This window comes from Salinithrix halophila, from assembly GCF_042650125.1.
GTDB classification, from domain to species: domain Bacteria; phylum Bacillota; class Bacilli; order Thermoactinomycetales; family DSM-45169; genus Salinithrix; species Salinithrix halophila.
The window spans coordinates 287,643-344,822 of sequence record NZ_JBHSAP010000015.1 but is presented as its reverse complement, the minus strand read 5'-3'; the positions used below and the strand labels follow the sequence as shown (position 1 = coordinate 344,822).

The 57,180-nt window shown below is 52.5% G+C and carries 55 protein-coding genes, 2 tRNA genes, 2 rRNA genes and 1 other RNA gene (1 of these 60 cut by a window edge); 7 read left to right on the top strand and 53 right to left on the bottom strand.

Going from position 1 to position 57,180, the window contains the following annotated elements; all coding sequences use genetic code 11:
- Nucleotides 1-45: 45 nt before the first annotated feature.
- The 8 genes from ACFOUO_RS11935 to rrf (ACFOUO_RS11900) all read right to left on the bottom strand — a co-directional run bounded on the left by ACFOUO_RS11935 (nucleotide 46) and on the right by rrf (ACFOUO_RS11900) (nucleotide 5,666).
- Nucleotides 46-121 (bottom strand) — tRNA-Thr (locus tag ACFOUO_RS11935).
- Between the two features lie 20 nt (nucleotides 122-141).
- Nucleotides 142-509, bottom strand: a transfer-messenger RNA (tmRNA) gene (ssrA, locus tag ACFOUO_RS11930).
- A gap of 100 nt (nucleotides 510-609) precedes the next feature.
- Nucleotides 610-1,074 (bottom strand): SsrA-binding protein SmpB, encoded by a 465-nt coding sequence (gene smpB, locus ACFOUO_RS11925; RefSeq protein WP_380705336.1) that lies wholly within the window; start codon nucleotides 1,072-1,074, stop codon nucleotides 610-612.
- An 88-nt stretch (nucleotides 1,075-1,162) separates the two neighbouring features.
- Nucleotides 1,163-3,430 carry a ribonuclease R gene (rnr, locus tag ACFOUO_RS11920; RefSeq protein ID WP_380705569.1) on the bottom strand — a complete coding sequence of 756 codons (2,268 nt, stop codon included), beginning with the start codon at nucleotides 3,428-3,430 and terminating at the stop codon, nucleotides 1,163-1,165.
- A 49-nt stretch (nucleotides 3,431-3,479) separates the two neighbouring features.
- Nucleotides 3,480-4,241, bottom strand: coding sequence for an alpha/beta hydrolase (locus ACFOUO_RS11915; RefSeq protein WP_380705335.1), 762 nt, complete (start codon nucleotides 4,239-4,241; stop codon nucleotides 3,480-3,482).
- Between the two features lie 267 nt (nucleotides 4,242-4,508).
- Nucleotides 4,509-4,625: ribosomal RNA gene (gene rrf / locus ACFOUO_RS11910) — 5S ribosomal RNA — on the bottom strand.
- A gap of 85 nt (nucleotides 4,626-4,710) precedes the next feature.
- Nucleotides 4,711-5,352, bottom strand: coding sequence for a DUF4272 domain-containing protein (locus ACFOUO_RS11905; RefSeq protein WP_380705334.1), 642 nt, complete (start codon nucleotides 5,350-5,352; stop codon nucleotides 4,711-4,713).
- 197 nt (nucleotides 5,353-5,549) lie between these two features.
- Nucleotides 5,550-5,666, bottom strand: a 5S ribosomal RNA gene (gene rrf / locus ACFOUO_RS11900).
- 141 nt (nucleotides 5,667-5,807) lie between these two features.
- Here rrf (ACFOUO_RS11900) and ACFOUO_RS11895 point away from each other — a divergent pair.
- Nucleotides 5,808-6,677 (top strand): potassium channel family protein, encoded by an 870-nt coding sequence (locus ACFOUO_RS11895; protein ID WP_380705333.1) that lies wholly within the window; start codon nucleotides 5,808-5,810, stop codon nucleotides 6,675-6,677.
- Nucleotides 6,678-6,691: 14 nt separating this feature from the next.
- On the opposite strand, the gene ACFOUO_RS11890 is transcribed toward ACFOUO_RS11895, so the two are convergent.
- From ACFOUO_RS11890 to rpoN, 10 genes are all read right to left on the bottom strand, one after another.
- Nucleotides 6,692-7,420, bottom strand: a complete 729-nt coding sequence (locus ACFOUO_RS11890) for an alpha/beta hydrolase (protein ID WP_380705332.1) — start codon at nucleotides 7,418-7,420, stop codon at nucleotides 6,692-6,694.
- 85 nt (nucleotides 7,421-7,505) lie between these two features.
- Complete coding sequence (gene secG / locus ACFOUO_RS11885) at nucleotides 7,506-7,739, bottom strand: preprotein translocase subunit SecG (RefSeq protein WP_380705331.1); 234 nt, start codon at nucleotides 7,737-7,739, stop codon at nucleotides 7,506-7,508.
- 170 nt (nucleotides 7,740-7,909) lie between these two features.
- The gene (locus ACFOUO_RS11880; RefSeq protein ID WP_380705330.1) at nucleotides 7,910-8,110 is read right to left on the bottom strand and encodes a hypothetical protein; all 201 of its coding nucleotides are present in this window, start codon (nucleotides 8,108-8,110) and stop codon (nucleotides 7,910-7,912) included.
- Between the two features lie 64 nt (nucleotides 8,111-8,174).
- A complete protein-coding gene (gene eno, locus ACFOUO_RS11875; protein WP_380705329.1) occupies nucleotides 8,175-9,461 on the bottom strand; it encodes a phosphopyruvate hydratase in 1,287 nt (428 codons plus the stop codon).
- Nucleotides 9,462-9,490: 29 nt separating this feature from the next.
- Nucleotides 9,491-11,026 (bottom strand): 2,3-bisphosphoglycerate-independent phosphoglycerate mutase, encoded by a 1,536-nt coding sequence (gene gpmI, locus ACFOUO_RS11870; protein WP_380705328.1) that lies wholly within the window; start codon nucleotides 11,024-11,026, stop codon nucleotides 9,491-9,493.
- Nucleotides 11,023-11,793 (bottom strand): triose-phosphate isomerase, encoded by a 771-nt coding sequence (gene tpiA, locus ACFOUO_RS11865; RefSeq protein WP_380705327.1) that lies wholly within the window; start codon nucleotides 11,791-11,793, stop codon nucleotides 11,023-11,025. The genes gpmI and tpiA overlap by 4 nt, the downstream gene beginning before the upstream one ends.
- A gap of 38 nt (nucleotides 11,794-11,831) precedes the next feature.
- Nucleotides 11,832-13,013: a phosphoglycerate kinase gene (locus ACFOUO_RS11860; RefSeq protein WP_380705326.1), complete on the bottom strand. Its 1,182-nt coding sequence runs from the start codon at nucleotides 13,011-13,013 to the stop codon at nucleotides 11,832-11,834.
- Nucleotides 13,014-13,084: 71 nt separating this feature from the next.
- Nucleotides 13,085-14,092: a type I glyceraldehyde-3-phosphate dehydrogenase gene (gene gap / locus ACFOUO_RS11855; protein ID WP_380705325.1), complete on the bottom strand. Its 1,008-nt coding sequence runs from the start codon at nucleotides 14,090-14,092 to the stop codon at nucleotides 13,085-13,087.
- A 52-nt stretch (nucleotides 14,093-14,144) separates the two neighbouring features.
- Nucleotides 14,145-15,173: a sugar-binding transcriptional regulator gene (locus ACFOUO_RS11850; RefSeq protein ID WP_380705324.1), complete on the bottom strand. Its 1,029-nt coding sequence runs from the start codon at nucleotides 15,171-15,173 to the stop codon at nucleotides 14,145-14,147.
- 165 nt (nucleotides 15,174-15,338) lie between these two features.
- Nucleotides 15,339-16,736 carry an RNA polymerase factor sigma-54 gene (gene rpoN / locus ACFOUO_RS11845; RefSeq protein ID WP_380705323.1) on the bottom strand — a complete coding sequence of 466 codons (1,398 nt, stop codon included), beginning with the start codon at nucleotides 16,734-16,736 and terminating at the stop codon, nucleotides 15,339-15,341.
- Nucleotides 16,737-17,063: 327 nt separating this feature from the next.
- On the opposite strand from rpoN, the gene ACFOUO_RS11840 reads away from it, so the two are divergent.
- The 3 genes from ACFOUO_RS11840 to ACFOUO_RS11830 all read left to right on the top strand — a co-directional run bounded on the left by ACFOUO_RS11840 (nucleotide 17,064) and on the right by ACFOUO_RS11830 (nucleotide 18,967).
- A tRNA-Arg gene (locus ACFOUO_RS11840) sits at nucleotides 17,064-17,138 on the top strand.
- 126 nt (nucleotides 17,139-17,264) lie between these two features.
- Complete coding sequence (gene clpP, locus ACFOUO_RS11835; protein ID WP_380705322.1) at nucleotides 17,265-17,855, top strand: ATP-dependent Clp endopeptidase proteolytic subunit ClpP; 591 nt, start codon at nucleotides 17,265-17,267, stop codon at nucleotides 17,853-17,855.
- A 380-nt stretch (nucleotides 17,856-18,235) separates the two neighbouring features.
- Nucleotides 18,236-18,967 (top strand): hypothetical protein, encoded by a 732-nt coding sequence (locus tag ACFOUO_RS11830; protein WP_380705321.1) that lies wholly within the window; start codon nucleotides 18,236-18,238, stop codon nucleotides 18,965-18,967.
- 262 nt (nucleotides 18,968-19,229) lie between these two features.
- Here ACFOUO_RS11830 and ACFOUO_RS11825 read toward each other — a convergent pair whose 3' ends face one another.
- The 21 genes from ACFOUO_RS11825 to ACFOUO_RS11725 all read right to left on the bottom strand — a co-directional run bounded on the left by ACFOUO_RS11825 (nucleotide 19,230) and on the right by ACFOUO_RS11725 (nucleotide 39,144).
- A complete protein-coding gene (locus ACFOUO_RS11825) occupies nucleotides 19,230-20,291 on the bottom strand; it encodes a CHAP domain-containing protein (RefSeq protein ID WP_380705320.1) in 1,062 nt (353 codons plus the stop codon).
- A gap of 465 nt (nucleotides 20,292-20,756) precedes the next feature.
- Nucleotides 20,757-22,574: a monovalent cation:proton antiporter family protein gene (locus ACFOUO_RS11820; RefSeq protein WP_380705319.1), complete on the bottom strand. Its 1,818-nt coding sequence runs from the start codon at nucleotides 22,572-22,574 to the stop codon at nucleotides 20,757-20,759.
- Nucleotides 22,575-22,979: 405 nt separating this feature from the next.
- A complete protein-coding gene (locus ACFOUO_RS11815) occupies nucleotides 22,980-23,240 on the bottom strand; it encodes an HPr family phosphocarrier protein (protein ID WP_380705318.1) in 261 nt (86 codons plus the stop codon).
- A 65-nt stretch (nucleotides 23,241-23,305) separates the two neighbouring features.
- Complete coding sequence (gene whiA / locus ACFOUO_RS11810) at nucleotides 23,306-24,250, bottom strand: DNA-binding protein WhiA (RefSeq protein WP_380705317.1); 945 nt, start codon at nucleotides 24,248-24,250, stop codon at nucleotides 23,306-23,308.
- 20 nt (nucleotides 24,251-24,270) lie between these two features.
- Nucleotides 24,271-25,257 carry a gluconeogenesis factor YvcK family protein gene (locus ACFOUO_RS11805; RefSeq protein ID WP_380705316.1) on the bottom strand — a complete coding sequence of 329 codons (987 nt, stop codon included), beginning with the start codon at nucleotides 25,255-25,257 and terminating at the stop codon, nucleotides 24,271-24,273.
- 17 nt (nucleotides 25,258-25,274) lie between these two features.
- A complete protein-coding gene (gene rapZ, locus ACFOUO_RS11800) occupies nucleotides 25,275-26,153 on the bottom strand; it encodes an RNase adapter RapZ (RefSeq protein ID WP_380705315.1) in 879 nt (292 codons plus the stop codon).
- 24 nt (nucleotides 26,154-26,177) lie between these two features.
- On the bottom strand, nucleotides 26,178-27,143 hold the full coding sequence (locus ACFOUO_RS11795) for an ROK family glucokinase (protein ID WP_380705314.1): 966 nt from the start codon (nucleotides 27,141-27,143) through the stop codon (nucleotides 26,178-26,180).
- 120 nt (nucleotides 27,144-27,263) lie between these two features.
- On the bottom strand, nucleotides 27,264-27,728 hold the full coding sequence (locus ACFOUO_RS11790; protein ID WP_380705313.1) for an 8-oxo-dGTP diphosphatase: 465 nt from the start codon (nucleotides 27,726-27,728) through the stop codon (nucleotides 27,264-27,266).
- A gap of 183 nt (nucleotides 27,729-27,911) precedes the next feature.
- Complete coding sequence (locus ACFOUO_RS11785; protein WP_380705312.1) at nucleotides 27,912-28,415, bottom strand: CBS domain-containing protein; 504 nt, start codon at nucleotides 28,413-28,415, stop codon at nucleotides 27,912-27,914.
- 192 nt (nucleotides 28,416-28,607) lie between these two features.
- Nucleotides 28,608-28,937, bottom strand: a complete 330-nt coding sequence (locus tag ACFOUO_RS11780) for a thioredoxin family protein (RefSeq protein ID WP_380705311.1) — start codon at nucleotides 28,935-28,937, stop codon at nucleotides 28,608-28,610.
- A 27-nt stretch (nucleotides 28,938-28,964) separates the two neighbouring features.
- Nucleotides 28,965-30,707: a tetratricopeptide repeat protein gene (locus ACFOUO_RS11775; protein WP_380705310.1), complete on the bottom strand. Its 1,743-nt coding sequence runs from the start codon at nucleotides 30,705-30,707 to the stop codon at nucleotides 28,965-28,967.
- Nucleotides 30,708-30,841: 134 nt separating this feature from the next.
- Nucleotides 30,842-31,792, bottom strand: a complete 951-nt coding sequence (locus ACFOUO_RS11770; protein WP_380705568.1) for a ribose-phosphate diphosphokinase — start codon at nucleotides 31,790-31,792, stop codon at nucleotides 30,842-30,844.
- 261 nt (nucleotides 31,793-32,053) lie between these two features.
- Nucleotides 32,054-32,698: a bifunctional phosphoribosyl-AMP cyclohydrolase/phosphoribosyl-ATP diphosphatase HisIE gene (gene hisIE / locus ACFOUO_RS11765; protein ID WP_380705309.1), complete on the bottom strand. Its 645-nt coding sequence runs from the start codon at nucleotides 32,696-32,698 to the stop codon at nucleotides 32,054-32,056.
- A complete protein-coding gene (hisF, locus tag ACFOUO_RS11760) occupies nucleotides 32,695-33,453 on the bottom strand; it encodes an imidazole glycerol phosphate synthase subunit HisF (protein ID WP_380705308.1) in 759 nt (252 codons plus the stop codon). Before hisF ends, hisIE begins: the two co-directional genes overlap by 4 nt.
- Entirely contained in the window at nucleotides 33,443-34,192 is a 750-nt protein-coding gene (gene hisA / locus ACFOUO_RS11755) for a 1-(5-phosphoribosyl)-5-[(5-phosphoribosylamino)methylideneamino]imidazole-4-carboxamide isomerase (protein ID WP_380705307.1), read from the bottom strand. Before hisA ends, hisF begins: the two co-directional genes overlap by 11 nt.
- A complete protein-coding gene (hisH, locus tag ACFOUO_RS11750) occupies nucleotides 34,189-34,812 on the bottom strand; it encodes an imidazole glycerol phosphate synthase subunit HisH (protein ID WP_380705306.1) in 624 nt (207 codons plus the stop codon). The genes hisA and hisH overlap by 4 nt, the downstream gene beginning before the upstream one ends.
- Before the next feature lies 1 nt (nucleotide 34,813).
- On the bottom strand, nucleotides 34,814-35,404 hold the full coding sequence (hisB, locus tag ACFOUO_RS11745) for an imidazoleglycerol-phosphate dehydratase HisB (RefSeq protein ID WP_380705305.1): 591 nt from the start codon (nucleotides 35,402-35,404) through the stop codon (nucleotides 34,814-34,816).
- Nucleotides 35,397-36,680 (bottom strand): histidinol dehydrogenase, encoded by a 1,284-nt coding sequence (hisD, locus tag ACFOUO_RS11740; RefSeq protein ID WP_380705304.1) that lies wholly within the window; start codon nucleotides 36,678-36,680, stop codon nucleotides 35,397-35,399. The genes hisB and hisD overlap by 8 nt, the downstream gene beginning before the upstream one ends.
- Complete coding sequence (gene hisG, locus ACFOUO_RS11735; RefSeq protein ID WP_380705303.1) at nucleotides 36,677-37,327, bottom strand: ATP phosphoribosyltransferase; 651 nt, start codon at nucleotides 37,325-37,327, stop codon at nucleotides 36,677-36,679. The genes hisD and hisG overlap by 4 nt, the downstream gene beginning before the upstream one ends.
- Nucleotides 37,320-38,480: an ATP phosphoribosyltransferase regulatory subunit gene (hisZ, locus tag ACFOUO_RS11730; RefSeq protein ID WP_380705302.1), complete on the bottom strand. Its 1,161-nt coding sequence runs from the start codon at nucleotides 38,478-38,480 to the stop codon at nucleotides 37,320-37,322. Before hisZ ends, hisG begins: the two co-directional genes overlap by 8 nt.
- A gap of 94 nt (nucleotides 38,481-38,574) precedes the next feature.
- Nucleotides 38,575-39,144, bottom strand: a complete 570-nt coding sequence (locus tag ACFOUO_RS11725; RefSeq protein WP_380705301.1) for a non-canonical purine NTP pyrophosphatase — start codon at nucleotides 39,142-39,144, stop codon at nucleotides 38,575-38,577.
- Nucleotides 39,145-39,366: 222 nt separating this feature from the next.
- Here ACFOUO_RS11725 and ACFOUO_RS11720 point away from each other — a divergent pair, with 222 nt between their 5' ends.
- A complete protein-coding gene (locus tag ACFOUO_RS11720) occupies nucleotides 39,367-40,449 on the top strand; it encodes a quinone-dependent dihydroorotate dehydrogenase (RefSeq protein WP_380705300.1) in 1,083 nt (360 codons plus the stop codon).
- 83 nt (nucleotides 40,450-40,532) lie between these two features.
- On the opposite strand, the gene ACFOUO_RS11715 is transcribed toward ACFOUO_RS11720, so the two are convergent.
- The 10 genes from ACFOUO_RS11715 to ACFOUO_RS11670 form a co-directional block, all read right to left on the bottom strand.
- The gene (locus tag ACFOUO_RS11715; RefSeq protein WP_380705567.1) at nucleotides 40,533-41,060 is read right to left on the bottom strand and encodes an SgrR family transcriptional regulator; all 528 of its coding nucleotides are present in this window, start codon (nucleotides 41,058-41,060) and stop codon (nucleotides 40,533-40,535) included.
- Between the two features lie 151 nt (nucleotides 41,061-41,211).
- Nucleotides 41,212-44,265, bottom strand: a complete 3,054-nt coding sequence (locus tag ACFOUO_RS11710) for an efflux RND transporter permease subunit (RefSeq protein WP_380705298.1) — start codon at nucleotides 44,263-44,265, stop codon at nucleotides 41,212-41,214.
- A gap of 162 nt (nucleotides 44,266-44,427) precedes the next feature.
- The gene (locus tag ACFOUO_RS11705; RefSeq protein WP_380705297.1) at nucleotides 44,428-45,045 is read right to left on the bottom strand and encodes a TetR/AcrR family transcriptional regulator; all 618 of its coding nucleotides are present in this window, start codon (nucleotides 45,043-45,045) and stop codon (nucleotides 44,428-44,430) included.
- A 144-nt stretch (nucleotides 45,046-45,189) separates the two neighbouring features.
- Nucleotides 45,190-45,687 (bottom strand): acyltransferase, encoded by a 498-nt coding sequence (locus ACFOUO_RS11700; protein WP_380705296.1) that lies wholly within the window; start codon nucleotides 45,685-45,687, stop codon nucleotides 45,190-45,192.
- On the bottom strand, nucleotides 45,687-46,349 hold the full coding sequence (gene ppaX, locus ACFOUO_RS11695) for a pyrophosphatase PpaX (protein ID WP_380705295.1): 663 nt from the start codon (nucleotides 46,347-46,349) through the stop codon (nucleotides 45,687-45,689). The genes ACFOUO_RS11700 and ppaX overlap by 1 nt, the downstream gene beginning before the upstream one ends.
- Nucleotides 46,350-46,505: 156 nt before the next feature.
- A complete protein-coding gene (gene lgt / locus ACFOUO_RS11690; protein ID WP_380705294.1) occupies nucleotides 46,506-47,411 on the bottom strand; it encodes a prolipoprotein diacylglyceryl transferase in 906 nt (301 codons plus the stop codon).
- A gap of 167 nt (nucleotides 47,412-47,578) precedes the next feature.
- The gene (gene hprK / locus ACFOUO_RS11685; protein ID WP_380705293.1) at nucleotides 47,579-48,514 is read right to left on the bottom strand and encodes an HPr(Ser) kinase/phosphatase; all 936 of its coding nucleotides are present in this window, start codon (nucleotides 48,512-48,514) and stop codon (nucleotides 47,579-47,581) included.
- A gap of 63 nt (nucleotides 48,515-48,577) precedes the next feature.
- Complete coding sequence (locus ACFOUO_RS11680; protein ID WP_380705292.1) at nucleotides 48,578-49,690, bottom strand: ABC transporter ATP-binding protein; 1,113 nt, start codon at nucleotides 49,688-49,690, stop codon at nucleotides 48,578-48,580.
- A 107-nt stretch (nucleotides 49,691-49,797) separates the two neighbouring features.
- Nucleotides 49,798-50,784 carry a PucR family transcriptional regulator gene (locus ACFOUO_RS11675; RefSeq protein ID WP_380705291.1) on the bottom strand — a complete coding sequence of 329 codons (987 nt, stop codon included), beginning with the start codon at nucleotides 50,782-50,784 and terminating at the stop codon, nucleotides 49,798-49,800.
- Nucleotides 50,785-50,885: 101 nt separating this feature from the next.
- Nucleotides 50,886-51,266, bottom strand: a complete 381-nt coding sequence (locus tag ACFOUO_RS11670; protein WP_380705290.1) for a phage holin family protein — start codon at nucleotides 51,264-51,266, stop codon at nucleotides 50,886-50,888.
- A gap of 261 nt (nucleotides 51,267-51,527) precedes the next feature.
- Here ACFOUO_RS11670 and gnd point away from each other — a divergent pair, with 261 nt between their 5' ends.
- A complete protein-coding gene (gnd, locus tag ACFOUO_RS11665; protein ID WP_380705566.1) occupies nucleotides 51,528-52,427 on the top strand; it encodes a phosphogluconate dehydrogenase (NAD(+)-dependent, decarboxylating) in 900 nt (299 codons plus the stop codon).
- A 64-nt stretch (nucleotides 52,428-52,491) separates the two neighbouring features.
- Here the strand turns inward: gnd and ACFOUO_RS11660 are convergent, their stop codons facing one another.
- A complete protein-coding gene (locus tag ACFOUO_RS11660) occupies nucleotides 52,492-52,620 on the bottom strand; it encodes a hypothetical protein (protein ID WP_380705289.1) in 129 nt (42 codons plus the stop codon).
- A 173-nt stretch (nucleotides 52,621-52,793) separates the two neighbouring features.
- Here ACFOUO_RS11660 and ACFOUO_RS11655 point away from each other — a divergent pair, with 173 nt between their 5' ends.
- Complete coding sequence (locus tag ACFOUO_RS11655) at nucleotides 52,794-53,159, top strand: hypothetical protein (protein WP_380705288.1); 366 nt, start codon at nucleotides 52,794-52,796, stop codon at nucleotides 53,157-53,159.
- Between the two features lie 49 nt (nucleotides 53,160-53,208).
- Here ACFOUO_RS11655 and ACFOUO_RS11650 read toward each other — a convergent pair whose 3' ends face one another.
- The 3 genes from ACFOUO_RS11650 to ACFOUO_RS11640 all read right to left on the bottom strand — a co-directional run.
- On the bottom strand, nucleotides 53,209-54,162 hold the full coding sequence (locus ACFOUO_RS11650) for a CDP-alcohol phosphatidyltransferase family protein (protein WP_380705287.1): 954 nt from the start codon (nucleotides 54,160-54,162) through the stop codon (nucleotides 53,209-53,211).
- Nucleotides 54,163-54,407: 245 nt separating this feature from the next.
- The gene (locus tag ACFOUO_RS11645; RefSeq protein ID WP_380705286.1) at nucleotides 54,408-56,738 is read right to left on the bottom strand and encodes a collagenase; all 2,331 of its coding nucleotides are present in this window, start codon (nucleotides 56,736-56,738) and stop codon (nucleotides 54,408-54,410) included.
- Nucleotides 56,739-57,161: 423 nt separating this feature from the next.
- On the bottom strand, nucleotides 57,162-57,180 hold the final stretch of the coding sequence (locus ACFOUO_RS11640) for a proline racemase family protein (RefSeq protein ID WP_380705285.1). The gene runs 953 nt beyond the window's last position; the window shows 19 of its 972 coding nt (coding positions 954-972); its start codon lies beyond the right edge, outside the window; it ends in the stop codon at nucleotides 57,162-57,164.

Here is a 57,180-nt window from a genome sequence, read left to right as displayed (position 1 = left end):
TACAAATAAAAAAAGAACAGGTTTGTCCTGCTCTTTTTCACTTTATGGTGCTGATGGAGGGACTCGAACCCCCGACCCCTTCATTACGAGTGAAGTGCTCTACCAGCTGAGCTACATCAGCGTGCTGCTTTTTTAATTAAATGGTGGAGGCGAGCGGGATCGAACCGCTGTCCGAAGACATCGCCACGTCGACTTCTCCGAGCGCAGTCACCGTATTGATAGTTTCGCTCTTCGGACTGCCCGGTGACAGGCGTTCCGAAGACCTAGCCGTCTTGGTTTCGCATCACGGGCGACGGCGCACCGGTCAGCTAACCCGCTGAAGTTATGAGACCCGAGTACACCACACGGGCGATGGGGCATCGGATCCTGACTGACTTAGATTAAGCAGCCAGAGCGTAAGATTCTTGTTTGCCAGTTACATTTGGCGATCTGCGTTTTTGACGAAGGACGCAGCCCCTCGGCTCGCTTACGACGCTCGATCTGTCTCCGTCGAATCCAAAAACGCCCCCGGATTCAACTGAGGCACATTTTGAGCGCCAACAAAAAGCATTATACCATCTTATCGGCTTCCTGTAAAGACTAGAAAAGAATATTTTGACCCGGGCCCGGTTATCGCATCCGTTCTTTGAGCTCCCGCTGAATCTCCCGTTGGGCGTCTCGTTTGGCAATCGCCTGCCGCTTATCGTGCAGCTTTTTCCCCTTCGCCAAGGCCAGCTGGACTTTAGCGAAGCCGTGACGTAGATGGAGATCCAGCGGAACCAAGGTGAACCCTTTTTGTTGGGTGAGACCGATCAGTTTACTGATCTCCCCTTTGTGAAGGAGGAGTTTCCGGGTCCGGGTCGGTTCATGATTATAGCGATTCCCCTGTTCAAAGGGGCTGATGTGCATGTTGAGAAGGAACACCTCGCCTTTATCGATCAGGGCGTAGCTGTCCTTCAGGTTGACCCGCCCTTGGCGGATCGATTTGATCTCCGTCCCGGTGAGCACGATGCCCGCCTCGAAGGTTTCCTCGATGTGATAATCGTGGAGCGCTTTTTTGTTACGCGCGACCACCTTGACACCGCCTTTCGGCATCATGCTCACCCCCGTTGTTTTGAAATCGGCATCTTTTAGTATACCAACGGGGAAGGACGGGCGTCAATACGGGGGTACAGGGGGCGGATTATTTCTTTCGACTCCGGCCTGGCTTCCCTTTTCCTCTTGGAGAGAAGCCGCCGCCCCTTCGATCCCGGTCGCCACCCTTTCCATTGGACGGTTTCCGTCTGGACGGCCCTGCTCCGGAAGGGCGTTTGCGGGGTCGAGGCAAGGGACGGGATTGGCCGTCTTCTTCATCGCCCATCAGTTCGAAGTCCACCTTGTGTTCGTCGAGATTCACCCCGATAACCCGGATGGTCACCTTGTCGCCGATACTGTAGACTTTTCCCGTTCGTTCACCGGTCATGCGGTAGGTTGTATCGTCATAGTGGTAGTAATCGTCGGTCATATAGCTGACGTGTACCATGCCCTCGACGGTGTTGTCCAGTTCGACGAACATGCCGAAAGAGGTGACACTGCTGATAACGCCTTCGAAGGTTTCGCCGACCTTGTCTTCCATAAACTCGGCCTTTTTCAGGTCGTCGGTCTCCCGCTCGGCGTCGATAGCGATCCGCTCCCGCTCCGAGGTGTGCTGTCCCGCTTCTGGGAGCCATCCGGCGAAGTGGGTTTTCCGCTTTTCCGGGAGATCTTTGCCGTTGTGTTCGAACACTTCGCGCATGATTCGGTGGATAATCAGGTCAGGATAACGACGGATCGGAGAGGTGAAATGGGAGTAGAAGGTGGCAGCCAGGCCAAAGTGACCCAGACACTCAGCAGAATATTTGGCCTGTTGCATCGAACGCAGCATGACGGTGCTGATCACCTGCTCTTCGGGCTTGCCTTGGACCTTCTCCAGCAATTGCTGCAACACCCGGGGTTTGATCTTATCCGACCGGCCGGTAGCAGTATGACCGAAAATGGTGATGAACTCGAAGAAGGATTGGAGCTTCTCCGGGTTTGGATGCTCGTGAATCCGATACATGAAGGGGACCTTCAACTTGTAAAAGTGTTCTGCTACCGTTTCGTTAGCAGCGAGCATAAACTCCTCGATCATCATTTCAGCGATCGTGCGGGGCCGCTTCACGATGGCGATAGGCTGCCCCTGCTCGTCCACCTTGATCTTGGCCTCTGGAAAATCGAAGTCAATCGCTCCCCGTTCAAAACGGCGGTTACGGAGAATATCCGCTAGCTCGGCCATCAGTTGAAAATGAGGAACAAGAGGCTCATAGCGCGCAATCAGCTCTTCATCCTGATCGATGAGAATTCGCTTGACATCATCATAAGTCATCCGCTCATTGGTTCGAATCACACTAGGATAGATCTCATGATGGATCACATTCCCCTTGCTGTCCATCTCCATGTCGCAGGTCATGGTGAGCCGGTTCACCTGGGGGTTTAGGGAGCAAATACCGTTTGAAAGGCGCTGGGGCAGCATCGGAATCACCCGATCAACCAGGTAGACGCTGTTTCCTCGCTCATAGGCCTCCCTGTCGAGGGCACTTCCCTCTTTCACATAATAACTAACATCTGCAATGTGAACCCCCAGCCGGATACGTCCGTTTTCCAGTCGTTCGACAGAGACAGCGTCGTCCAAATCCTTGGCATCCGCCCCGTCAATGGTTACCATCACTCGATCACGCAGATCGCGGCGGTCTTTGATCTCCTCTTCAGAGATAGTCTCCGGCACTTTCTCCGCTTCCTGTAACACATCTGCGGGAAAATTTTCAGGTAATTGATACTTGCGGATGACAGAGAGGATATCAACGCCGGGGGCATCTTTTTGACCGAGGACTTCAATGATTTCTCCCTCAGCGCTCCTTCGTCCCTCAGGATAAGCGGTCAATTTGACAACCACTTTATCCCCTTCTTTGGCTTGCCCTTTGGCGCCCTTAGGGATAAAGATATCCGCCGACAATCGCTTGTCATCGGCAACGACGAAGCCGAAATGCTTGGAGTCGGTGTAAGTCCCCACCACCTGGGTTCTGCCCCGCTTCAGAATGCGTACGACTTCTCCCTCTGGACGTTTCCCTTCCTCCTGGCCTTCGATGCGAGCGAGAACGGTATCCCCGTCCATGGCCCCGTTCATTTGGTTTCCATGAACGAACAGGTCCGTGTCATAAGGCATCTCCGCGTCGGGAATGACGAAGCCGAACCCCTTGGCGTTGCCCTGTAACCGACCGCGCATCAAGTTGAGTCGTTCCGGCACCCCATAGCGGTTGACGCGGGTCCGTACAATCCGCCCTTCTTCCTCCAGCCCGTTGAGCAACCCCCGGAATGACTCCTGTTCGGGTGTTTCCACTTCAAGGGCTTGCTGCAATTCCTCTAATGTCATTGGCTTGTATGCCGTTTTCAGCATAAATTCAATAATATCGCGTTCTTCAACCACGCTGATGCTCCTTTCCCATTCAGGGATTGTCCGTCGTTCCGGCTACCCGCTTCACAAAGGCACCGATCTCGTCAAATAGATGCTCCCTCTCTCTGTCAAGGGTAATGATGTGACTCGACTTTTTAAACCATCGGATCTCTTTGTCAGGGGAGGCAATGCTTTCATATATGTAGGAGGCGCTCTTGGGCACAACCGTCTCATCTTTCTCTGCCTGAACCACTAGCGCCGGAACCCGCACCTCATGAAGGTGGGTGCGGACATGGCGGACCAACCTGCAAAGGGAGGAAACACACTTTAACGGAGTTCGGTCGTAAGGGACCAGGTGCTCCTCGATATGAAGGGGTTTCCCCCCTCCCCGCTTCATATAAGGCTTTACAAAATGGACCATCCCGGCAAGATGCGCCCGCTTGTCCCGCAGCCAGACGGGAGCACAAAGGGATACCACTCCGGCTAGAGGTTTGGTTCGAGCCAAGTTAAGAGAGAGACTCCCTCCCATAGAGAGGCCGACGACAACAATCCGATCGACTCCGCTCTCCTTGATCCGTTCGTAGCCTTCCAGGGTACTATCCCACCAATCTGTCCAGGAAGTACATACCATCTCTTCCGGTGTCGTCCCATGGCCAGCTAAGAGCGGGGCGTAAACGGTGTAACCTTTCTTTTTCAGGTAATCCCCCAATGGCCTCATTTCCGACGGAGTACCCGTAAACCCATGAACCAGTAGGATCCCAGTTCTTCCCCCCTTATAAAAGAAAAGGTCGGGTGAACGGCGTTGGATTTTCATGAAGCAAGCCTCCTGCCAATCTGTTCGATTGGCACCTCTGTTTGAACTGTTCCCCGTCCCTCCCCTGCTTACACCCGGGTTGGTTTTTACGGCGGCATTTAGTAACATTTTGCTCCAAAATCCGTCCTTTATAACCGTAGACAGAGGCACCAATCCCTTGCATACCGTAAATCAAGAGTATCACAAGACAAACCGCTGGTGGAATGGTTTTCCGGGAACCCCGTTAAAAACAAAAAAGCACCCGCCGATAGCGGGTGCTTTTTTATCGCCTGGCAACGTCCTACTCTCCCAGGGGCTCGCGCCCCAAGTACCATCGGCGCTGGAGGGCTTAACTGCCGTGTTCGGGATGGGAACGGGTGGATCCCCTCCGCTGTCACCACCAGACAAATGTTATAATATCATGTTTGATTGGTTTTGGCAAGAGGAGAATGAAAAAAAGGAGGTTGCTCCGCATCCTCCTTCCTCCGGATCATCTCCAGTCCTGATCATTGATTAACCAGTTGAGTGCTTCATGCCATTGCCAAGCAACCGCTGGCTCATACCCGCCAGGGACGGGTTCCCCTTCTTTTCGCTGTTCCCCTGCCCACAGAAGGCGGCGAAGCCAGTCCAGCTCATCCAGGATCTCAGAGACCGGTCGGAGACGTGCTTCCTCTAAGTAGGGTCGCACCGGTTCATCCAATCCAGGCAGACATTCTTTTACCAGAGGAGCATCGCACTCCTCTGCAGGAAAACCCAGCTTTTCTGCTTTCCCCAAGGCCCACAAAAGTGCCCACAAGGCTTCCATGCGCCAAGTAAGCGGATGGGACTCCAGCTCGTTCAACTGCCGTTCCTTTTCCGCCGGGTCGAGGGAGGAGACGGGTAACTGAAAAATGGGTTTCTCCTCAGGACTGATTTGGGCCCACAACCCTTCCTTCTCCACCCACCGGACGACCCGTGCCGGATCATCATGAAAAATGACCCCTTGCAGCGCGTAAAGAATGACCGATCTTGCAGCCGTCTCTTCCGCGTTCCGCAGGTGAACATCTCCCTCTCTTTCAATCACCGGCAGCGTCTCATCTACCGGTACCCCTTGTTGGCGAAGTCTCTCTTCCGACCGGATTTTTCTGTCCATTGCCGTGTCCATCTGGAAACCCATGCCGACATCCTTTCCCTGTTAACCTCGATAGGACGATTTTCCACAAAATAAAGGCTTCCGTCCATAGAGGAAAAGATATATTTTTCATCCTTGTCGGTTGGATATAGTTCCCTGACCCTTTCCCTACAGCCTCAGGCATGAAAAAAGCACCCGCCGATTGCGGGTGCTACTTCGCCTGGCAACGTCCTACTCTCCCAGGGGCTCGCGCCCCAAGTACCATCGGCGCTGGAGGGCTTAACTGCCGTGTTCGGGATGGGAACGGGTGGATCCCCTCCGCTGTCACCACCAGACAAAAAGTATAATACCATGCTTGATTGGTTTTGACAAGGAGAAAACGAAAAAAATCGGGGTTTCCCGAATTTTCCGTGTCATCGGCCTTCCTTCTCGTGATATCATCACCAGGATTAGGTTTTTAGGGAGGAGACCTCCATATGAAGGTAGATTTGAAGTCACTTTATCGAAAATCGGCTTACCGCCTCCAGATGGCGTACGAATTGTTTATCGTGTTTATCACATTTAGTTATACCATTCTCTTGATCAGTGAAGCCATGGATACGCTGGAAAACCATTCGTGGTTTACCGAAGAGCGTCTTATCTGGATTGACCGCATGTTACTCACCTGGTTTTGGCTGGAATACCTGATCAGACTCTGTTTCAACAAGGATAAATTCGCATTTATCCGCCGGAACTGGATTGACATTCTGGCGATGATCCCCCTGGAATCCTATTTTCGGGCGTTGCGGTTATTAAGGGTGGTTCGCCTTCTGCGGCTGGTACGGATGTCCTCCTTTTTATGGGGCTTTTTACGAGCCCGCCAGATCCAGGTTTCCTTCGGGATTGCCCTCTTGATCATCCTGTGGGGGGCGGGAGGTGTCTACCTCTTGGAACTACAGAGGAATGAAGGGATCGATTCGTTTTCCGATGCCATCTGGTGGGCGGTTGTCACCACAACCACCGTCGGATATGGAGATATCTCCCCCGTCACTTTCGGTGGACGGATGATCGCCATCGTTTTGATGTTCACCGGGATCGGCCTGATCGGCTCGGTTACCGCCAGCGTAGCGGCCCACTTTACCCAAGTTTTGCATCACGAAAAAGAAGGGACCTGTGACGAGGACCGGATCCGTCGCCAATTGGTGGAGACGGCCATGGGACAGTTGGAACGAATTGATGAACTGAGTCCGGCAGAGTACGATTCCCTGCTCCACCTCCTGCACCACCTCCGGGAAAGACAGCCTCCTTCAGAAGCCTTCCCTGTAACAACAACTCCACCGCATCGGAATCACGGGATTGGAGAGTAATGTTAGGCCCTTCATCATACATGACGGGTTCGGCTCCAGGAGATCGGTCGCTGGGGCTCCGTCTCTTTCAAGCCGAGGAAAGATTCTGTCTCTTCTAAAACACGCTCTACCTCTCGGTCCATGCATAGGAGGTGGCGGGATCGGTGCAAGACAACAAGTCGTTTCTCCTCAGCGGGGATCCGGTTGTAAATGTGGCGCGCCCCTTTAGGATGGGCCAAATCATCCTTTCCACCCTGAAGGATGAGAGTGGGCTTCTCCAGTTCTCTGTAGACCGGTTCGACGGTCTTCATTAGGCCGTGCAATTCACCGATAGACCGGACAGGGGAACGAAACAGCCGGCGAAGGTATTCCTTCAGATAAGTTCCTGTGGGGTTTTTTGCGTGTTTTAGTACATCCGCCATCCCCCACATCAATTCCGTTGGGTTCGTAAAGACCGGTGGACTCATCAGGACCACCCGGTCCACCACCCGGTAATCCCGGGCGAGAAGCACCGTCAAGAGCGCTCCCAGAGAAAAACCGATGACGCTGACTCCTGAACAGACCCGGCTCAATTGATCCAATCCGTTTTCCGCGCTGGTAAGCCAATCTTCCCAGTCCACTTCCCTCATCGCGTCCCGGCCTTTGCCGTGGCCAGCCAATACAGGGGTAAGTACCCGTCCCCCGTATCCCTTGATCATCCGGGCCACAGGCATCAGGTCTTCCGGAGAACCGGCAAACCCATGCAGCAACAGGTATCCCTTCATTCTCTATGGACTCCTTTCCAAGGGATAGTCACCGGATAAAAAAAACAGCCGGGCTCCCCCCGCTGTTCTCATGATCGAACCTCTCTCACTGGATGAAGTAACCCGCTGTCAGGGTAAGTACCATGAACAGTACGGCCAAGACGATGGTGATCTTGCTCAGCAGGGCATCGATGCCCCGGGCTTTAGTCTTGCCCATCAGGTGCTCAGACGCACCCCCGATGGCTCCAGAGAGCCCCGCACTCTTACCGGACTGAAGGAGGACGACGAGAATCAGTCCGACGCTGACGATAGCCAGCAGGATATCCACTGCAATCTTCATCTATCATTACACCTCCCGCCGGTGTGAAACTCCGTTTTCACATGGTCATAATGTACCATAAGGTGCCACGCTTTTCAAGAAGATAGCGAAGCACCGGCTAAGCGGAACATCAAGTAAAAAACCGAACCGCCGCATGGGCAGGTTCGGTTTTTTTATACCAAAGCAACCTTTTATTCCCCAGGTTGCTCCTGGGCACCATAAGCCATTGCAATAACGGTATAGCGTTTTTCCGTATGGGGGATTACCTGTTGGACGATAACGGAGTCGGCCTTATAGGCATCCCGAATCTGTTGGGACGCTTGAGAAAGTCCGTTGGCCAAGTTATCCTCCCTCAGATCCAGCTCAAGGAAGACCTGCAATTCCTGATCCATAGTGATTCCTCCTCTTTAAAAAAACCGGACGCGCATCGGACGTCCGGTTGTCTTTTTGGGGAGATCAGCCGCGCAAGTTGTAGAAAGCCAGTTTGCCCGGGTACTGAGCGGTTCCCGCTAGCTCTTCTTCGATACGCAGGAGCTGGTTGTATTTGGCGACACGATCCGTGCGGGAGGGGGCCCCAGTTTTGATCTGACCGGCGCCTGTTGCAACGGCGATATCCGCGATAGTGGTGTCTTCCGTCTCCCCAGAACGGTGAGAAATCACGGCGGTATAGCCCGCTTTTTTGGCCATTTCGACAGCGTCGAAGGTTTCCGTGAGGGTTCCGATCTGGTTTACCTTTACGAGAATGGAGTTGCCGACCCCTTTTTCGATCCCGTCAGAAAGGCGTTCCGTGTTCGTAACAAAGAGATCGTCACCCACAAGTTGCACCTTCTCGCCGAGGCGCTCGGTTAATTTCTTCCACCCATCCCAATCGTCTTCAGCCAGACCGTCTTCGATGGAAACGATCGGATACTTCGAAACCAGTTGCTCGTAGAAGTCGATCATTTCATCCGCGGATTTCGTCACACCCTCGCCTTCCAGACGATAGGAGCCCTCCTTATAGAGCTCTGTGGAGGCGACGTCCAAAGCCAACAATACCTCTTCCCCCGGCTTGTAACCTGCCTTTTCGATGGCGGTTACAATCGTTTGCAGGGCTTCTTCATTGGAGGAAAGATCGGGGGCAAAGCCGCCTTCATCGCCGACAGAGGTGGAGAGCCCTTTTTCTTTCAGCACCGCTTTCAAGTTGTGGAAGATTTCAGCTCCCATGCGCAGACCTTCCCGAAAGCTGTCTGCTCCAACCGGCATTACCATGAATTCCTGGATGTCCACGTTGTTGTCGGCATGTTCTCCACCGTTCAGGATGTTCATCATCGGTACAGGCAGGGTCTTGGAGTTGAAGCCGCCCAGATAAGTATAAAGGGGAACACCGAGGGCCTCGGCAGCGGCACGAGCCACAGCCATGGAGACACCCAGGATGGCGTTAGCTCCCAACTTCCCTTTGTTCGAAGTTCCGTCCAGTTCGATCAAAGCCTGGTCTATAGCCGCCTGGTCGGAGGCATCCATCCCTTCCAATTCCGGGGCAATCACTTCGTTTACGTTCTGAACGGCTTTTAAAACTCCTTTGCCGAGAAAACGTTCCTTGTCCCCATCCCGCAGTTCGACAGCTTCATGAGCTCCGGTGGAAGCACCGGAGGGAACAATGGCCCGACCGAGGGCACCTGATTCCAGTACAACTTCCACTTCGACGGTTGGGTTGCCACGAGAGTCCAGTACTTCGCGGCCAAATACATCGATAATAGCAGTCATGCGTCATTCCTCCTTGGAGTCTTCAGGGTTTATTCAGCGATGGAACGGCCTGTCATCTCCTCCGGTTGCGGAATACCGAGGAGTTTCAGCATCGTTGGAGCGACGTCGGCCAGAATGCCGCCTTCGCGCAAGCGGACGGATTCGTCCGTCACAATACAGGGAACCGGGAAGGTGGTATGTGCAGTGAACGGGCGGTCCTTTTCATCCAGGACCATATCGGCGTTGCCGTGATCAGCGATGATCACAGCGGTGCCGCCCTTCTCTTGCAGGGCACCGACCACACGACCGAGACACTCATCAACGGCTTCCACCGCGCGGATGGTCGGCTCCAATTTCCCGGAGTGACCTACCATATCGGGGTTGGCGAAGTTGAGGATGATCGTATCGTGGATCTCCTCGCCGATCGCCTTTACCAGCGCATCCGTCACTTCATAGGCGCTCATTTCCGGCTTTAAGTCGTAAGTGGCTACATCCGGGGAGTTGATCAGGATACGGTCCTCTCCCTCGTAGGGTTGCTCACGGCCACCACTGAAGAAGAAGGTGACGTGAGGATATTTCTCTGTCTCGGCGATCCGGAGTTGTTTAAGCCGATGGTTGGAAACCACTTCTCCATATGTGTTGACCAGATCCATCGTATTAAAGGCGATATAACCGTTGACCGCGTCACTGTAGTGGGTGAGACAGACAAAGAAAAGATTGTCCGCCCGTTGTTTTCCCCGGTCAAAACCTTCGAAGTGGTCATTGTTCAGCGCCTGGGAAAGTTGGATCGCCCGGTCAGGACGGAAGTTAAAGAAAACAACCGAATCGCCCTCCTTAACTTGTCCCCGAGGGTTTCCTTCCTGATCCACTAGGACCGTCGGTATAACGAACTCGTCATATACTTCCCGAGCATAGGATTCCTTGACCGTACGAATCGGATCGTCACTGCGGGGGCCGGTAGCATCGACCATGGCACGGTAGGACTTCTCAATACGATCCCAGCGCTTGTCCCGATCCATGGCATAATAACGCCCATGAATCGAAGCCAGGGTACCGATACCCGTCTCCTTTATTTTTCGCTCCAGCTGTTCCAGATAGCCGATGCCGGAATCAGGCGGCACGTCCCGTCCATCCAGGAAGGCATGGACGAAAACCTCCTTCACCCCATTCTTTTTTGCCAAATCGAGAAGAGCAAAAAGGTGGTTGATGTGGCTATGGACGCCGCCATCAGAAAGGAGTCCCATCAGGTGGAGACGACTATCTTTTTTCTTTACGTTCTCTACCGCACCGAGCAGGGCGTCGTTTTTAAAGAAGGAGCCGTCTTTGATTGACTGGGTAACCCGGGTTAGGTCTTGATATACAACCCGCCCAGCACCAATGTTGAGATGCCCCACTTCAGAGTTGCCCATCTGACCTTCAGGCAATCCAACCGCATGGCCAGCTGCCCCCAGGGTGGTGTGGGGATATTGAGACCATAACCGGTCAAAATTGGGCTTGTTCGCCTGAGCAATGGCATTACCGTGCTCCTCATCCCGAAGGGCAAAGCCATCCAGGATAATCAAGGCGACAGGAGCCTTTTGACTCATCCTTCTCCACCACGCTTAGCTGCCGCTTCGACCAGGCGGGCGAAGGAGTCCGCGTCCAGGCTGGCACCGCCGACCAAGGCACCGTCAATATCCGGCTGCTCCAGGAAGGAATCGATGTTACCAGGTTTCACACTGCCCCCGTAGAGGATGCGTATATCATTGGCCACTTGCTGATCATACTGATCCGCCACCGTTTTTCGCACGAAACGAATGACTTCTTCGGCATCCTCCGCGGTAGCGGATTTGCCGGAACCGATGGCCCATACCGGTTCGTAAGCAAGGACGACCTGAGTTACTTCGTCGGAAGAAAGCCCTGCTAAGGCTTTGACCACCTGCTCTCGAACCACTTCCTGGGTCCGATCCGCTTCTTTCTCCTCAAGCGTTTCCCCAACGCAAACGATGGGTACCAAGTCGTGGGAGATAGCAGACTGGGTTTTTTTATTAACGGCTTCATCCGTTTCGGCAAAATAGGTCCGGCGCTCGGAATGGCCGATCACCACGTAGGGAACACCCACGGCATTCAACATGGAAGGCCCGACTTCACCGGTGAAGGCCCCTTCCTCTTCCCAGTGCATATTTTGAGCACCGATGCCGATCCGGGATCCCTTGGCGGCTTCCACCAGGGCGGGAAGCGCGACGAATGGAGCGCAGAGAACCGTTTCCACGCCTTCGGCTTCGCCCTTTTCCCGGAAGGAAGTGAAGTACTCCAGGGCTTCGTTCACAGTCTTGTACATTTTCCAGTTACCTGCGATAACAGGAGTTCGCATCCTTTCACCGCCTTTGTTTGATTGGTCTTTCGGTGGCCTCACCGATCGTTGAGAGCAGCTACGCCGGGAAGGGTTTTTCCTTCCATCAGCTCCAGGGAAGCACCGCCTCCGGTGGAGATATGATCCACCCGCTCGGATAACCCAGCCTTGCTGACAGCCGCGGCGGAGTCTCCGCCGCCGATGATACTGAAGGCTTCCGATTCAGCAACAGCCCGTGCAATAGCGAAGGTACCTTCGGCAAAGCGGTCAAATTCAAATACCCCTAAGGGACCGTTCCAGATGATGAGTTTGGAGTTCCGGATAATCTCCGCGTACTTTTCCCTTGTCTTCGGGCCCATATCCAATCCCTGTAGATCCTTGGGAATCGCGTCGGCAGCCACGGTCTCCGCCCGTGCGGCAGGGGAGAATTCATTGGCCACTACCACGTCTTCCGGCAACAACAGATTGACTCCCTTGGCTTTTGCTGTCTCCATGAATTCCCGAGCCAGATCCACCTTGTCCGGTTCGAGGAGGGACTGACCGATTTCCAACCCCTTCGCTTTGAGGAAGGTATAAGATAGCCCGCCACCGATCAGAAGGTTGTCCACTTTATCCAACAGATTTTCGATAACCCCGATTTTATCTTTCACCTTGGCCCCGCCGATGATGGCCGTAAAGGGGCGCTGCGGCTCCTGAAGAGCTCTTCCCAGAGTCTCCAGTTCTTTTTGCATCAGGAAACCTGCCACTGCTGGAAGATGCTCAGCGATGCCCGCTGTGGAGGCATGGGCGCGGTGGGCCGCCCCGAAAGCGTCGTTGACATATAGATCTGCCAGTTGGGCAAAGGCATGAGCGAGACCCGGATCGTTCTTCTCTTCGCCTGGGTAGAAGCGGACGTTTTCCAGCAGAAAAACATCTCCGTCATGCATATCCTTGATATGGTTTTCCACTTCTTCCCCGATGGCCTGGTCCGCTTTGGACACGGTCTTTCCGAGTAGCTCGGAGAGCCGCTGGGCTACCGGGTCAAGGCGCAGGTCGTCGACGACTTTTCCCTTCGGTCGGCCCAGGTGGCTAGCCAGAATCACTTTGGCCCCTTGATCGGCCAGGTATTGAATCGTCGGCAGCGCCGCCTGAATCCGGTTGTCGTCGGTAATCTTCCCTTCCTCCAGGGGAACATTGAAGTCCACCCGGCAAAAAACACGCTTCCCGCGAAGGTCCACATCACGGATCGACTGTTTATTCATGGGTTTTCGTCCTCCTCGGCATGAGAAAGAGGAGAGTAACCTCCCCTCTTTTCTTCCCCTTCATTCTAGACTTAGAGCCCTTTTTTGGCAATGTAGGTGATCAGGTCAACCATACGGTTGGAGAAGCCCCATTCGTTGTCATACCAGGAAACCACTTTCACCATGTTACCGTCCTGAATCATCGTGGACAGGGCGTCGACAATGGAGGATTGAGGGTCGCCGTTGTAATCTTTGGACACCAGCGGTTCATCAGAGTAACCGAGGACACCTTTGAGCTTGCCTTCGGCTTCTACACGCAGGGCGTCATTCACTTCGTCTACAGTGACTTCTTTATCCAACTCGGCGACAAAGTCCACCACGGAAACGTTGGGGGTGGGAACGCGCATGGCAAATCCGTTCAGCTTGCCGTCCAGTTCAGGCAACACTTTGGCAACAGCTTTAGCGGCACCGGTGGACGTCGGGATAATGGACATGCCCGCTGCGCGAGCCCGGCGTAGGTCTTTATGGGGGAGATCCAGGATTTGCTGATCGTTGGTGTAGGAATGGACGGTGGTCATCAGACCCCGGCGGACACCAAACTTCTCATGCAGCACTTTTACAACGGGAGACAAGCAGTTGGTCGTGCAGGAAGCATTGGAGATGATGTGGTGGGTGGAAGCATCATACTTGTCTTCGTTGACTCCCATCACGATCGTCAGGTCTTCGTTGCTAGCTGGGGCGGAAATGATTACTTTTTTGGCACCGGCTTGACGGTGCTTCTCAGCATCTTCTTTTTTGGTGAAACGACCGGTGGATTCGACGACGACTTCAATACCAAGGTCGCCCCAGGGGAGTTGGGCAGGATCGCGTTCAGCAAGGACTTTAATTTCACGACCGTCTACCATCAGCCCGCCGTTGGTCACTTCCACGGTCCCGTCATATTGATCGTGGACGGAGTCATACTTCAAAAGATGAGCCAAGGTGTCAGCGTCAGTCAGGTCGTTAATCGCTACAACTTCCACTTCCGGGTTCTTCATCGCAATGCGGAAAACCGCGCGACCGATACGTCCAAATCCGTTAATTCCAACTTTAGTTGCCATAAAAATCCCTCCGTTAAGTATGGATCAAAGTGAAAAAACTAGCCAATGGGAATCAAGTGTTTAGATTAGTCAGGACGGCTCTCGCCGCCGCTTCGTCGGTAATGAGTGTGTCTTTGCCAGCAACAGGCAGGATAGCAGCAACAGCCTCCGCTTTTGCAGCGCCTCCCGCCACAGCGATGACCTTATCCACGTTGACCAGATCTTCCAGGTTGAGACCGATACTCCGACCTCGATGGACAATCTCACCCCGTCGGTTGAAGTAATAACCAAATGCTTCACCGATCGCTCCGTCCTCCTCTAATCGACGAAGCAGTCCGGGGGAGGATTTTCGCCTGGCCGCCATGGCCCTAGCATCCCCAATCCCATGTACGACAATCCTAGCGGAACGCATCAGCTCCAGCATCTCCTGAATATGCGGTTCCTTAACCAGGGTCTGCCGGGCTTCCTCGGACAACTGATCCGGGACATGAAGCAGCCGATAATGACCCCCTGCTTTCTGGGCCATCAGAGAAGCAATGTAGTTGGCCTCCAACTCCACTACCTCGCCAAGACCGCCCCTGGCCGGAACAAAAGTCGTCTCTCGCAGGCCGGGGAAAGCACTCATCATCTCCGCCGCAGCGGCGAGAGTCGTCCCACCCGCTACAGCTACAACCTGATTCGGACGGGCAGTTATCTTCAGGATCCGGGCCACAGCTCGACCCATCTCCTTTTTTACCCAATCCGAACGATCCGAATCTCCAGGTACAACAACCACTTTTTTCAGTCCGAGAGACCTTTGCAGCCGGGTTTCCAATTCCGTGAGGCCAAAGAGTTCCTTAATTAGCGGCTCCATGTCAGCCACCAGATCCGATCCTGCATCGGAAAGTTTCATGCCGACACTCTCAATGCGTACCAATCCTCGTTCCCGGAGGAAGTCGACTTCACTCCGCAATACCCTCTCCGTCATCCCCAGGGCAGCAGCGAGGCTCCTTCGGCCGACAGGCTGCATCAATTGCAGATGACGCAGGATCTCATACCGTTTTTTCAGTACTTCCATCAAGTCAGGCAGCAGCTTGCTTTGCAGTTCCAGGATCGTGTTCATCCAACCCCTCCGGCCTCCGGGACTAAATATGTCCCATGTAGCAATTTTCGTCCCAACCAGACCAAAAAAATGGGATGACCACTTTGATTTTAGCCAATCCCTTCTGTTTTGACAAGATCTAATTCACCCAAAATCAGTGGTTTCATGATGTTTTCCGCTCCGGTTTCAGACCTCTTCTTCGTATCGGCGCCTCATCTGGGAGGATCCCAGCCCCATCTCTTCCCTGTATTTAGCAACCGTGCGACGGGAAATCCGCACCCCTTCTTCTTCAAGGATCCCGGCGATCTTTTGATCGGAAAGCGGCTTTGATTTATTTTCTTCCGCGATCAGGCGTGCTATTTTATCTTTTACGCTCTGGGCGGAAGTATTCCCCCCGGTTTCGGTGGCCACCCCAGACTGGAAAAAAAAGCGGAAGGGAAACAATCCGCGGGGAGTCTGCATATATTTATGCTGGGTCGCCCGGCTCACTGTTGATTCGTGAAGCTCCAGAGCCTCTGCCACCTGGCGCAGGGTCAGTGGCTTCAGACGGGAAATCCCGTGTTCGAAGAACTCCCTCTGTTCCTCCAAGATTGCCCCGGTAACCCGGTGAAGGGTGTGTCGCCGTTGTTCGATGCTTTTCAGCAGCCACATCGCCGATTGGAGCCGGCTTTTGATGTAGGAAGCGGCCTGCTTTGCCCCTTCATCCTCTCGATCTAACATCCTTTCATAGTGGGTGCTAATACCGAGGCGGGGGATATATCCCTCATTCACGACCACTTCCAACATCCCGTTCCTCTCCACTACAGACACGTCTGGTTGCACATAACGGGGAGAATCGAAGTTATAAGCAAGCCCAGGCCTCGGGTTCAATTGGCGGATGCGATCAGCCGCCCGTTGCACATCGCTAACGGAACATCCCAGTCGCCGGGCCGCTTTCCGGTAACGCCCTTCCGCTAGATCCGTCAGACAATGTCCGACGACATCCAGGGCAATCGGGTCAAGTTCTTCCTCCCGCAGGAGTTGAATCCGGAGGCACTCAGAGAGGGAGCGAGCCCCGACACCTACAGGGTCAAGAGAATGAATGATCCGAAAACAACCTTCCAATTCCTCTTCGTCGATATTAAAGCGCTTACATATTTGTTTGGACGGCACCTCCACATAACCGTCTTCATCCAGGTTTCCGATAATATAGCGGCAGATACGATGTTGCTTCGAATCGAGAGAGAGAAGCCGGATCTGCCCCTCCAAGACATCGGTCAGCGTTTCTTCTGAAGCAGTCACCCGCTCTAGAGACCGGTCTTCTTTATCCCAATTGATACCCGTGCGCCTGCCTCCTTCTCCCCGACGCAAGAAAGCCGCCCAGTCGGATAATTTTTCTTCACTGACATGAAAGGGCTCATCCTCCTTCGACGGGGGAGGTTCTTCCATCTCCAAGACTGGGTTTTCCATCACTTGCTCTTGTATATACTGGATTAAATCCGCAGCCGGATATTGCAGTACTTGAATCGCCTGGCGCAATTCGGGGGTCATCACCAACTTCATGCGCTGCTCCTGTGCCAGGCCATAGCCCATAGACAGAGCCATATGTGGTCACCTCCGCGTTTTTCAGTATATGTGGCGCCGATCACTTTTGATGCTCGCAATCCGGCGCGGCTAAAAGTGAAAAAGGAGGTTAAAGGCCGAACAAACTGGGAAGAATAAGGAAAGATAACCGGATGCTTTTCTATCTATTCTAGCACAAAGCGCTAGTGGTTACTTTTAACAAAAACTGTATACTCCCTTGCCCCTCCGGTATTCGGATCGCCCAAAACCCCGAAGGCGAGTTAGACATGGGATTTTTCCAATAAATCCTCTTGCTTTTTCGTCCGGGCTTCGATATAATGTTCTTTGTCGCTGGATAATAGAACATATGCGCCTATAGCTCAGGGGATAGAGCACTGGTCTCCGGAACCAGGTGCCCAGGTTCGAATCCTGGTAGGCGCACCACGAAGAAGACGGTATCCGAATCGGATACCGTCTTTTTTCCCAGAGGTTTGACCTACGTTGACCTTTGTTGATCTTTTGGGTTATCATGGAACTGCAATCGATCCACCTGACAGAGGAGGAACCGACATGAACCTGATTCCTTATGTGGTAGAACAAACCAACCGCGGGGAACGGTCCTACGATATCTACTCCCGCTTGTTGAAAGACCGCATCGTCTTTTTGGGCAGCGAAATCAACGATGCCGTCGCTAACACGATCGTGGCCCAGCTTCTATTCCTGCAGACTGAAGATCCCAACAAGGACATCCAGCTTTACATTAACTCCCCAGGCGGATCCATCTCGGCTGGCTTTGCCATCTATGACACGATGCAACATGTGAAGTGCGACATCCAGACCATCTGTGTCGGTATGGCTGCATCCATGGGTGCTTTCTTGCTCTCCTCCGGCACCTCGGGTAAACGGCTGGCGCTTCCCAACAGCGAAGTGATGATTCACCAGCCCCTGGGCGGAGCCCAAGGCCAGGCATCCGACATCGAAATCAGTGCTAAACGAATCCTCCGTATGAGGGACAAACTGAATCATCTGCTGGCAGATCAAACCGGTCAGCCTCTGAAAAAGATCCAGCAGGACACTGACCGTGATTTCTTCATGGATGCAGCGGAAGCAAAAAAATACGGGATCATCGACAACATCATCACCCAGCCGCCGGCAAAGTGATCGGGTTAATTTTAAGGCCGGGCCCCACAGGGCCTGGTCTTTTTCCTGATTTCCCCTTCCTTGACTAACCCATTCGCTGCGTTTTTTTATCTCTCACAGAAAGGGGTGGAACAATGAATTCCTTTGATAAGCAGGATCGTCAATTGTTCTGGGTTTGTATGGTTGTCGCTGCCGTCATGTTGCTCGCCTTTCTTCGGCAATTTTTCTCGTAAGCCGGGAATGCCTCCGGTTCTTTCCAACTATTCCGCTAATTTATAAAGTCCTGCCATGACTGGGATCTCCCTGTATCCTTGATAGAAAATTCATTGCCTGATTCCCGTATATTATGATACGCTGACGAGGGGACAGGATGGGCAGGCTGAGGAGGCTCGACAAAGAAATTGAGGACTGCCGCTCTCGCTTTATTGATTGGTCTACTTACATTCACGGCAGCCCCTTCCGCCTTCGCTGAAACCCCGGAGACTCAGCTTCAAGGATCCTACTTCACCAAAGACGGCAAGCATTACGTCGAAGTAGCCCTCCCAAACGCCGACCACCCTCAGGGAAACTGGATCGTCACCCTCAATGGAAGCAACGAACAAGTGTCGCCTGAAGGATCACAATCGGAGCAATTTACTTCCAATTATGACGATCTGATCGAAGGAAGGAACTATCAGGTGATCGCCGTCTGGTACGGTAAGAACGGCGGCACGAACGCCGATTTGAGCGCCTGCTTCCAGTTTACGGCCAAGGATCCTGCGTCCAATAAGGGAGAAAAGGTTCAACTCCGGGACTGCGGCTTCAAGCCGGCCCCAGCCCCTAAAGATTCGGGCCAGAACCTTCCCGCAGCAGATGATTCAAACGCCTCTGCCGGACAGAATCCCCAAACGGACGCAGCCTCCGACAAACCGACTGAGGATGGAAAGACCCCGGATGCATCCGTTGAACAGAAAGCTGATTCTCCCAGCAAGGAGGAGACTGGCAGCTTATTCAACCTAAACAGCGCTTCGAAAGAGGGCGGGAAGCTTCCGGATACCACCCTATCCGGTTCCTGGGCAACAGCCGGCCTACAGTTGGTCGTGACCGGCTTTGCTCTCTTAGGCTTCCGCCGCGCCCATTCCGAAGACCGGTAAGTCTTTTTCGATCACATGGAGGGTTTCCGAGAGACAGTCTCCCGGGAATTTCGGCCTGTATGGCGAAGGAACCGTGTATTGTACATCGCCACACGATTTCATATCATATCACGATGAAACCGAAAACATGCAGATTAACACCCTAAAACGGGGAATCCATCATGCCCATCGCTCCCATGACAGGCCTTACCGCCTGTCTTTTTTCTTGTTTCTCACGGGAAAGCCCCAAAATGAAAACGACCCCTGAGGGGGTCTTCCATTCTTAATTGAGATGGATGTAATTACTGACGGAACCTGCCGAAACCGTTCGGCGTCCAAACCCGAACCGGGTATTGTAATTGTATTCCTCAACCGTCACGCTGGAACCTTTGACAGCCGTAACGTAAGCTACATGGCCGAAACCACCTGTCTGGTTGCCCGCATCCCACTGTGCGATTGCCCCGACCCGGGGTGTTCGGTTCACCCGATAACCGAGACGCCGGGCATTGTTATCCCAGTTTGTTGCGTTGCCCCAGCGCCCGCCACCCATGGTGTTAGCGAATCGCTTGCCGTGCTGGTTCATACGCCAGGCAACGAAGGAGGTGCACTGGCGGTTGTAGAATCCCCAGGCATCCACTCCGACGGTACTGGCAAATTTAAAAGGATAAAGGGTCGCATCTACCAGGGAAAGCTTGTTTAAGGCCTCACGTAATGTCTCTTCTTTTTGGTTGAGGCCAGCCAGTTTCTTCTCCGTCTTCCGGATTTCTTTTTCTACTTTGACGTAGATTTTGCGTGCTTTTTCCGCTTCCTCTTGCTGTTCTTTTGCTAAACCCTCGTATTTCTCCTTTAGGGCTTTCTTCTCATCCCGGATCCGTTCATATTTCTCCATTAAGCTTCGGTCACGAAGTAAGATCAGACGCAGCGTCTGGAAGCGGGCAAGAAACTCCTCGATGGAACCAGCCTTAAGGAGAGATTGCATATTGCCCATTTCCCCGTTCTGGTAGATGATACGAATACGATTTTTAAAAAGGCGATCATAATATTCCAGACGCTTCTCGTTTTTCTTCTGCTCTTTTTCCACTTCGGAGATTTTGCGGTTGGCCTTCTCAATCTTTCCTTCCATTTTCACGACCTTTTCTTTTTGAGGTCGAATTTTTTTCTCCAGCTTTTTCAGTTCCTCCCGTACCGCACCCTTCTGATCCCGGATGCCCTCCAGCTCTTTCTTCTTATTGTCGGTTCCCTCACCGTGAGCTCGTCCCGGTTGAAGGACCCCCGCGATCAGGATGGCGGTCAACAGAACAGCGGTCCAAAACCGGCCTCCCTTGCGGTACGGCAGTAGATTCACCCCATACCATCCTTCTCTGAACCCAAGCAGGATCACCCACCCCCTCACCTGATTAGGGAATGTCTGCCTCTTGCCGCAATAAATAGCCCAGAATAGACATGTCCCATTATGTTATTCGCAACGGCTGCTATTTTTGTGTCCACTTCGGTAAAAAATAATAGATTTCCGGATCAACCTTATTCTTCTGCTCCTTCTCCATTCTCCCTTTACGGACAAATTCCTTCTTTTTCCTGGTGATTCGGCTTCGGGATGCGCGCAGTAGTCACTAAAAGCCGATTCCTAGGGCTTCCTTCTACCAATGGTCCCCTTCGGATCCCGACTTTCAGCCTATTGTATTAAAAATCGACAAGTATATAATAAGAAACCAGAAAGACCAAGACCAACAAGATAAAAAAAGGCAAAAAATCCCGACTGGTTAACCAGTCGGGATTTTTGCTCTGTACATGTACAGGTTTTTTACTTTTTTCATCCGCCTAGTAGACGGCGGAGGCGCTGGACGTGTTCCGGGGTATCACTGATAATTAACCGATCACCGAGTTGGATTACCGTATCGCCGTGGGGGACAATCACCTCATTCCCCCGCATAATACGGAGAACAAGAGATTCACCCAGCAGATCCAGATCTCGGATCCGCATGAAATGGTAGCGTTGGTTGTTCATCGGGATTTCTTGTAGGTACCCATGGGTAGTCACCAGTTGGATCAGGGAGGGAAATTCAATCATCGCCTTGACTAAGGTTACATTCGAATAAAACGCGGATACCACTTGAATTCGGCTTTCCTTTGTGAGATCGGGCTTCGCCTCGATGCGGGCAATCACTTGTTTGACCCCTCGCTCTTCCGCAAAACGAGCAATCTCCAGGTTTTCCTCATCCTCATTGGTGAAGGCGATGACGATCTCTTTATCGAAAACCCCCTGCTCTGCCAGCCGGTCAAGGTCCCGCGACGGCAGTTCCACCACTCGAAAAGGATGGCGTTCCAGGGGTTCTAGATTACTTTTATCCGACCCGTAAAGTTCAACTTCGTAACCATCCCTACTCAAATCCCGGGCCAATTGCAAGGTGACCGGATTAAAACCGATCAGGGCGGCATTGGCTATCCGATAGGTTTCAGCGTCAGGAACCAAGCGTTGGAAAATAACCGGCGAGGTGAGCACCGTCACGACCGCGGCCAGCACCAAGGCCGTATTCGTGGTGTTGGTGATCAGCCCCATATCCATTCCCACCGCTCCTGCTGCCACCACCAAACTCAAGGTAGAACCCAGCAGGATACTGGAACCGATCGATTCCCTCCAGCCAAAGTGGCGTCGGAAAACCGGAATCATTACCAATTTGGACAGATAGAAAGCGGCCAGGAGGAATGGAAAGAGGAGAAGCGCTTGGGTATCAGCCAACAAGCCGGCCACATCCAGTTTCACTCCCACCATGACAAAAAAGATGGGAATAAGGAAGCCGTAGCCGAAGGCGTTCAATTGAGAAATAAATCCCTTGTCCGGTGCCAAAAGTGAGAGAAGAGCCCCAGCTAGGAAAGCCCCCAGGATATTCTCAGCCCCCACTCCTTCCGACAGTGTTACAAAGAAGAGGATCAGTGCAAAAACACCCCGGGTACCAATGGAGACGGTCTCCCGTTGGGCCTTTTCCATGATTTTTGTCTTCTTAAAGAAGTAGATAAACCAATAGACAAGAAAGACCGCCAAAAACAGTCCAAGGATTAATAAAATACTGGTGACCCCTTCGGAAGTCCGGTTAAATGCAACGTAAACAGCCAAGAAAACCATCGTCACCAGATCGGCGACCACGGCTGTCAAAAGTACCGCTTGGCCGAGAGGGACATCTAGTAACCCTTTATCCTTCAGTACCGGCACCGTAACGCTGACGGATATGGTGGAGATAATTAACGTCATGAAAAAAACATCATTCACGATCCCCGCGAGGGAAAGCATCCAAGCCAAAATGAAGGAAAAGAGAAAAATCCCCGCGAAAGCAACCAGGCTAACCTTTAGCGGATTAACAGAACTCTTTCCTTTACGGCTCTTTTGAATCAGGTCAAAGTCAATCTCCAGACCGGTAAGAAACATCAGATAGATGATGCCAAGAGTGGACAGAAGCTCTAAAACCGTACCCTGTTCCACGACCGAGAATCCGCTTTGTCCCAAAAGGATTCCAGCAGCGATCTCCGCTACTGCCACGGGAAGGGCGTTCCAATGCATCCGTTGCAGCAAGATGGGGATGAAAAAAGCAGCGATTACCACAATCATAAGCGATAAAGAAGCATGGCCTTCCATGGAGGGTGCCTCCTTTCATGAAACTAGAGCGGCTTCGGCTCCTAACCTAAACGGTCTTTCTATTGTTGGCTTTTTTTCGTCTGATCATGTTTTCAGCCAACTCATACTGAGCCAACATTCATAGGTCCCGATCATACCGTGTCAGTCTCTGATGGTCAAGAGGCTACTTATACCAACAGAAACCCCGGTCCGTTATTGCGACCGGGGTTTTAAGTCTCATAGTAGTCGTTGAATCCCGACTGCCGTCCATCAGTAAATATAAGGAATCAGACGCCAAGTCCTCGTGGCGAAACGGCGTGAGCACTAAAACGCCTGTCAAAAAAAGCAACCGGTTCCCGCCTTCAGTCGGGAGCAGTCGCTTTTTTTGACAGGTTCGAGCTCTTTCTCTATCCGATTCAGAAACTTTTAAAGTTCCTCTTTGCTGACGATGGCAGCCAGTGCTTCGACAGCTTCCTCTGCATCAGAGCCCTCAGCGGAGATGCTGATCTCTGAGCCGTTGGAGACAGCCAAACTCATAATTCCCATGATGCTTTTTGCGTTGACTTTTTTTGCTTCTTTGCTGACAAAGACCTCAGAAGAATACTTATTGGCCTCTTGAACGAAGAGAGCTGCTGGGCGGGCATGCAGACCCGTTTTCAGGTTGACGGTCACGTTTTTTTCTGCCATCGGAAAATCCCCTCCATGGGTTAGTATTGGATTGTATGGATAATCCCGGGCCAAGCCCGGACGGATCAACTTCGAAATGCGGCCGGATCCCTTAGTTTACCGGCCATTTCGTCCAACTTTCTAAGCCGGTGGTTGATCGCGGATTTGCTCAATTTACGCGGAAGCATCTGCCCTAATTCAGTAAGGGAGATTTCCGGGTGTTTCAGTCGCATTTCCGCTACCTCTCGGAGTCGATCGGGCAACTGGTCGAGACCGATCTCCCGATCGATCAGACGGATATTTTCCACCTGACGCATCGCTGCTTGGATCGTCTTATTCAGGTTGGCCGTTTCACAATTGACCAACCGATTGACGGAATTACGCATATCCTTCATAATCCGGACATCTTCAAACTGGAAAAGGGACTGGTGAGCCCCCATAATATTAAGGAGTTCCCCGATCTTATCTCCTTCTTTCAGATAGACGACAAACCCTTTCTTCCGTTCGATCCATTTGGCGTGAAGACGATACCGGTTTAATAGGTTGCATAAATCCTCACTATGGTCCTGGTAGGTGGAAACAAGCTCCAAATGATAGGAGGCACTGTCTGGATTGTTGACGGAGCCCCCCGCCAAGAAAGCCCCCCGCAGATAAGAGCGGCGGCAACACTCCCGGGTGATCAAAGAGGGGTCAATCCCCTGGACCCGATCCAATCCTTCCCCCAAAATACGCAAATCCCGCAAAATACTTTCCGAACCGCCTCCTAGACGAACCGCATAGGTGTTGTTTTTCTTAAGCCGTACTTTTCGGCGCACAAACACTTCCGGATGGAGTCCGTAACGCTCTTTAATCAGGCTGTAGGTACGGCGGGCGATTCCGTTGTTCTCCGTGGTAACTTCCAGACTGATCCGACCTCTGCTTAACGAGAGGGCCCCATTCATGCGAACCAGGGCAGATAATTCCGCTCGCTGGCAGCAAGGCTCGGCTTGGATGCGGGTCAGTTCCTGTTTGACAGTGGAGGCAAAAGACATCGGACATCCCTTCTTTCACTTCACGGCTTCCGAATCAACCGAATGATGCACCGGCTCAAAAAGGAAGCATCGTGGCGGAGCACATCCCGGGTCTGGATCAGGTTAGCAGCCAAGACCTCGCATCCAAACTCCCGGATACGACCAACATCCGGAAGCACCGGAGAGGCCCCTTCCTCGGCATAACGCCGTTGGATGGATATTGGCGGCAGTTCGTCATTCACAATCACGACATCAAATAGGCTTTTTCCCACATGACGATGGATAGCCGCCACATGATCGGCAGCGGTGTAGCCATCCGTTTCTCCCGCCTGGGTCATAACGTTGCAAATATAAATTTTCTTCGCTTTGGAGGCTCGAATGGCGTCGACCATCCCCTGGACGAGGAGATTGGGTAGGATGCTTGTATAGAGGCTGCCAGGCCCGACAACGATGCCATCCGCCTTTTCGATGGCTTCTAGGGCCTCATCCACAGGGCGGGCCTCAGGAGGATCCAGGAAAACCCGCCGGATTTTCCTCCCCGATTTGGGAATGCGGGACTCTCCTTCCACCAGGCTTCCGTCAGCCATTTCCGCCTTCAACGTCACGTCCTGACCGGTGGAAGGCAGAACCCGTCCGCGAACAGCCAGCACCCGGCTCATTTCTTGGATGGCATGGTTAAAGTCCCCGGTAATATCTTTTAATGCTGCGATGATCAGGTTTCCCAAATTATGCCCAGCTAAACCATTACCGTTTTGAAAACGGTATTGCAGGACTTTCTCCAGAAGGGGCTCTGTGTCAGCCAACGCCACTAAGACATTGCGGAGATCTCCCGGCGGAGGCATCTGCATGTCGTTCCGAAGCCTTCCCGAACTTCCCCCGTCATCCGCTACCGTCACAATAGCGGTGATTTCTGCAGGCAACCGCTTCAACCCCCGCAACATGACAGAAAGTCCGGTCCCCCCTCCAATCACCACCACGCGCGACCTGAAACGACCCGTTCTTTCCCTGTTGTTTGTCAAAAAGGACACCTCTTTGGCTCGATCCCTCAGCCGTTTTTATCGATGTCTCGGTGCGCCGATCGGGTCCATTCTTTTTCCTGGAAACATTGATTCAGGTATTCGGCGATCGCGACGGATCGATGCTTACCACCGGTACAGCCGATCCCCACCACCAGACTGGTCTTCCCTTCCCGCCGATAATGGGGAATAAGGAACGCTAGCATATCCGTTAATTTTTCGAGGAATTGCTTGGTTTCTTGCCATTTCATGACGTATTCGTAAACGTCACTTTCCTTTCCCGTCCGGGGTTTAAGAGACTCTACATAGTGGGGATTGGGCAGAAAACGAACATCAAAGATTAGGTCGGCATCGATGGGGACGCCATATTTAAAACCGAAGGATTGGAAGGAAATATTCAAGGTATTCTGCCCCGATTGGTTGAAGCGGGAGACGATACGGTCTTTGAGTTGAGCGGGCTTCAGACCGCTTGTATCGATAATCTGGTGCGCCCGTCCCTTGATTTCCTCCAAGAGCTGCCGCTCTATACGGATTCCGTCCATCGGGGTACCGTTTGGCGACAATGGATGTCGGCGGCGTGTTTCTTTATATCTTCGAACCAAGGCCTGATCACTGGCATCCAGGTATAAGATCTGATAATGAATGCCATGATGTTTCTCCAACCGGTCCAAGGATTCAAAAAGAGAAGAGAAAAAGTCCCGTCCACGCAGATCGATAACCAAAGCTGCTCGCTTCATCCCGCCGGATTGCTCCAACAACTCCGCAAGTTTGGTCAGCAACACGGGGGGCAAGTTATCAATACAGAAGAAGCCGAGGTCTTCCAAGCTCTGCATGGCGACGGTTTTACCCGCGCCTGACATGCCTGTGATAACGACGAGATTGATTTCTTTGTCAGATTTCGCAGTCACTGGCGACCCCCGCTTTCCTTTATTCTATGCCATTCTCCGATTCATTTTCTGCTTGGCAGTCAACCCCGCGGCACCAATGATTCCAGCATCGTTACCCAGTTGGGCAGGGAGAATCTGCACCCCAGCGGAAGCATGGGAAAGGCAGCGCCGGGTATAAGCTTCCGTCAGCGGGCGGAAGAGGAGTTCCCCAGCTTGGGAAACCCCGCCTCCGATGATGAAGGCTTCCGGATTATTAACCACGGAGAGAATGGCCAATACCCGTGCGAGAGCGACCGTCGCCTCGTCAATCACATGGATCGCGACGGCGTCGTGTTCTTTGGCTGCTTCAAAGATATCCCGGGCGGTCAGCTTCTCTTTTTTGGCGGCCAGAGATGTCTGTCTCCCCTCAGAGATCGCTTCCTTCACAAGGCGAACCATTCCGGTAGCGGAGGAAATGGTTTCTACACATCCATATTGACCGCATCCACACAAGGAACCATCCTCCACCACTTGTATATGGCCGATTTCACCGGCAAGTCCCGATACACCATGCACCAATTGGCCCCCGACGATAATCCCTCCTCCAACTCCCGTACCCAGGGTGACACAGATTAGGTCAGAAAAGCTCGCCCCAGCTCCGCTCCAGGCTTCACCCATGGCGGCAACATTGGCATCATTGTCGATGGCGACGGGAACACGCAATTCTTCTTCGAGGATCTCCTTGATCGATACGTTTTCCCAGGGGATATTGGTCAGGCGGAGAATCTTTCCGCCCGGGATATCCAGGAATCCTGGCAGTCCCAGACCCAGGCCGCCGACTTCTTCCCAAGGGGTATCCGTCTCGTCAGCCAGCCGGCGAATGCTTTTAGCCATACGGCTTATACCAGACTCGGCCTTTTCATCAGTTAGCGTTGGTTCTTCCATCTTATATAGGAGTTGACCCTTCTCATCCACGATTCCCAGCTTCATACTCGTACCGCCAAGATCGATCCCGATATAACGTTTTGCCAATGTGATAACCCCTTTCCTTTCAAGGAGTGCTCCTTACTTTCCTTCGCTAAAGCAGCATTGATTAGCATTCGCCTTCATTATACCGCATGATCAAGGAAAGGGCATTTCGTGACGACCGAATCAGCCGGTGTGGTGCCACGCATGGGAGAGGAGTTCTTCCTCAGGAGAATAAACCAGCTTCCCGATCAGAAGGGCACCTTCAGGACGGAGGAGTCGGGTCAGAATCTGCCGATCCATCCCCGAAGTGGGAAGAGATGGGACATGCGATACGGGCTGCCAGCATAACTCCCCTTCCGGAGATCTCTCCAACATTTCTCCTCTATGGCTGTCCGCAAGAAACGTAAACATCATCCATTCTTTATCCCTTTTCCCTTCGTTCTCCATGCACATCGTGAAAACGCCGCCCAAGGTAGGATTTTCCAGGATCAGGCCCGTCTCTTCCCGATATTCCCGGCAGACCGTCTCCAGTATGGTTTCCGTCGGTTCCATCTTCCCCCCGGGAGCAACCCACCAACCACGGCGTGGTTTTTTCAGAAGCAGAACCTGGTCCCCTTTCCTCAATAGGCAGTTCGCAACGCGTTGCATCCGTTTTCACCTCTGTATCTTCTAGGATATCACCGAATTCGACACGGAACAATGCGAAGCCCTACAGCACAAAAAACGCGGGATACAGCACCCGCGAAACAATTAGCTCGATTCCCCTATCCATTATACCTGAATCTCCTGCAATGAAGAAGCCACCGAAAGGCTTCGGCGGCTTCCCTACCTTTACATCCGATTGACCAGCCCTTCCTTTATAGGTGGGGCCTCTCTTTTTCCCCGGAGTTCCCGTTCCAGGAATTCATGCTGGAAGTACTCCGTCACCTTCTCCATCAGGACTTTCCGTGTCAGGATCCCTTCGAACCGATTGTGGATATCGATGATCGAAATATAGGGACGGTCGATCAGGACGTCGAATGCAAAAGAAAAGATCGAATTGGCAAGGATTCCCGAATGGTTTTTGTTCATCGCCTCCCGCACCTGTGATTGCGAAAGTTTAGCAAAGTCAAAGTCATTTCGGGTCAACATGTAGTCAAGAATATTGGTCTTGCTGATGACACCTTCCACCTTGCCATCCCCGTCAATAACGGGAACCGAGGCGTACCCTTTACGAGTGAGAACCAGCAAAGCCCGTTCCAGCGTCCAATCTGGACGAACCGTTACCACTTGGTCTCCCGGAATCACCAGCGGCGCAATCTCCTGGACGAACAAATGCGTTATTTGATTATTCATGGCGACACAATCCTTCATTGGTCTTTTTGGCCAAGTCTCTCCATGACCAGCACCGGGCAGGCTCACCTTCACGCTAGCCGTGGATATCATACGTCATCCAGGCAGAAAACGTCCATCTGTGGGATGCCCACTATGGATATCCCCTCTTTTGGCCAGTCCAAACCTCTCTTTCATTAGAAAAAAAAACCCTCATCAGAGAGGGTGAGGCTTCGTCAATTCATTGAAGAAAAGCACCACATTTTCTTCTTTTTTCGCATCTTTGCTGGGGAGACGAGCTAGTTCAGCCCCGTCGCGGAAGAGGATGAAGGTGGGAACTCCTTTTACGTTGTACTCTTCGGCAATCTGGCGCGATTCGTCAACATCCAGTCCACCAAAGCAAAAATGGGAAGAGTACAGCCTCTCCCACTCAGGCATGGAGAAAGCGAGACGTTTGCAATCAAAGCACCATTCCGCACTGAACTCCACCATCTTGACACCCTCTGCAATAAAGCTCTTGAAGGTGCTTTTGTCTAGTTTCTCCATCGTCCCTTCCCCTCTCCCCCTACGGCGCTATTTGGAATGCCATGAAAACTGCGCGTCTTTCCGTTGCACGCGGCAGGCCTGTTCCAGAAGGCGGACATGACGCCCCACCGTGGAAGAGGAAACATCGTGCTTTCTGGCGACGCTTTCCTGGGTGAGGGAAAGGCCGTGTAACCGAGCTACCACATACTCCAGGGCAGCCGCCCACCCCTCCACCTTGCGAACCTCCGGTAGGTGAGGATGGTGCTGTCGAAGAAATTCCGCCCAAATGATCTGAGCATCGTTCATATGGGTGATGTCGTACTGGCCACTCATCCTTTCCAGACAGCAGTTCAGTACCCGTTCCCATGTTTCCAGCCAGGAGGGCATCTCCTGGGAAAGCTCATAGGATTGGATTGTTACATCCCGCCCATCGAGAACTGCCCGATAGGGAGTATCTGCTCCAACACGCTTCAAAACATAGAGGGCCATTCGCTTCAACTCATCATCTTCATCGGCCCGCATAAGAAAGCTTTTCAATACCTGCTCGACTTCCCGGTCCGCGATCCATTCAAAGACCTGGATCACCTGCATTTTGGTTTCGAAGTCCCCGTGGTTCAAAGCCCAAAAGAAGGAAGAGCGGATCAAGGGATTCTGCTTGATCTGATCGGGAAGGGGGTCGGTCTGTTGGTCTAATTGGGAGAACTGCTCTTCAAAGGGAAGCTGGTAATGATAACTGAGTGTCGGTACCTGTTGCGGGCTGTAATCCGCCCAGGTCTCCAATTGGTTCAGATAGAAACCGGGAATCTCCGAAGAGGGATCCAAATTTCGAACCACTCGCCAGTATTTCTTCGCCTCAGCGAATCGCTTCGTATTGAAGGCGGCTACAGCTACATAGTGGAAAAGGCTCGGTTCCGGATTCCGCTCCAGTTTGAGGAGTTGCTTGAAAAGCCGGTAAGCAACAGGATGCTCACCCAGAATTCCCATCGTGGTAGCCAGTTTGTACATATGCTCCAAATGGTAGGGAGCCCATTTTTTCAGCATTTCCACCAATTGACCACGGTGTTCCCGATCCCCGTTGTGCTGGGCAAGCACTGCGAGGTTACACAGGGCATGTAGATTGTTAGGGTCTTCCTTCAACACCTGGCCAATCGTATCCATCGCTTTATCCAACTCACCCGTGTAATAGTAGGCAAGAGTCAGGTTGTTCATGGCTGCGGAAAAGTCAGGATACTCTTCCACCAGTTTTTTTAGGGTTTCGGTCGCTTGCAGGAAATTACCGGCCTCAAGGTAAGACCGGGCTTCCTCATGCCGCCGCAGCCACTCTTTCTTCGGTTTCGCCTCGGGTCGTCGGGGCTGGCGGCCTAGCTCATAAGCCAACATGTCCAACATCTCTTCCGCTTCTTCAGCGAATTCGCCCTCCGGTTCTTCCTGGAGGTAATGGACCAGGTACTCCTCCGCTTGCTCAAAATCGTCCATGTTGGCAGCATTGTTGGCCATATAAAACCAGCATTCGTTCAGTTCTGGATCGACTTTCTCCAGAATGGTCCGAAGGACATCGTTGGATTCTTCGAAACGACCCATTTCGGATAGGATTCCTGCAAGGTTGCACTGGTTAACCGGATTTTCCGGCTCTTTTTCCACCGCTAGGCGAAAATACTTTAAAGCTTTATCATATCGGTGCCGGTCCAGAGAACGGACTGCACGCTCAAAAAAGAAGCTGGCGTCCAGCCTCAGCCGGACCACTTTTCGCTCCTGAGTCTGTTTTTTAGCATCCGCATGTTGTTTTTTCATCGGCATCCCCCACCCCGTCAGGGTATTGAGGCTAAAGCTGCATACATCGAACAAAGTATACCACACTTACGGGACCCTTACATACCCGCAGGGTGCTGCAACTTCCCTCAACCTTTCTCATCGTACATGATTAACTACATTCCCGCTCGAAACAGGGTACTGATCGAGCCGCCTTTTTCGATTAGGTGGATCGCCTTCGATAACAGCGGCGCCACTGACAACACCGTGAACCGATCATTGAGAAATGACGAGTCGACGGGGACGGTGTCGGTGATAACGACTTCCCGGATCCCCGGATTGTCCAGCTTTTTTATCGCATCGGCGGAAAAAACCGGGTGGGTAGCACAGACATAAGCTTGTTTTGCTCCCTTCTCCCTCAACCCTTCGACCACACTGACGATCGTGCCTCCCGTGTCGATCATATCCTCAATGATGATGGGGGTGTGCCCTTTCACTTCCCCGATGATATGAGTGATACTGGCTTCGTTATGTGCAGGTCGTCTCTTCATCATAATAGCGAATGGCGCATCCAGGTAGGAGGCCAGTTTTTCCGCCGTCTTGACTCTACCGGCATCGGGAGAGACAACGACCGGATGATCAATCCGTTTTTCGCTGAGATACTCTGTAATCCGATCCAGGGCTGTCAGGTGATCCACAGGGATATGGAAAAAGCCCTGAATCGCAGGGGCATGGAGGTCGAGAGTGATGACCCGATCCACTCCGACCGTGTGCAGGAGATCAGCCACTACTTTGGCCGATATCGGTTCTCGGGGTGCATCTTTCTTTTCTTGGCGAGCGTAACAGAAATAAGGGAGAACCGCGGTCACGCTCCGCGCCGAGGCCCGCCTGGCCGCATCCACCATAAACAGGAGTTCCATCAGATGATCGTTAACCGGGTGAGAGAGGCTCTGTACCAAGTAAACATCGGCGTTGCGAACACTCTCCTCATAATGGATATAGATCTCTCCGCTTTTAAACCGGCTGATGCGGACCTTCCCCGGTTGCATGTCCAACTCTTCGGCCATCTTTCCCACCAAATCCGGGTTGGACGTTCCCGAAAACAGCATCGCCCCTTTGGAATTCATCAGATCCCCCCTGCCGAATATGGAACCGCAGGCCATACGGCTGCTGCGGTTATGAACAAAAAAGACCGGCCCCAATTCCTTTGATTTCCTCCATTGTAAGGATAGTCGACCCGGCACGTCAATGTCCTCCTATATAACCAACGAAGGATTTTACAAAGGAATAGCTTGGTATCAAAAGACCTTTTTGTAAGTTGTGGCGATATCATGACCGCTTTAAAACAAATAAAAAAGGCACCCTATTATGGTGCCGTTGGTATTCCGTCAACCCCCATGCCGTTTCTCCAACTCGGCGAGGATGGCGTTTAGGGGGAGCTTCTGTTCCCGGAAGAGGACAAAGAGGTGGAAAAGGAGGTCGGAGGCTTCCCAGGTCAGCTCCTCTCGGGAGCGGTTCTTCGCTGCGATAATGACTTCACCCGCTTCTTCCCCCACCTTTTTCAAGATCTTATCCACCCCTTCATCGAAAAGATAAGTGGTGTAAGATCCCTCGGGGCGTTCCGCCTCTCGCGCTGCGATGATGGATTCGAGACGGTTAAGAATCCCGTAACGATCCCCTCCAAAGGATGTGTCACCCTCGAAACAGGAATAGTCTCCTGTGTGGCAGGCTGGGCCTGTCGGCTTTACCTGGACCAGCAGAGCGTCTCTATCACAATCGGGGGCGATGGAAATCACCTTCTGCACGTTCCCCGAAGTGGCTCCCTTATGCCACAGCTCCTGTCGGGAGCGGCTCCAGAACCAGGTCTCCCCGGTTTCCTGCGTCTTTTTCAGCGATTCCTCATTCATATAAGCCAGCGTAAGTACTTCCTTGCTAACCGCATCCTGGACAATCGCCGGGACAAGCCCTCGCTCGCCAAAATGCACCTCACCCGGGTCCAGCCGGTTGTCCCCCCTTCTATGGTTATCCCTCACCGTACATGCACCCCCTTCTCTTTGAGACGAATTTTCAGGTTTTCCACCGCGATTTCCCGGTAATGAAAGATGGAAGCGGCCAGGGCAGCATCGACCGGCGTCTCCCGAAACACCTCAATGAAATCTTCCTCGGTGCCGGCACCCCCAGAAGCAATAACCGGTATGCACACTTCCGAAGCGACCGCACGGTTGAGAGGAAGGTCGAAACCGCTTTTTTGTCCGTCCTGATCCATGCTGGTAAGGAGAATCTCTCCAGCACCGCGTCGGGCGGCTTCCATCGCCCAATCCACCGCCCGGCGATCCGTCCGCTTTCGTCCACCATGGCTGTATACGACCCAGTCTTCCTCCTCTTCATCCCAACGGGCATCCATAGCAACGACGATGCACTGACTGCCGAACCGGCGAGCCCCCGCTTCAATCAAGTCGGGGTTATGGATAGCGGCGGTATTGATCGACACTTTATCCGCACCGGCACGCAGAATCTCTCTCATATCCTCTACTGAGCCGATCCCGCCTCCGACAGTAAAAGGAATACGTAGCGTACCCGCGGCAGAGCGAACCACATCCACCATCGTCTTGCGCCCTTCATGGGAAGCGGAGATGTCCAGAAAAATTAGCTCGTCCGCACCCGCCCGATCATAGAGGGAAGCCAATTCGACAGGATCTCCCGCATCTCGGAGATTAACGAAAGAGACTCCTTTGACCACCCGCCCGTCTTTGACATCGAGGCAAGGGATGATCCGTTTAGTGATCATCGGTTCCCCTCCCTTTTACGGCGCTCAGTGCTTCGGAGAGTTCGACGTCCCCTGTGTAGAGGGCCTTCCCCACAATGGCTCCCTCCACTCCTTCCACTCGGTAGCGGGAAAGTTCCAGTAAATTGGAAACGGATTTAACCCCGCCGGAGGCGATCACCTTTTTCCCGGTAGCTAAGGCCAAGTTCCGGACAGCAGGAATGTTGGGGCCGGAGAGGGTCCCATCCCGGGAGATATCCGTAAAGATGAAGGTCTCCGCCCCGAGCGACACCATCTTTTGGGCCAGATCTTCGGCCAACACTTCCGAGTCATCCAACCAGCCGTGGGTGGCAACCCGCCCGTTTCTCGCATCCAGTCCGAGGGCAATCTGGTCCCCATGACGGGCGAGGGCCGCTTGGACAAAATCCGGATCATCGATCGCCGCCGATCCGATCACGACGCGGGCGACACCCAGGTCAAGGAGGGCCTCCAGCCGATCCATGTCCCGGACGCCACCCCCCACCTGAATAGGCACCTCTATCGCCGAAACAACCTCCCGGATCACAGGCAAATTGACCGGTTCTCCGGAGCGAGCGGCGTCCAGGTCGACAACATGAAGCCATTCCGCTCCCTGTTCTACCCATCGGCGGGCAACAGCAACCGGATCCTTATCATAGACAGTTTCAGCATCATAATCTCCCTGAAAGAGACGGACACATTGTCCACCCCGAAGGTCAATCGCAGGATACAGAGTAAAATTCATCGTGTGGACGCCTCCCTGATACACAGGCTGGCAAAACGTTTTAAGAGCTGTTGCCCTACGTCGCCGCTTTTTTCCGGATGGAACTGCATCCCGAACAATCGATTCCGCCCCACGACCGCCGGTACATCTTGGTAATAATCCGTCACCGCCAACACGTCTTCGGAATTGTCCGGAACCACAAAGAAGGAATGGACAAAATAGACATACCCCTCCTCTACCTCTTTCAAGAGGGGATGAGGCCCCATGAAACGGAGCGCGTTCCAACCAATGTGGGGTATATGATAATCCCCCTCAAACTTCTTCACATGACCCGGCAGGAGATGAAGACCTTGGTGGTATCCGTACTCATCACTGCTGGTAAATAGGAGTTGCATACCCAGACAGATGCCGAGAAAGGGTTTATTCTCCGTCAGAACGATTTCCCGGATGACTTCCACCAGATTCCGCTTGTTTAACTCCATCATCGCATCGCCGAAAGCGCCGACGCCCGGCAGGATCACGCCGTCAGCATCACGAATGACTGCTGGGTCATCCGTGATGCAGGATTGAAAGCCCATCCGCGACAGCGCTTGACTGACACTGTAGAGGTTGCCCATCCCGTAATCGATAATGGCGATCACGTTAAAGCACCCCCTTGGAAGAAGGAACGGATGTGACCCGGGGATCCACTTGGACCGCTTCATCGAGGGCCCGTCCCAGAGCTTTGAACAGAGACTCGATCATGTGGTGGGTGTTACGGCCATAATGAAGGATCACGTGTAGATTCATGCGTGCTTCCAATGCTAGTTTCCAGAAGAATTCATGTACAAGTTCGGTATCGAAAGCACCGACCCGTTGGCTCGGGAAATCCGCTCGAAACTCCAGATGAGGCCGATTGGACAAGTCCAGGATGACCTGGCCGAGGGATTCGTCCATCGGCACCCAGGCCTGTCCATAACGACGAATTCCTGTTTTATCGCCCAAGGCTTCCCGGATCGCAGAGCCTAAGCAGATGGCGATATCCTCCGCTGTATGATGATCGTCGACTTCGTTGTCTCCCCGAGCCGTTATCTTCAGGTCAAAGAGTCCATGCTTCGCGAACAAGTCCATCATGTGCTCCAGAAAAGGAACGCCGGTGGAAAACTCCGTCTTTCCGCTACCGTCCAGATTGACGGTCAACTCAATTTGGGTTTCCTTCGTTTTTCGTTGGATGGATGCCATGCGCTTACTCATGGTTTTCCCCTTTCTCCATACGCGCCTGGATGGATGCCGCGTGGGCGGTCAACCCTTCCGCCTCAGCCAGGGTGATGACTGATTTGCCGTCTCGGAAGAGAGCTTCTCGACTATAGGCGATTAGACTGGTTTTCTTCGTAAAATCGTCCACGGAAAGCGGGGAGAAGAAACGGGCGGTCCCATTGGTAGGTAGGACGTGATTGGGGCCGGCAAAATAATCCCCGACCGGTTCAGGACTCCAAGGTCCCAGGAACAGAGCACCGGCATTTTTTACCCGCCCGACCCAATCCCAGGGAGACCGGACCATCAACTCCAAATGTTCGGGGGCCAGGCGGTTGGCGATTTCCACGGCCTCATCAAGTGTGTCGGTCAAGCAAATCGCCCCATGATCCCTTAGGGAAGCAGCAGCAATCTGTTTCCGTTCGAGACGCTCACACTGGGATTCCAACTCCCGGGTCACTGATGCAGCCAATTCTCGGGAAGAGGTGATCAGGACCGCGGACGCCATCGGATCGTGCTCCGCCTGGGAAAGGAGATCCGCCGCTACAAAGACAGGGTCGGCGGATTCATCCGCTACCACCACGATCTCACTGGGCCCGGCAATCGAGTCGATATCCACCTGGCCATATACCAACCGTTTGGCACAAGCGACATAAGCGTTACCCGGTCCGACAATCTTGTCCACACGGGGAACACTCTCCGTCCCATAGGCCAGGGCTGCGACAGCTTGGGCGCCTCCCAGCTTGAAAACACGGGTGACACCGGCTGCGTGAGCAGCCGCCAGGGTAGGAGCTGGCACCGTTCCATCGGAACGAGGAGGGGTTACCATGACGATTTCTTCCACTCCGGCGACAGCCGCCGGAATTGCGGTCATCAGTACCGTCGAGGGATAAACTGCCCGGCCACCGGGGATATAGAGGCCGACACGTCCCAGCGGACGAGCCAACTGGCCCAGAACGCTACCGTCCTCCTCCGCTTCAATCCAGGAGTTTTGCCTTTGTCGTTCATGGTAGCGGCGAATCCTTCCCGCCGCCTCGGTAAGGGCTTCTAGAAATTCCTCCGAGATCTGTGTGCTGGCTTGAGAAAACTCTGCTTCCCCTACCTCAAAGGAGGCCAGTTCCACCTGGTCAAAGCGAACCGTGAGATCCCGCAGAGCGGTGTCCCCCACTTGCCTGACCCTGGCAATGATATCCCGAACAGCCTGTTCTTCCTTTGAACTGGCCGCTTCTTCATCCCGGCGAATGGACAGCTCTTCCGGTTTAACGATCGCGATCATACTCCCACTCTCCCCTGTTCGACCACCTTGCCGAGACGTTCATACAATTCGTCGACCGCCCTGCTTTTCAATCGGTAGCTAGAACGGTTGGCAATCAAGCGGGAGGTCACGGAGGCGATCTCCTCCAGCTCAACAAGCCCATTCTCTTTCAATGTGCGACCCGTGGAAACGATATCGACAATCCGGTCGGCCAGGCCGATTAGAGGAGCCAGTTCAACAGACCCATTGAGCCGGATTACTTCTACCTGTTGTCCCTGCTCCCGGAAGTATTGATCGGCAATCCGGGGGTATTTGCTGGCTACCTTGGGGTTAAGGACTGGCTTCCAGTCCGGCAGCCCCGCCACAGACACCCGGCAAGGACTGATCTCCAGATCGAGAAGTTCGTGAACATCTCGTTCTTCCTCCATCAATACGTCTTTTCCAACTACACCCAGATCGGCCACCCCGTGCTCTACATAGGTGGGCACATCGACAGGTTTCACCAGGAGAAAAGAGAGTTTTTCCCGAGGGACGGTCACCGTCAGTTTGCGGGAGTCCTCGGTCAGATCCTGCGGCATATCCAGTCCGGCCTTTCGCAGAAGCTCTAAAGCCTCCCCGAAGATCCGCCCTTTGGGCATCGCAACGATCAATTCCTGTCTTTCAACCATCGTACCCCTCCCCCACACGGATCACTCGGCCACGATCAGGCACTGGAAGTGCTTGATCTTCCTCTAAATGAAGGGTTACGGGCTGCCCATTCGCCCGAAGCCGACCCGCTTCCCGGAAGGCACGGGCTCGCAGCCGTCGGGGGTAAACCAACAGAATCGGTTCTGGTCGATCCCCGCTTCCCGGACTGGCCATAATAAGGCGATCCGTCTTCAGTGCAAAACCACGGGCCGGATGGGATCGGGCGAATTGCTCCAACAACTGGTCATAACGACCTCCAGAGAGCAGATAATGGCCCTGTGCCCCGTATCCTTCGAAGTAAATCCCGGTATAGTAGTCCAGACTGCCGACCAAGGTCAGGTCCAGAATAACATAGCCAGCAACCTTCCAGTCCTCCCAGGTTTCCCAAATCCCATCCAGATGATCGATGATTTCCTGGGCCCGGCCGCAAGCGGTCGTTTCCCGCAACTGCTTCAAAACCTCACGTCCGCCACGAACACCGAGGATGGAGAGAAGCTTCTCCTCTTGCTCCGAGCTTACATCCAGTTCTTTCACTCGATTGCGATACTTCACGATATCACGGGCGCCGAGGCTTTCCTTCAACCCTTCCACAATCTCGGCATCTTCGGTTAATTCCAGGAGCAGAGCATCCAGGAGTCCAATGTGCCCTACCGTCAACTGAATCGGGGAAATCTCCAAATCCTGAAGGGATTCCACAGCTAGAGTGACCACTTCTGCATCCGCCTCCGGCGAATCGCCCCCGACCAGTTCCACACCTGACTGGTAAAACTCAGCAAATCGCCCCGCTTCTCGTTCCTGGGCACGAAAAACATTGGCATGGTAGCAGAGGCGCAGAGGCAAAGGCTCTTCCCTCATGGTCGAGGCGACAGCACGGGCAATCGGGGCTGTTAAATCCGGCCGCAACACCAACGTCTGTCCCTGTTTATCCAGCAACTTAAACAATTTATGCTCGGCGATGGCGCTCGCTCCGCCTACCGTTTCGAAGTATTCCAAGGTGGGAGTAATCACTTCCCGATATCCCCACTGCGAAAAACATGCCTGCACCCGCTCTTCCACCCACCGTTTTTTGGCGGTAACATCCGGTGGAAAGTCACGGACACCTGTCGGTTTCTCAAATTCACGCGGCTTGGCCATCCGGTTCCACTCCTATTCACCTTTCTTTATCTTGCTAACGCGATAAAGACTCGTCGGTTTTTCCTAGTAGTGTAACACTGCCGCCTCTTAAGCGTCAATCAGCTTGTAACCCTCGCAACCAGTGGACAGCCTTCTTCAAAGCACGACCTCGGTAAGAATAGGCTTCCCGTTCTTCCGGCTTCATTTCGGCAAAAGTCCGGGTCTCCCCGTCTGGGACGAAGAGCGGATTAAAGGGGAAACCCGGTTCCGGCTGGATATCGGAGGGGTTCATCTTCAAAAGCCTCCCGGAGGTCCGGGCGGAAAAAATGGCTGACTCTCCGTCCCACAACACACCTACGGCCCCTTCAAACCAAACCTTGCGCGTCTCCCCTTCCAATAATTTCATAATCCCTTTGTAACCGATCCGTTCAAAAATCCGTTTGGTCAGGATGCCCGGAAATTGCTGATAAGCGGCAAAAAAAATGCCTGCATCATCCACCATCGCTCGGCGGTAACCCATCTCCATTACCTGACGCATCTTCTCTCGGGCCACCTCTTCGATACTTCCGGAATCAGGTTCAGCCAGTTCCAGGGAAAGTGGGGTGACCTGGATCCCGCAGGGCATAAGCACTTGTTCGGCTTCCTTTAATTTTCCCTCGTTTTTTGTCGCAAAGGGCAGGATCACATGAATCCCTCCATTTCTCTCGTACCATTATACCTGGGCTTCGCTCCGAACACGAAGGGATTCGGAAACATCCTGTTTCAACAGAAAACCCGGGTATTCCCTGCAACTTTCCTCCCACCGTTTCCGTCTTTTAAACGGAGATCGAATCACTTGGCGGTCATCCTTCTGGATTTGTGGTATCCTACGAGGAAGAATCCCCTTTGCGGAAAGGACATATCCAACGTGTATCCTTTTGTTAAAAACATGCTGTTTCGGATGGATCCCGAACAAGCTCATGAATGGACGATCAAAAATCTGATGCGGGTTCAGCGCATCCCCGGCACCCTTTCCTCTCTGGAGCGAAAAATGGTGGTACGCGATCCTCGCCTCAATGTTAAATTAGGAGGACTAACTTTCCCTAATCCAGTCGGGTTAGCAGCCGGTTTCGACAAACATGCCCAAGTGTACCCCGCTTGTGCGGCACTCGGCTTCGGATTTGTCGAGGTGGGAACTTTGACACCTCGTCCCCAACCGGGGAATCCCAAACCCCGTCTCTTCCGTCTTCCGGAGGATGAAGCGGTAATCAATCGAATGGGTTTTAACAATGACGGCGTCCGCCAGGCAGCGCTACATTTCCAGGAACTTCCCCGCCCTGCCGTCCCGATCGGAATCAACCTGGGTAAAAACAAGGATACTCCCCAGGAGGAAGCAGCCTCAGACTATCGAAAAGGGCTATCCTCCTTGTACAGACAAGGCGATTATTTCGTGATCAATATCAGCTCCCCCAACACTCCCAACCTACGGGACTTGCAACATGCCGAATCCTTAAAGCGATTGCTGGGAGAGGTGCTCGGGGAGCGCCGCCACCTGAGGGAACAAACCGGTGAAGTCCGTCCTGTCTTTTTGAAGGTGGCACCCGACCTAACGAAAGAACAGCTCACAGAAGCTGTCCTGATTGGATTGGAAAAAGGGATCGATGGTGTGATCGCCACCAACACCACCCTCTCTCGAAAAGGGTTAAAAAATCCTCTTCATGTAGAGAAAGGCGGTTTATCAGGCCGTCCCCTCGCTCCACTATCGACGGAGATCATCCGTCACCTGCGTCTGGTCAGCGAAGGGAAAATCCCACTAATCGGTGTCGGCGGCGTTTTCAACGGAGCAGACGCCTATGAGAAAATTCGGGCCGGAGCCTCATTAATCCAGGTTTACACCGGTATGATCTACCGTGGCCCCTCCATCGCTCGGGACATTAACTTAGAACTCCTGAAACTGATGGAGAAAGATGGTTTGGCATCGATAGCCGATGCCGTTGGACTGGATCGGTGAATCAGCCCTTATTGCACTCTTTAATATAGGATAAAGCCCTGCTTCCGCAGGGCTTTTGTTCATCCTGTTTATATCTTCATCCATCATTTGTCTTCTTCTGTTCCTTTTTTCCTCGGATCGCTCTGTTCTTCATCGACAATCATCCATTTGCCCGTCTCTGTTGAAACCACGGCGGGTGTCAATCCTTTTGATGCCAGTTTTTCCGAATAAGTGCGGTTGTTGTCCCGCTCTGCCGTTCCCAGGGCCATCACAGGCATACTCAATTCTTTCATCATCTCGTTATAGCAGGATTTGCGGATCCCTGCGGGGACCCCATCCCTTTTGATGGAACGGATGGCTTCTTTATACTTCCCCTGTTGCAAAAACTCGCGGAAGTAAGGGGGAAAAACCTCCTCAAGGGGCTTTTTGAACACTAATGCGGATCGCTTCCCCCTGCCACCACCTGACCGCCATTCGATCAAACCTTCCTCCTCCATATGCTTCAAATGCCGTTTAACATTGCGCGTAGAGGAGTATAGGACGTCAGATAACTCTGCCAAACTGACATACAGCGGTTCATGCGTTTCGATTTCCCGGTAATAAAGTCGCAATTCGATGTAATGCTCCACCATCTTCAAAAGAATCACCCTGAATTTTATGATTCCGCCACTGTTTCTCCCGTATGTTGGACCATTGTCTACATCTTAATCGGGCCGTTCTATGATTGTCCAGTTGATTCTCTCTACCGGATCAAAAAACCCCGGCTAACCAGGGTTTGTAGGTTTATCCGATTTTCCGTTTACGCCGTAACTCGGGGTCGAACAGTGTGTAAACGACAGGAATCACGAATAGAGTGAGCAGGGTGCTTGACAACAGGCCACCGATAACCGTAACGGCCAACGGCTGTTGGATCTCGGTCCCCTCTCCAAAACCAAAAGACAGGGGAATCAGGCCAAGGATCGTGGTTAGGGCCGTCATCATAATCGGACGAAGGCGGGCAGTTCCCGACTCCAGGATCGCCTCATAACTTGAATACCCTCGATCCTTTAACTGGTTGATGAAGTCCACCAGTACAATCGCGTTGTTGACGACAATCCCTGCCAACACGATTACCCCGATAAGGGCGGTCACCCCGACAGGGGTTTTGGTTAACCAAAGGGAGACTCCCACTCCTATTACCATCAACGGCAAGGTGAGGATAATGACAAAGGGGGTCCTAAAGGATTCAAACTGGGCCGACAAGACGAGGAAGACGAATAGTACAGCTAAGCCCACAGCAAGGAGCAAGTCATCGACTGCATCATTGAAGAGTTCCGCCGAACCAGTGAATTTCACATCCATACCTGCCGGCAGAAGTTCCGCCAACCTTTCTTCCGTCGCTTTCTCCATTCTCCCCAGATCCGTACCGTCAAATTGGACTTGGTACTCGATGCTGTCCTGAAGGTTGCTCCGATTGATGGTGATCGGCCCCTCTCCCTTCTTCACCTTTGCAACCGTCCCGAGGGAGACCGTCCTGCCGTCACCTCCAGCGGGAATCGGCAAATCCTTCAGCTTTTCAGGAGACTGGCGATAGGTTGGATCGAAGCTGAGGTCCACATCGAGCACAGGCCCCTTCTCCAGGTCGATTCGGGTCACTGTCTCCCCCCGGGTCGCATTGGAGACAGCCTCCACGATCTGAGCGGGGATCACCCCCTTATTCTCCGCCTTTTTCCGATCCACCTCTACTTGCAGCTCAGGCTTGGTCTCCTCGCGCGAGTTGGTTACTTCCCGGACATGGTCCATTTCTTTGAGCTGATTGGTTACGGAAGCTGCGTAACGATCCATCTGTTCTTTGGATCCGCTAAGGGTAAACTCCAACGTCCCAGGAGTTCCTGTTGTCTGAAAAGAGGATTGTTCCTTAAGGGTTACTTCAGCCTCAGGAGCGGCTTCCGCCAACCGTGGTCGAAGACGATTGATGAGCGAACGGGTGGTTAGGCTCCGTTCCCCTGACTCCACTGCATTGACGTAAATGCGGGAAATATTGCGGGCGCTTCTTCCTGAAATGGCGTTTTCGTTTTCTCCCTCTCCGATCGTAGCCTGGTAGTTGGCGATGTCCTTTTCTTCGTTGAGGATCTCTTCCACTTTTTTAGAAACCGCCTTTGTCTTCTCCAATCCGGTACCTGAAGGCATCTTCACTTCAACGGTAAAGACCCCTTCATCCGAGGCGGGGAGAAATTCCGTTCCTACTTTCCACACCCCCACTCCGCCAATGAGGAATAAAAGAAAGGCGGAAGCTAGTACCGTTTTACGATGAGAAAGAGCCCAGCTCAACCCGTTACGGAAAGAACGATACACCCCGTTTTCCTTTTGTTGTCGGTTCCACCCCTTCCACGGTTTTTTCATAATTGCGGCGGATAAGACCGGTACCACCGTCAGGGAGACAAGCAAGGAAGCCAGCAGACTGAAAGAAACGGTAAAGGCGAACTCCTTGAACAACTGGCCCACGATTCCCTGAACGAAAATGACGGGAACGAAGACAAAGACTGTCGTTAGGGTGGAGGCGGTGACTGCCGCCGCTACTTCACCAGCTCCTGCTACTGAAGCCTCCTTGGGTGCTTTACCCATCTGTCGATGACGGTAGATATTTTCGATGACGACAATGGCGTTGTCCACCAGCATCCCGATCCCGAGAGCCAGCCCCCCTAAGGTCATAATATTTAGGCTGAAATCGGAGAGGTACATCAGAACAAAAGTGAAGATCACAGACAAGGGGATCGCAATACCGATAATGAGCGGACTACGAAAAGAACGCAGGAACAAAAACAGAACAAGCATAGCCAGCAGCGCACCGCCGGCCATGGTCGAGCCCACGTTCGAGACGGATCGATCCACATATTTTCCTTGGTCAAAGATAACCAGCGTATCGTTATCCAGCACCTTGTTCAACCGCTTCAGCTCATCCCTAACCTCGGAAGCCACCTGGGCGGTATTGGACCCCGACTGCTTAAATACGTTGATACCGACACCAGGCTTTCCATTGGTTCGAGTAATCACAGACTGATTGGCATCGGCCACCTTCACCTCGGCTACCTCATCCAGGGTGATTTTCTGCCTCGTCAATGGATGCCTTGAAACGGTCAAGCGTTTGAGATCGTTCACTTTCGTCAGCTCGGAGACAACTCGTGCCGTCAGATCGTTATCCCCATCCTTCACGATTCCCCCGGGCTGACTCACATTAGAAGACTCGATCCGGTCTTTGACGTCCTTCTGGGTAAGTCCGTACTTCTTTATCTTGTCCCCGTCGAGGGAGATCCGTATCTGTCGGCCCACCAGCCCCGAATCCTCCGCACTGGCGACACCCGGTAATTTTGAAATCGAATGGACGATCTCGTCCACGTCATTCTGGAGAGCATCCCGGCTCCCATTCTCAACCTTCACCGACAGCTGCATAATCGGAAAAGTAGCGGGATCGAATTTAAGAAAATTGGGAGTATCCACATCCGAGGGAAGGTGTGTCTGGTTGATCCTAGACAGCACATCATTCTGAACCTGATTGATATCCTGGGACCAATCGAACTCCAGCAGAATAAGCGCCGATCCTTCTCGGGACTGGCTCTGGATCGTCTTTAAGCCGGATAGGGTACCTAGCTTCCGTTCCAAAGGCTTGGACACTTTCTCCAAAACCTCCTTGGAACCGGCACCCGGGTACGAAGCGACTACAGCCCCGACAGGGGGCTGAATTTCAGGCAAAAGGTCGGTTTGCAAATTGGTCAAGGAGACAAAACCCATGACCAGGATGATAATCACTGCGACAGTTGTAAATACCGGACGGCGAATTGCTGTTTTCGGTAACCACATCCCCATATCCTCCTGTTTCCTATCCATTGGTTGGCAACGTCAATCCCCAGCACCCTTGAGAAGGACTAGGGTTCTTTGCCAGTCCGAATCTCTATTTATTTTCGGGATTTTTCATACAGAAACGGCCTCTCGGTCGATGAGCCCGCATGAGCTTACAGTCCGTTATTCAGGCTTCCCTTTCTTGCTTCCAACCAACCCATACAGAGCAGCTTTCACCATTTCCTCTACCGAATCCCGCGCCCTGGGGTAATCCTGGCTTACTGCTTCGAATAATACACTGAAAAAAAACCTCTCAGCCACCTCCGGACAAAGTCCGATCTCCCCGGATTCCGCCGCTATCAAGAACTGGTTGCGGAGGGGTTGAAACATATTGTTTTCGTAGTAACCGTACACCTCTTTCTCTCGCTCAGGGAACAGCACTTTGATGTCACGAGTAATCGACTGATGGAGATGATAGATATCGGGATATTCCAGGGAAGCATAGCAAATCATCCGCAAGTATTCGGCCAGCTTTTCCGCTACCGGTCGATCAGAATTGAGGAGAGGGTCAACTTCCACTTTCCATAGCTCCAATGTCTGTCGAATCAACGTGAGAAAGACATCCTGCTTATCCTTGAAGTAATAGTAGATCAATCCGCGGCCCAGCCCCGCCTGACGGGCGATGGCTCCCATCTCGGTCCCGTGGTATCCCCGTTCCCGGTAGACACACAAGGTCGCGTCCAGGATTTGTTGAATTCGCTTTTCCCTAATTTCACGGTTTTGTTCAGGTGAACGCGGCATAAATTCGATTTCACCTCGCATGGATTGACTGACACATGAGTCCATTTCATTGTAAAGAAACCGGTACTGACAAGTCCAACCAATCATTCGACAAGTTTGTGAAAAGAAAGCCACAAAAAAAGCGTCCGCCTAAGCGGGCGCTCTTCACTGTTCGGTTTTTTGCCCTTCCCTGATAATCCGGACGGGGTTGCCTGCTGCAAAAGAGCCTGCTGGGATATCACGGTTAACCAGAGAACCAGCTCCGACGACGGCGCCGGTTCCGATTCGAACCCCAGGTAAAATGGTCGTATTGGCTCCCACCATCACATCGTCACCGATCTGCACATCTCCTATCCGGTATTCACTGATCAGGTATTCATGGGTAAGGATGGTCGTATTGTATCCAATGATCGTGTTTCTACCGATACAGATCCGCTCTGGATAGAGGAGATCCACCACCACGAAAAAAGCGATCGCCGTCCCTTCCCCCACCTCCATGCCCAGAAGCCGGCGGTACATCCAGTTCTTCAGAGGAAATAGGGGTATGTACCGGGCAAGAACCGCGACGAGGGTGTTTTTAAACACTTTGCTGAAGGGGAGGATCCGGTAAATCTGCCAAAGGGAGTTCCCCCCGGCAACCGAATGTCTCTCGGTCCTTCTCATCACACGTTCCCGCCTATACGGGAAAAACCCAGGATGCCGTATAAATCCTGTATCTCCTCCAGCATATAATCCGGTTTATACGGGCGGAGGGATTCAGACCCATGAGCTGCCCAGGCCACTCCGGCAGAGGCGATACCGGCACCCTTCGCCGCTAGAATATCGTAACGGCTGTCCCCGACCATCAAGGCACGCTCTGGTAACCCGTTCATCTGTTTCAGGGCAAGGTAGAGAGGAGCGGGATCCGGTTTTGCCTTCTCCGTGTCCCCATGGCAGACCACTGCATCGATAAAGGAAGCCAATCCGCAAAGGGCCAACCCCATCTCGACGGTGATCCGCTGTTTGTTGGAGACCACTCCCAGCCTGATGCCTTCTTGATGAAAACGCCGTACCGTTTCCAATACACCCGGGAAAGCGTTCACCAATTGGTCGTGATGGCTGATATTGTGCTCACGATAGGTATCCACCATCACATCCGCTCGTTCTTCTCCTCCGAAACGCTTCATCTGATCACGCAACGGTTCACCCAAACAGGCAAGCACATCCTCCTCCCTATATTGACCGGGGCAAAATCGATCCAAGGTATGTTGGAAAGATGCCAAAATAAGAGGAGTAGTATCCAGAAGTGTGCCATCGAGATCAAACAAAATCGTATCAAATTTCATACTGTCTCTCCTTCCACGAAGCGCCGGCAACGTACACTCCTTTAAGCGGACGACCCCAGGCAGCAACCCATCGATATCGAGGAGGGAAGGGTGTTCCCAGCGTAATAGACGGCTAGGAAGAGGAACATCAGGATGATGTTGGTCAGTCGATTTGACTCATCCCGTAACCTCTTCCTTCGCAAGATAGGGGTCTCTGGCCAGTCCACGCACCCGTCGTACAATGGTCAAGGTCAGGCCTGCCAGTACCAGCCCGAGGCTGACCAACTGAGCGATGCGAATATTCCCGTCAGCCATCATCCCCGGTTCAAAAAGAACTCTCATCGGAGACCACAGCCCGTTTATCAGGTCGGCCAGCCAAGCGGGGCCTTCAAAGGTAAGACTATCCGTCCGTAATCCCTCAATAAAGAAACGGCCAAGAGAATACCACATCAGATAGGTAAAGAATATCTCTCCTCGGCGGGGATTCCATTTACGAAGGCCCAGGAGCAGGAGGAACCCCGCCAGATTCCAAAGGGATTCATAGAGAAAAGTCGGATGATAATAGACACCCTCTATGTTCATCTGCTCGATGATCCAATTGGGAAGGTGCAATCCTTCGAGGAAGGAACGGCTCACTTCACCCCCATGAGCTTCCTGGTTCATAAAGTTTCCCCAACGGCCAATCGCCTGGCCGAGAATGATGCTAGGCGCAATGATATCGGCCATTTGCAGGAAGGAAACATCCCGCTTTTTGAAAAAGACTGCACCGGCCAGCAAGGCACCGATCAATCCGCCATGGATGGCCAAACCGCCTTTCCATACAGCAAAGATGTCGCCGGGGTTCATCAGATAGTAATCCCATTCAAAAGCGACATAGTATAACCGGGCCCCCACAATCGCGGCGGGGATCACCCAGATCATCATGTCCAGAAACAATTCGCTGTTTAATCCGTGCCGTTTACCTTCCAGGATTGCCACCCACAGACCCAGCAGCGCTGCTGAACCCATGATGATTCCGTACCAGTGAATCTGCAGAGGTCCCAGAGAAACAGCCACAGGATCGATCACCTGCGCCATATGCATGTCGTACGGTTTCCTCCTTCATATCTTTTGGTACCCAAAAAGTCTTATTCCATTTTAACCTACTTCTCCCCCAAAAGAAACGCGGCTACCCAAGGGGAAGTTGCCCCGGAAAATCACTTCATTTACCGGATCTACGAAAAAACCCCGCCGGAATGGCAGGGCCCTGTTCAATCCAGATCATCCGGATCAGACAAGCTTTGGTTCAGCCGTTGGGTGAAATTTTCGGCTGCGTGATAACCCATCCGCTTCAAGCGGAAATTCATTGCCGCTACTTCGATGATCACGGCCAAGTTGCGGCCAGGGCGGACCGGGACCGTAAGCATAGGGATCTCGGTATCAATGATTCGGATCCGTTCCTCATCCAGACCGAGTCGATCATACTGCCGGTTTTCCTGCCAGGCCTCCAGACGAACCACCATGGAGACTTTTTTATATTCCCGCACTGCACCTGCCCCGAACAGGGTCATCACATTGATGATCCCCAGTCCCCGAATCTCCAGGAGATACCGGATAAGCTCCGGTGCGTGCCCCGCTAACGCTCCCTCTTCTGATTGGCGAATTTCTACGGCATCGTCCGCTACCAGACGATGGCCCCGTTTTACCAGTTCCAAGGCCGTCTCGCTCTTGCCGATTCCACTCGACCCGGCGATCAGGACCCCAACTCCATAGATATCCACCAGTACCCCGTGCATCGTCGTCGTCGGGGCAAGTCGTTTCTCCAAGTAGTTGGTCACTTTGGAGGTAAAACGGGTGGTTGCGCTGGAAGTGCGAAGAACCGGAATTCCTTTGGCCTCAGCGGCAGAGAGAAGCTCTTTGGGAACTTCCTGCCCCCGGGTGATACAGAAACAGGGAGTATCCTTGTGACACAGTAGTTCCAGCCGGTCTCTCCGCTGTTCCCAAGGCAGACCCGAAATAAAGGTAAGCTCGGTACGCCCCATCATCTGTATCCGTTCAACCGGGTAATAGGTGAAAAAGCCAGCCAACTCCAATCCAGGTCGGTACAGGTCGCTGGTGACCACCTCCCGGTTTAATCCCTGTTCTTCCCCAAGAATCTCCAGGTTGAACTGTTCCATGATCTCTTGGACGGTGACCTTTTTGCCCATTCCCGAACCTCCTTTACACGGAAAAAGGCGGCCGGCGTCAAGCCAACCGCCCTTGTTTGACGTTTAGAATACCGCTTCTTCGGTCTCCTTGTCAAAGATGTGCACTTTGTTCATGTCCAAAGCGAGGGTTACATTCGTACCGGCAGCTAACTGGGAACGGGCGTTAACCCGGGCGGTTACCCACTTATCGGCGACCCCGGACAGGTAGAGGTACATTTCGGAACCCATGTTTTCCGCCACTTCAACCTTAGCGGTTACTTGGCTTTCCGGTGAAGACTCCAGAAAGAGCGGTTCGTCGTGGATATCCTCAGGGCGGATGCCAAATATAGCTTCCTTGCCTACGAAGCCTCGTTCCCGCAGGGATTTCGCCCGTCCTTCCGGTAACCTGACATCAAAGCCGGTCCCCCTGAAATGAACCTCTCCTCCCTCCTCTTCCAAACGCCCATCGACAAAGTTCATCGAGGGAGAACCGATAAAACCGGCGACAAAAACATTGGCCGGATGCTGGTAAATCTCTGTCGGGGTAGCGGCCTGCTGAATCAGTCCGTCCTTCATGACGACGATCCGATCCCCCATGGTCATCGCTTCGGTCTGATCATGGGTCACGTAAATGACCGTTGTTTCAAGCCGCTGATGTAATTTTGATATTTCTGTTCGCATCTGCACCCGAAGTTTGGCATCCAAGTTGGAAAGGGGTTCATCCATGAGAAAAACCTGGGGTTCACGCACAATCGCCCGACCCAAAGCAACGCGCTGACGCTGTCCTCCGGAGAGGGCTTTCGGTTTCCGGTCCAACAGATGCTCAATGTCAAGGATTTTAGCCGCTTCGCGAACCCGTTTGTCGATTTCATCCTTTTTAAACTTCCGCAGCTTCAGCCCGAAAGCCATGTTCTGATAGACATTCATATGGGGATAAAGTGCATAACTCTGAAATACCATGGCGATGTCCCGATCCTTGGGCGGTACGTCATTTACCAATCGATCCCCGATATACAATTCCCCTTCAGAAATTTCCTCCAGGCCAGCGATCATGCGAAGGGTAGTGGATTTCCCGCACCCTGAGGGACCGACCAACACCAGAAATTCCTTATCCTTGATCTCGAGATCAAAATCGGAAACCGCTGTCACATCACTGCTGTAGCGTTTATAAATATGAGCCAATTTCACCTGCGCCATGGTTATGAAACCCCTTTCATCCTTGTTAGTTTCATTGTAACGAAAGGGGGTACGGGAGACTATGTCCAAAGGGACCAAAAAGGGAGTTGTGAATTTGGGCGGGTTAACTAATCGGCGGAATAGGAAGAATCCTCATCCGAGACACACCGACGTCGGGCAAGGAGGAGGGCGAGATGGATCTTAAAGGCATCCTCAAGCCGCCGGGGATCAAGCTCCGTTTCCTGTTTGAGCCGGTCCAGCCGATAGATCAGGGTATTGCGATGGATATAGAGACGGCGAGCGGTTTCACTGAGGTTCAGGTTCTGGGCTAGAAAGACCTCCAACGTACGGGAAAGCTCTCGATCCTCCCAGAATGGAAGCCGTGCCACCTCCGCCAGGAAACGGTCGATCCTATCCATGTCCAAAGCAGCCAACAACCGCTCGACGGAGAGATCAAGAACAGCATGAACCGACTGATCAGGAAAGAAAAGACGACCGATACGGTAAGTTTCCCGAAGGGAAACCAACACCGATGGTAACGCCCCGGCCGCCTTTACCAGCGGGTGGGTAACAGCGGTCACTTCTTCCCCGGCTTCTGAGGCGACTGCTTCCACCAACCCTTCCGCCGCCTCTTTCCACAGAGAATTCCCCTCCTCTCCTTCCTCTCCCTGGAGCAACCTGGGAGGGACCAGTACCAACTGTTCCCGACTGCCAAGAGAGAGAATCCAGGCCTCCTGGTCAAAGTAGCTCTGTACAATTCCCTCCAGATCCGTCTTCACGGACCGATGGATCAACAAGCATGGGAGGCGTCCTTCCCCAAAAAGGGCTTCCGCAGGAGCCGGCAAGGGTGACTCCTCTCCTTCTGCCGTCAGCTTCACCCACTGTTCCAGCAGCCTCAGTGGGGAAGGGGGCCTCTCTTCGCGCTCTTCATGAAGCAGGAGCCGCACCAGGGCTTCTTCCTGAGGGGTAAGAGAGCCGTCCCATGTAATGTTGTCTTCTCCTTCCGGACCTTGAACTCGGATTCCCCTTTCCCCCTCCCGTGCCGGACGCAGGAGTGCCTTGCCGCCAAGGACTTTATTGATTTTCCTTAGTTGTTGCCGTCGATGCTTTCCCACCCCGTACACCTCCCCTTACCCTCCGGCTCCTGTTGAGTGCCTATATCCCTATCCTACCAAAAAAAAGACGGCGCCTACCGCACCGCCCTTTATTAAGAGGGTTAATCCCGGATTCCCTTCCAAATCCCATTCAATAGCCAGGAAATGATACTGACCAGGATGGAACCCAATAGAGCACCCATAAATCCTTCTACCTGAAAGCCGGGGGTTAAGGTACCCGTCAGCCAGAACAAGAAAGCGTTCAAGATAAAGATAAATAACCCCAACGTAAGAAAAGAGAGCGGGAGTGTTAAAAAAACCAGGATGGGACGAATGAAGGTATTGATAACCCCCAACACCAAAGCCACGAGAATCGCGGTGCCGAATCCTGTCACATGAATCTGGGGAATGACCTGGGCAGCAATGACTACGGCCAGTCCGTTGATCAGCAGTCTGATGATCCAACTCAATGAAATCAGCCCTTTCCTGATCTGTTTTCCCATTTCTATATTACCCTTTCTACGCTTTTCCTATCATCCAAATTTCCGACCCACCCCCTCGAACACCTTTTGTGACTGTTCGAAGGGGGCTAGCGGTTGTGGTATAATTTCTCCGCCATCGCCCTGAGGCAAATCGGTGTGATACCCCGGCTCAACGACGTAAACGATATCCTTAAATCGTACTGGTATGCAGGTCTTCTACTCGGAATGTTAGACTTGGAACCAATTATCCATACTATCTGTATAAAGGAGTTGTACAAGCTAATGAAACTGGGCATGATCGGATTGGGAAAAATGGGGTCCAACCTGGTGCTGAATTTGTTGGACCATGAGCATGAGGTGGCAGCTTATGATGTTGCCCCGGCTGCCGTGGAAAAAATGAAAGAGGCCGGGGCAACACCGACATCCAGTATCGAAGAATTGGTGGCTTCCCTAGAACCCCCCCGTACCATTTGGATGATGGTCCCTGCTGGGGAAGTCACCGATCAAGTGATCGACACGCTTCTTCCTCTTCTTCAGGAAGGAGATATCTTGCTTGACGGTGGTAATTCCAACTACCAAGATTCCATCGCCCGCGGCAAAAAGCTGAAGGAAAAAGGCATCCACTTCATGGACGTAGGGACCTCCGGCGGCACCTCTGGAGCCCGGGAAGGAGCCTGCTTCATGATCGGTGGCGATGCTGACACCTTTCATCGACTTGAACCGATCTTCCGGGACATGGCCGTTGAAAACGGCTACCACTACGCTGGGGAGAGCGGCAGCGGCCACTTCCTTAAGATGGTCCATAACGGAATCGAGTACGGCATGATGCAGGCGATCGCAGAAGGCTTCGAAGTACTGGAGAAAAGCGACTTCACCTTCGACTATGAAAAGGTGGCTCGTGTCTGGTCCAACGGCTCCGTCATCCGCAGTTGGTTGATGGAACTGACGGAGTCGGCTTTCGCTAAAGACCCGAAACTCGACGGGATCCACGGTGTCATGCAATCCTCCGGTGAAGGCCTGTGGACGGCCCAGACAGCTCTCGATCTGAAAGCTGTCACGCCGGTTATCACCCTCTCCCTAATGATGCGCTACCGTTCCTTGGAGGATGACACCTTCCACGGTAAAGTAGTCTCCGCCCTTCGCAATGAATTCGGTGGTCACAGCGTTGTAAAAAAGGACTAAAAAATCGCAGAAACGGCTGCAACCCCTTTTCCGTGGGGTTGCAGCCGTTTTCCTTGTCGTACGATTAGCTGAAACAGGGAAGGAGGCCTCGTTTACGCAGGATTTTCAATGTGATTTCCTTCGCTTGAGCCCCGCTACCATCCAGGTTGGCTACAAAGACATAGGGGTGCCCATCGATCACCACAAATCCCACGAACCAACCGACGCCGTCTTCCGGCCGATGACCGCCACCCGTTTTCCCGTACTATGACAGGCCGTTGGCTGTTCGTTCAAAAAAAGGATGGATGATCTGGCCGTTCTCGATATCTGACTGCTTCGGAGGACACAATAAAAGGAGAACGACGATCCAAAGAAGGAGGCAGAAACATGGCTGAACGCAACATCTTTGCTTTTTTTCGCTCGGAGCAGCGGGCCAAACAAGCGGTTCAACGCCTGAAGGAACAGGGATTCGACACGGTTTCCCTCTCTCGCTTCAACCCAGACCTCACTGCTGTCAACAGCAATATGGATATCATGATCGGGGAAACCCTCGGCAAGACGATGGGGCCTGCCGGCTTTTCTCCGGATACGCAAGGAGCGGAAATCCTCCAAGCCGCCGATGAAAAAGAGAGCGGAATGGCGGACGGTAGTGACGAATGGGGAGCGGAAGATCTTTCTGTCACGGTGATCACCGATGAAACCCGGGCTGAAGAAGCGGAACAGCTGCTGAAGGAAATGGGCGGCAACCTGTGAACCTCTTCCTAAAAACAAGCGATTGCCTGATGGCAATCGCTTGTTTGTATTACAGTTGATGCAGCTCTTTCTCCTTATGGATCGAGGGGAGCATCGGCTCCTCCCGCCGCAACTCCTCCAATTCCCGGTTCAAATCCTGTGTGGACAGCCACATCTTATAGATGATGGCCAATTCAAAGATAAACAGAAGGACAGAACTGGCAACCACGGTCTCCTTAATCATTCCCGACAAGGGGCCGAGGATGAAAATGAACATCTGATACTCGATACCGCTGAAGAGGTGGGGACGGATGCGCCGCGTTTCCAGCCAATCCCGAAGCTTAAGATACCAGCCGAAGCGTTTTTTGAAGGCGTTGTTCAAGTCGACTTTCCTCTTGACCGGAGAAGCCCCTTCTTCCACACCTTCATACGTATTCTGAAGATCTTTCCCATCACCTTCTTCAAATCCCTCGATTCCTTCTACATCCACGGTTCGACGGGCATCCCGTTTTGCTTGCCTAATTTTCTTCCGCATTTCCCGCCGCAGTTTGTAAAGCTGTAGGGCGTCCATGTATCGCAACATGTCGAGGAAAACGATCAAAAAGGCGAGGACGAAGTAAATCGCTTCCCCAGTTTGAACGTATTGACCGGCCATCATCGCAAAACTGGTGATAACCACCCTCACCCGATCCAGCATGTAATCCAACCACATCCCAAAGACGGAGCCGTTCCCCTTCAGACGGGCGACCTTGCCATCCATGCAATCCAAGATAAAACTGATGTGATACAGCACCGCCCCCGTCACCAGCGAAGTCGGATCTCCCAGATAGAAGAAATAAGCAGAAAATATCCCGACCAAAAAGGCTAACACGGAAATCTGATTGGGTGTGATACGGGTGTGATTCGCCACCGGCACCACCAGACGGGAGGCTACCGGATCAACAAGAACCACTGTCCACCAGGCATCTCTCTTCTTGTACGTTCTCTCTTTGACTTCCTCCAGTGTATACGGCTTTTGTTCCACCAGCGAAAACCCCCATTCTCTCTTTGGAGGGTTTGAAACCCTCCTATTCTGTTATTCGTAACGTAACAATAATTTAATGTCTATGTAACAAAACCGTAACATTATTTCTGTTTATTCACGGGTGAATACCGTCAACTCCATGTAAAAAACGCCCAGAACTCAATATCCTGGGCGCTTTTCATGATGATGGCGGACATGGTCTCTCTATCCCTGCCCGACCGAAAACGAGCCGTTATGAATCGGGTTTAGTTAGCACGAGGATATGTCCGAGCAGTATCGGTGAGAATGCCATGGAAAGTGATATCGAATTGATAGCGATGGTTGGCGCCCACCCGATAATTGGTGAAATAGCTGGTGAGTGTCTTATACCCGCTCCAGGAGTTGGCTTCCAATTTCTTCAACATCTGATTGGCTTCGCGATTCATTTTCTCCCAATCCGGAAGCTCCCCACGGGAAGTGGAACCCGTATAAGTCCCCTTGACCGTAAACGTTCGAAAGAATTGGGACTGTTGTTCGGTCGTGGTCATCTCTTTTAAGCGGGCAACGGATGCGATTTGCGCATACACTTGGGAGCGTGATTTATAAGGGTGTGACACTAAGTAATCATCAGAAACACGGGGAACTGTCCACTGATCCTGATTGTCCAGGAGATATTGCATATAGCGTTGGTAGCTCCGGTTAAGGTTGGTGTCACCGCTCAATTGCTCGATATATCGATCATAACCGGAAACATCATTGCCCTTCACATAGCCGCCCAATCGTTTGAGCATATTGAAGTCATGATTGTACATATAGGACTGTAAAGCGAAGGCGTAATTGTAAAAATCCCAACTTCCATATCTGGCGTGTAAGGTTTGGGCAACGGTATACCGTTGGGCTGGATCGGAGGATAACCGTTTTACCACCGTTTTTCTCGGGAGAATGTTATCGACGCGGGTAGAGCCGGCTAAAAACTCTGCATTTCCTTCATCCATCCAGGTAATCCGCTCGTTTTCATAAAAGGGTCCTTCCCCGAAAAGCCCCGGTACAAGGTAGCGTCCCTGCAAGTAGTGGGTAAATTCATGGCGGAATAACTCTTCTAGGCTAAAGATACTATCTTTGGGCGTCCGTTCGTATGTGAAGAACGTTCCGATTTTTTCAATGTAGATGCCGCCGTTATTGGTATCGTATTCATAGAGAAAGCGATTCATTTTATACTCATTCGGATTATTGTAAAGGACGACATTCATGATCTCGTCCGCATTTCCGGATTCCAGCTCTTTATCGTTCCCGACGGTACGGTGAAACTGCGCTTTGACTTCTTTCGCGGCCCAGTATAAGCGTTGAATCTTTTCCGGGGTCACTCTTTCCCCTGAACGAATCACGAACTTGCCGTTATCAAATGTGTAAACTTCCGGCAAATAATAGTCCTTGCCATCCTTTTTGGCTTTATCCACATCAACTGTATTTCCGTTATAGTCTTTTCCTTCATAGTTGTTTCGAATCTGAAAGAGGGCTGTGAAGTAAGGCTCGGTTAAATAAGGATAGCGGTGAATCGCATCCGTTACGATCCGAAGCCCCTCCGTTGAATGGCTGTGCAGCTTCCCAAGCAAACCGACAAAGTAGATCCCGTTATTGATCAGCCAAACGTTTTCTTTGGTCGGATTCCCTAACAACGCATATTTTCCTATTTCCCCGATGAACGGGTCGATTTTACCAAACCACATGGTTTCCTCTGGGGTTTTGCCCGTACTCGACATATAGGATTCGATATCATAGTTGATCCCGCTCATTAGACTGTAAACCGCGTCACCCTTTGAGTTCTCCGGCAGATATTCATCCATACGCATTCGGTATTGTGTCAGGATTCCCGTTGCCCTGTTGACCGTGTCAGCGTCGCTGGATGCGTTTCCGATCAGCTTCCCATAGGCGTAAACGACTTGATCCTGCTCCTTTGTCCCCAATGAAAAATACGGGTTTTGCGCGATGGCCCTCAAGGCGGGAAGGCACCGGTCATGAAAACTCCGCTCATTCAAGTATCCTAGTTCGTTATGGTAAAACCCCAGGTAAAATCCTGACCGCAATACCTCCACCAGCGTAGGGATCCCTTTATCGTCCTTGGTCGTATACTGCCCCCCTCTCTGTTGGAGTGCATCAATTAACGCCTGGACACGCTTTTCATTCCCGTAAAAGTCTCGCGAATCCCGATTGAATTGGAACAGATCGGGAATATCCCTCCACGTAATGGTGACAAGAAGATCAACCAACTGGTCATGACTTAATGTTTTCAGGTAGGACATCGGATATTGTTTGCCTTTAGTAGAACGGGCTTTTGGCTTGTAACGAGTTTCAGGAAGCGGCGGTTTATCCGAGAGATCGACAGCTTTCGCCTGTTTCGGGTTTGGATACTCGGCCACTCGGTCTTGCCACGGGGTGGTTTTCCCCGGGGGAGGTGAGAGATTCGCACCAGAGCGACGGGAGAAAGAATCTTTTTGGGCTGGTGCCGCGAAAACGGTCCCCCCCAAAACGGTCAAACATAAAACGATTGCCAGTAAAAAAGACAGCACCTTAATCCTTGTAGCCTTCTGTCGATTCACTTGGATCACCTCATCCTGTTTTGACGGCCCCGCCCCAAGTGGGATATCGGTAAAGCTGTCTTTATCGGTTGCGCGGATTCGGCTCCCATGGACGGTAACCCCCTTTATCCCATTTCATTTTGAAAATTCTGAATCAAACAGGTAAACAACTCGGAACGGCAATATTTCCAGCATCATATAATTTCCAACAAATGACTTTTATTCCACCTCCCTGGAGAATACGTCTCTTCTCCTATAAAAGCAAAAGGGATGCCAGTGCATACCGGCGAAAATGATCCCCTTACACCGGTTCTGGCATCCCTTTTGTTGTGTTGTCCGTCTTGTCCATCTGACTAACAAGATAGACAAATAGAAGAATAAGTGTAAAAGACAACCCAAATAATGTTCTAATATTTAGACATTTCGTCTCTATACCTACTTTTTTTAACCCAACAGAAACCCC

Bases quoted from the DNA above. Each gene is read 5' to 3' on its own strand.
- ACFOUO_RS11785 (WP_380705312.1), bottom strand. From the start codon at position 28,415: ATGAATAATCAAATAACGCATTTGTTCGTCCAGGAGATTGCGCCGCTG.
- gnd (WP_380705566.1), top strand. From the start codon at position 51,528: ATGAAACTGGGCATGATCGGATTGGGAAAAATGGGGTCCAACCTGGTG.
- ppaX (WP_380705295.1), bottom strand. From the start codon at position 46,349: ATGAAATTTGATACGATTTTGTTTGATCTCGATGGCACACTTCTGGAT.
- ACFOUO_RS11770 (WP_380705568.1), bottom strand. From the start codon at position 31,792: ATGAATTCCAAAGGGGCGATGCTGTTTTCGGGAACGTCCAACCCGGAT.
- ACFOUO_RS11780 (WP_380705311.1), bottom strand. From the start codon at position 28,937: ATGGAGAAACTAGACAAAAGCACCTTCAAGAGCTTTATTGCAGAGGGT.
- hisB (WP_380705305.1), bottom strand. From the start codon at position 35,404: ATGAGTAAGCGCATGGCATCCATCCAACGAAAAACGAAGGAAACCCAA.
- rpoN (WP_380705323.1), bottom strand. From the start codon at position 16,736: ATGGCTCTGTCTATGGGCTATGGCCTGGCACAGGAGCAGCGCATGAAG.
- ACFOUO_RS11850 (WP_380705324.1), bottom strand. From the start codon at position 15,173: ATGAACACGATCCTGGAACTGCAAAGCAAGCTGCTGCCTGACTTGATG.
- ACFOUO_RS11820 (WP_380705319.1), bottom strand. From the start codon at position 22,574: ATGGAAGGCCATGCTTCTTTATCGCTTATGATTGTGGTAATCGCTGCT.
- ACFOUO_RS11815 (WP_380705318.1), bottom strand. From the start codon at position 23,240: ATGGCAGAAAAAAACGTGACCGTCAACCTGAAAACGGGTCTGCATGCC.
- ACFOUO_RS11880 (WP_380705330.1), bottom strand. From the start codon at position 8,110: ATGGATCAGGAATTGCAGGTCTTCCTTGAGCTGGATCTGAGGGAGGAT.
- whiA (WP_380705317.1), bottom strand. From the start codon at position 24,250: ATGTCTTTTGCCTCCACTGTCAAACAGGAACTGACCCGCATCCAAGCC.
- ACFOUO_RS11895 (WP_380705333.1), top strand. From the start codon at position 5,808: ATGAAGGTAGATTTGAAGTCACTTTATCGAAAATCGGCTTACCGCCTC.
- ACFOUO_RS11670 (WP_380705290.1), bottom strand. From the start codon at position 51,266: ATGGGAAAACAGATCAGGAAAGGGCTGATTTCATTGAGTTGGATCATC.
- rnr (WP_380705569.1), bottom strand. From the start codon at position 3,430: ATGCTGAAAACGGCATACAAGCCAATGACATTAGAGGAATTGCAGCAA.
- ACFOUO_RS11705 (WP_380705297.1), bottom strand. From the start codon at position 45,045: ATGCCGCGTTCACCTGAACAAAACCGTGAAATTAGGGAAAAGCGAATT.
- ACFOUO_RS11790 (WP_380705313.1), bottom strand. From the start codon at position 27,728: ATGCAACGCGTTGCGAACTGCCTATTGAGGAAAGGGGACCAGGTTCTG.
- lgt (WP_380705294.1), bottom strand. From the start codon at position 47,411: ATGCATATGGCGCAGGTGATCGATCCTGTGGCTGTTTCTCTGGGACCT.
- ACFOUO_RS11655 (WP_380705288.1), top strand. From the start codon at position 52,794: ATGGCTGAACGCAACATCTTTGCTTTTTTTCGCTCGGAGCAGCGGGCC.
- ACFOUO_RS11905 (WP_380705334.1), bottom strand. From the start codon at position 5,352: ATGGACAGAAAAATCCGGTCGGAAGAGAGACTTCGCCAACAAGGGGTA.
- hisF (WP_380705308.1), bottom strand. From the start codon at position 33,453: ATGATCACTAAACGGATCATCCCTTGCCTCGATGTCAAAGACGGGCGG.
- ACFOUO_RS11915 (WP_380705335.1), bottom strand. From the start codon at position 4,241: ATGAAAATCCAACGCCGTTCACCCGACCTTTTCTTTTATAAGGGGGGA.
- ACFOUO_RS11680 (WP_380705292.1), bottom strand. From the start codon at position 49,690: ATGGCGCAGGTGAAATTGGCTCATATTTATAAACGCTACAGCAGTGAT.
- gap (WP_380705325.1), bottom strand. From the start codon at position 14,092: ATGGCAACTAAAGTTGGAATTAACGGATTTGGACGTATCGGTCGCGCG.
- secG (WP_380705331.1), bottom strand. From the start codon at position 7,739: ATGAAGATTGCAGTGGATATCCTGCTGGCTATCGTCAGCGTCGGACTG.
- eno (WP_380705329.1), bottom strand. From the start codon at position 9,461: ATGACTGCTATTATCGATGTATTTGGCCGCGAAGTACTGGACTCTCGT.
- hisD (WP_380705304.1), bottom strand. From the start codon at position 36,680: ATGATCGCGATCGTTAAACCGGAAGAGCTGTCCATTCGCCGGGATGAA.
- ACFOUO_RS11710 (WP_380705298.1), bottom strand. From the start codon at position 44,265: ATGTGGTTACCGAAAACAGCAATTCGCCGTCCGGTATTTACAACTGTC.
- hisA (WP_380705307.1), bottom strand. From the start codon at position 34,192: ATGAATTTTACTCTGTATCCTGCGATTGACCTTCGGGGTGGACAATGT.
- ACFOUO_RS11775 (WP_380705310.1), bottom strand. From the start codon at position 30,707: ATGAAAAAACAACATGCGGATGCTAAAAAACAGACTCAGGAGCGAAAA.
- ACFOUO_RS11715 (WP_380705567.1), bottom strand. From the start codon at position 41,060: ATGGTGGAGCATTACATCGAATTGCGACTTTATTACCGGGAAATCGAA.
- ACFOUO_RS11860 (WP_380705326.1), bottom strand. From the start codon at position 13,013: ATGAATAAACAGTCGATCCGTGATGTGGACCTTCGCGGGAAGCGTGTT.
- hisZ (WP_380705302.1), bottom strand. From the start codon at position 38,480: ATGGCCAAGCCGCGTGAATTTGAGAAACCGACAGGTGTCCGTGACTTT.
- clpP (WP_380705322.1), top strand. From the start codon at position 17,265: ATGAACCTGATTCCTTATGTGGTAGAACAAACCAACCGCGGGGAACGG.
- ACFOUO_RS11890 (WP_380705332.1), bottom strand. From the start codon at position 7,420: ATGAAGGGATACCTGTTGCTGCATGGGTTTGCCGGTTCTCCGGAAGAC.
- gpmI (WP_380705328.1), bottom strand. From the start codon at position 11,026: ATGAGTCAAAAGGCTCCTGTCGCCTTGATTATCCTGGATGGCTTTGCC.
- smpB (WP_380705336.1), bottom strand. From the start codon at position 1,074: ATGCCGAAAGGCGGTGTCAAGGTGGTCGCGCGTAACAAAAAAGCGCTC.
- hprK (WP_380705293.1), bottom strand. From the start codon at position 48,514: ATGGGCAAAAAGGTCACCGTCCAAGAGATCATGGAACAGTTCAACCTG.
- hisG (WP_380705303.1), bottom strand. From the start codon at position 37,327: ATGGTTGAAAGACAGGAATTGATCGTTGCGATGCCCAAAGGGCGGATC.
- ACFOUO_RS11700 (WP_380705296.1), bottom strand. From the start codon at position 45,687: ATGAGAAGGACCGAGAGACATTCGGTTGCCGGGGGGAACTCCCTTTGG.
- tpiA (WP_380705327.1), bottom strand. From the start codon at position 11,793: ATGCGAACTCCTGTTATCGCAGGTAACTGGAAAATGTACAAGACTGTG.